Below are 55569 nucleotides of genomic sequence, written 5' to 3'. Positions count from 1 at the left end.
GTCATCTGCACGTGCGGAGCAATCAGCTGGGCTTGCAGGTGCTGTAACTGTTGCGCATCCCAACGCCCCCAGAAGCGACCTCCAGCGATCACCTGGTCTATATGCGCACGCGCCAGCCAGGCTACTGGCAGGCGCTCAGCCCAATCCAGCGCCGGCAGCTCAAGATAGAAGTCCAGCCCCAGTGACTCCCAGTCACCCGGGGCGCCACTGTTCTGGACCTGCCAACTGATCAGTTGGCCATCGGGCAGACGAACGCGGCCATCCAGGCGCTGGCTATTGGCGCGATTGAGCAGAGTCAACTCACCCTCTTCGAATTGCCACTCGGGCTGCTCAAAGGGACTGATCTTGATGCGGGTATCGAGCAAGGTGATACGGCGCTGATCAAACAGTACCTGCAGCGCGGCATCTCGCCCCTGGCTGCCTGCTTGACGATCACCCAGGCCATAGAGCTGCCAATGACCCTGCTCGTCCTCCACTAGCTCAAGGGTCAGACCGTCGATTTGCAAGGCATCCATGACCAGCCGCTGCTGCCACAGGCTGGCAAAGACATCGATGCGCGCCACCACCGAGTCCAGGGCAAAGAGCACCGGGCTGTTGCTGTCCGCATCGGCGTGCACCTGCAGACCGCGCAAAGCCAGTACCGGTTGCGAGCCCTGCATCTCACCGCTCAGGCCCTCGAGCAGTATGGCCCGACCACTCAGCTCCTCAGCCCAACTCACCAACTCTGATCGGTATTCGGCAACAGCCGGAACAAACTGCCGGCCCAGACTGACATAGGCCGCCGCCAGCAGCAGCCAGATCACCAGCAGGATGATCAGGCTGTCGAGGAGTCGCTTGAGCTGCCGTTGCCAGTTCATGGATCAGGCCGCCATCACATCAGCACCACATCGTACTGTTCCTGGGTGTAGACCGTCTCAACCTGAAAGCGGATCGGCCGCCCGATAAAGAGTTCGAGATCGGCCACATGCCCAGACTCCTCATCCAACAGCCGGTCAATCACCTTTTGCGAGGCCAGCACCATATAGGCGCCCGCCTGATAAGCGCGGGCCTCGCGAAGAATTTCCCGGAAAATTTCATAGCAGACGCTTTCGGGAGTCTTCTGTATGCCGCGACCCGTGCAGCACGGGCAAGGTTCGCAGAGAATCTGTTCGAGGCTTTCACGGGTACGCTTGCGGGTCATCTGCACCAGGCCCAGCTCGGTAATACCAATGATATTGGTCTTGGCATGGTCACGTTCCAGCTGCTTTTCCAGGGTGCGCAGCACCTGACGCTGGTGTTCCTCATCTTCCATATCGATGAAATCGATAATGATGATACCGCCGAGGTTGCGCAGACGCAGTTGCCGGGCAATCGCGGTAGCCGCCTCGAGGTTGGTCTTGAAGATGGTTTCTTCCAGATTGCGGTGACCGACAAACGCGCCGGTATTGACGTCGATGGTGGTCATCGCCTCGGTCTGGTCAATCACCAGGTGCCCACCGGACTTGAGCATGACGCGCCGCTCCATGGCCTTCTGGATTTCATCCTCGACGCCATACAGATCAAAGATCGGCCGCTCACCGGGATAATGCTCCAGATAGCCCTGCACCGCGGGCATCAACTCCTCAACGAACAACTCGATTTTCTGAAAGGTTTCCCGGGAGTCAACGCGGATTTTTTCCGTGCGCGGACTGACCAGGTCGCGCAGCGTGCGCAGCGCCAGGGACAGGTCTTCATAAATGACCGAAGGTGATGCCGCGCTTTGGGTCTGCTGTGATATTTGCAGCCACAGCCGGCGCACGTAGCGGATATCGGCGAGAATATCCTCTTCCCTGGCAGCATCAGCCGCGGTGCGCAGAATAAAACCACCTGCTTCATCAATGCCCTCGGAGGCGATACAGTCGGCCACCAGTTGTTTCAACCGTTCGCGCTCGCTCTCTTCCTCGATTTTCAGCGAGATGCCCACATGCGGGGTACGCGGCATATAGACCAGAAAACGTGAGGGAATCGACAGGTGGGTGGTCAACCGGGCGCCCTTGGTACCTATCGGGTCCTTGGTCACCTGAACCACCAGCGCCTGGCCTTCGTGCAGCAGCGCAGTAATCGGTTCCACCGCGGCGCCCTCGCGCTCGGAGACCTCTGAGGCATGAATAAACGCCGCCCGCTCCAGACCGATATCAACAAAAGCCGCCTGCATACCGGGCAATACCCGAACAACCTTGCCCTTGTAGATGTTACCGACAATGCCGCGGCGCAGCGTGCGCTCAATGTGCACTTCCTGCAGCACACCGTTTTCCACCAGCGCAACGCGGGTTTCCATCGGTGTGATGTTGATCAGAATCTCTTCGCTCATGGGCTCTCCAACGCATTATGGCAGCAGGCACTCGCAAGCGACCTGTTTCTGCTCATCAGAATACCGGAAATCCACATCCCATTCAGGGCTGTTGCCAGCAGGCGACGCCAAAGCTGCGCAGTAGCGCAGCCGTTTCCAGCAAGGGTAGCCCGACCACGGCACTGTAACTGCCTTCGATGTGTTCGACGAATACCGCGCCCAACCCTTGAATACCGTAGCTCCCGGCCTTGTCCTGGGGCTCGCCGGTTAGCCAGTAAGCGTGGATTTCACTGTCAGCCAATACCCTGAAACGCACACCTGTACGCACCGACTGATTGACCAGTCGCGTCTGATCGGCGACCGCAATCACACTGAGGACCTCATGGGTTCTTCCTGACAGGGCACGAAGCATGGCAAAAGCCTCGTCGGCATCGGCCGGCTTACCGAGAATCCGGCCACCGAGAATCACCGCCGTATCCGCTGCCAGGACCACAGCCCCAGCGGGAACGCGCGCAAGGCCCGCCTCAGCCTTGGCCCGGGCAACCCGCGCAACATAGTTATCTGGCGACTCACCAGGCAGCACCCGCTCATCCACATCGCAGGCAAATTGATGGTGCGGCACACCGATCTGGCTCAGCAATTCACTGCGCCGCGGTGAGGCCGAGGCCAGATACAGATCGGGCGCGATCATCAAAGCAGGTGGAAGCGGCGTCTGACGACCCGCAATACGGAAAACAGCCAGGGCCAGAGCAGTGCACTGACAACCACAGGCAACAGAAACAGCAGGGTCGGAGGACGATTGCCCGCCAGGCTGTTGAGCCACAACAGCAACATCTGGGCAATTCCCAGTACCGGCAACATGACCATGCTCTGTTGCCAGATCGGAAAGCGCCGGATGCGTTGATGCAGCAACAACACCATCCAGGCGACCAGGGTCATTACCAGGGCGTGCTGGCCGAGCAACTGCCCATAGAGCACGTCGGAGGCCAGGCCGGCCATCCAGGCCGTCAGCAAGCCAACCCGGTGCGGCATGGCCATAACCCAATAGGCCAGCACCATGGCCAGCCACATTGGCCGCGCCTGATCGATGGGTGATGGCATGGGCATAACACTGAGCAGCAGCGCAACCAGTATCGTCAAACCGATTATCAGACTAGTTCGCATCGGTTTGCTCCCCGTCCGTTACCGGTGCGACCGGCTGCTCGCCCGCCGCCTCAGGTGTGGTGTCGGTGTCAGCCTCGGCAGCGGAGACGTCCAGCTCGACCGCCGGCAGCTCGTTGCCATAACCGGAGGCGACACTGAACACCAGCAGCATGTATCGACTGCGGTTGACCTGGGCGGTCGGAGCCACGCGCACATCTGCAAAGGGCTGCGCCGGATCCTGGGTGATAGAAGTAACGCGGCCTACCGGGTAGCCAGCCGGAAAGCGCTGACCCAGTCCCGAGCTGACCAAAATGTCATCGACACGGATATCGGCGGTATCGCCAACAAAACGCAGCTCCAACCATTCGTTATTACCGGTGCCGGCAGCGATCGCGCGCAGACCATTGCGGTTGACCTGCACTGGCAGGCTATGGGAGGCATCCGTGATCAATAGCACGCGGGCGGTGTAGGGCATGACTTCAACTACCTGACCCATCAAGCCGGTGGCATCCAGCAGCGGTTGACCAAGGAAGACACCATCCCGCTCACCCTTGTTGATCAGGATGCGCTGGGTAAAGGGGTTGGGGTCTACACCCACCAGCTCGGCCACCAGTACCCGCTCATCGACCAGCGATGAAGAATTCAGCAGTTCGCGCAGACGCACATTCTGCTCTGTCAGCGCGGCCAGCTTCTGCAACTTGCTTTGTATCAGCAGGGACTCGGCACGCAGGCGCTCGTTCTCCGCCATCAGGTCAGCGCGACTGGTCAGCAGTTGATAGGTGTTATCCCAGGCTCGGGTCGGCAGGTCGGCAATATAGTAGAGCGGCGTAAGGACCAGATTCAGGTTCGAGCGCAGCGGTTGCAGGGTAGTAAAGCGCGCATCCACCACCATCAGCGCAATGGACAGCACCGACAGGACCAGAACACGAAAGCCCAGCGACGGGCCCTTGATGAAAAGCGGTTTGATGGTGTTGTCCTCGCAACTCAGGATAGCCTGCAGTCAAGGGCTGGATCGCTGGCAACCGAACATCTGAATGGCTGCCGCGCTGGATCCGACCCGATTGCACATCACTCAGTAGAGAGCAGATCCATGGTATGCATGTCCATCATTTCCAGCGCCTTGCCACCACCACGGGCAACACAGGTCAGCGGCTCTTCGGCAACGATCACCGGCAGGCCCGTCTCCTGGGTCAGCAACTTGTCCAGATCACGCAACAGGGCGCCGCCACCAGTCAGAATCAGGCCGCGCTCGGCAATGTCGGATGCCAGCTCCGGCGGCGACTGTTCCAGGGCACTCTTGACGGCCTGAACTATGGTCGCCAGGGATTCCTGCAGGGCCTCAAGCACCTCGTTGGAGTTCAGCGTAAAGGCGCGTGGCACCCCCTCGGCGAGGTTACGGCCACGGACATCGACTTCCAGCACTTCACCGCCAGGAAAGGCGACGCCGATTTCCTGCTTGATGCGCTCAGCCGTGGACTCACCGATCAGACTGCCGTAGTTGCGGCGTACATAAGTCACGATGGCCTCATCAAAACGATCGCCGCCGACCCGGACCGATTCGGCATAGACCACACCGTTAAGCGAGATCAGCGCGATTTCAGTGGTACCGCCACCAATATCTACTACCATGGAGCCGCGAGCCTCTTCAACCGGCAAGCCGGCACCGATAGCGGCAGCCATGGGCTCTTCAATCAGAAAAACCTCACGGGCACCGGCACCCAGAGCCGACTCGCGGATGGCACGACGCTCAACCTGGGTTGACTTGCATGGCACACAAATCAACACCCGGGGGCTAGGCTGGATAAAGCTGTTTTCATGGACCTTGTTGATGAAATACTGCAGCATCTTTTCACAAACACTGAAGTCGGCAATAACGCCGTCCTTCATCGGACGAATGGCTTGAATGTTGCCTGGGGTGCGGCCCAGCATGCGCTTGGCCTCGGTGCCGACAGCCACCACGCTCTTCTGGTTGCCGTGGGTACGAATGGCGACAACGGAGGGTTCATTCAGAACTATGCCGCGGTCGCGGACATATATAAGCGTGTTGGCTGTGCCCAGGTCGATGGAAAGATCACTGGAAAACATGCCACGAATTTTTTTGAACATGCGATGAGTACACCCTGGTACGCGTGGGTTAATCGTAAAAGAAACACTGATAAACTACCTGACAGGAGCAACACACTGAGAGCAGGTAACTGATCGGTACTTCCGGAAGTGTCGCAACTCTAACAATGGCGGGGTTTTTGGGCAAGGCACGACTATGGTAAATTCGCGCCTTTGTGTCGATAACCTCGACAATATCACCCCACGTTAAGGGCAAGTGGTCGTTTGACCACTGTTCAGTCCTAACCCGACGGAGAACGGCACATGGCTTTAGACCGCACCGAGGTGGAAAAGATCGCCCATTTGGCAAGAATAGCCCTGGATGAACAGGATATTCCCGCCACTACGGCAAAACTGTCCGGCATCCTCGAATTGATCGACAAGATGCAGGCCGTCGACACCGCGGGCATCGAGCCCCTGGCTCACCCGCTGGAAACCACCCAGCGCCTGCGCAACGATCAGGTAACCGAACAGAATCAGCGCGATGCCTACCAGGCCATTGCCCCCGCGACCGAGGCCGGCCTGTACCTGGTCCCCAAGGTTATCGAGTAAGCCCGCCGCGCTATCAAACGAGAACTGCCCCATGCATGAGAAAACACTGGCCGAGCTGTCACAGGCTCTGCACAGCAAAACCCTTTCCAGTGTCGAGCTGACACAACATTACCTTGACCGGATAGAGCAGCACGATGCCTTGCTCAACAGCTTCATAACCGTCACGCCGGAGCTGGCGCTGGCCCAGGCTGCGGCCGCTGACCGTCGGCTGGCCGATGGCAGCGCGACGGCCCTGACCGGCATCCCGATTGCGCACAAGGATCTGTTCTGCACCAGCGGCGTACGCACCAGCTGCGGCTCGAAGATGCTGGACAATTTCATTGCGCCCTACGAGTCGAGTGTCACCGCGCGCTTTCTCGACGCCGGCAGCGTGATGCTGGGCAAGACCAACATGGATGAGTTCGCCATGGGCTCCTCCAATGAGTCGAGCTTCTACGGTGCGGTACGCAACCCATGGAATACCGAGCACGTGCCGGGCGGTTCCTCCGGCGGATCTGCCGCTGCCGTAGCGGCACGTCTGTGCGCCGCTGCCACCGGCACCGATACCGGCGGCTCAATCCGCCAGCCAGCCGGTTTTACTGCGCTGACCGGCCTGAAACCGACCTACGGCCGGGTCTCACGCTGGGGCATGATCGCCTATGCGTCCAGCCTTGATCAGGGCGGCCCGATGGCGCGCAACGCCGAAGACTGCGCGCTCATGCTGCAGGTCATGGCCGGCTTCGACCAGCGCGACTCAACCAGCGTCGACCAGCCGATTCCCGACTATTCAGCCAGTCTCAACGACTCGATCAAGGGCCTGCGCATCGGCCTGCCGAAGGAGTACTTTGCCGCCGGTCTGGACACGGCCACCGCTGATGCCATCGCGGCGGCAGTAAAACAACTGCAGGCCCTGGGTGCCGAAATTCATGAGATCAGCCTGCCGAATGCCGAACTGGCGATCCCCGCCTATTACGTGATCGCTCCGGCCGAGGCCTCATCCAACCTGTCACGCTTTGATGGCGTTCGTTTTGGCTATCGCTGTGACAGCCCGGCCGATCTGACCGACCTGTACAAGCGCTCTCGCGCCGAAGGCTTTGGTGCCGAAGTCAAACGTCGGATCATGGTCGGTGCCTATGCCCTGTCAGCCGGCTACTACGATGCCTATTACCTGCAGGCACAGAAAATCCGCCGCCTGATCAAGAACGATTTCATGGCCGCCTACCAGCAGGTTGATGTGATTCTCTGCCCGACCTCGCCGACCCCGGCGTTCCGGATTGGTGAAAAGATCGACGATCCGGTCAGCCTGTACCTGACCGACATCTACACCATCACCGCTAACCTCGCCGGCGTACCGGGCATTGCCCTGCCAGCCGGTTTTGCCAACGACCTGCCCATCGGCATGCAACTGCTCGGTCCGTACTTCAGCGAAGCCCGCCTGCTGAACATTGCGCACCAGTTCCAGCAGGTCAGCGACTGGCACACCCGCACGCCAAGCGGCTTCTGAGAGGACTGAGGACAGACTATGCAATGGGAAATCGTAATCGGGCTGGAAATACATGCCCAGCTCACCACCGCCTCAAAGATCTTCTCCGGCAGCGCCACGACCTTTGGTGCCGAGCCCAACACCCAGGCCAGCCTGATTGATCTGGGTATGCCCGGCACCCTGCCGGTACTGAATGCCCAGGCAGTGAAGAACGCGGTCAAATTCGGTCTGGCTATCGATGCCGAGATCGGCATGAACAACGTCTTTGCACGCAAGAACTACTTCTATCCGGATCTACCCAAGGGCTACCAGATCAGCCAGATGGAGCTGCCGATTGTCGGCAAGGGTTTTCTTGATATCACCCTGGAGGACGGCACGGTCAAGCGCGTTGGCGTGACCCGCGCGCATCTTGAAGAGGATGCGGGAAAAAGCCTGCATGAAGATTTTCACGGCATGAGTGGTATCGACTTGAATCGCGCCGGCACACCCCTGCTGGAAATCGTCTCCGAACCGGACATGCGCAGTGCCAAGGAGGCCGTGGCCTACGCCAAGACCATCCACTCGCTGGTGCGTTATCTGGGCATCTGCGATGGCAACATGGCAGAAGGTTCGCTGCGCTGTGATTGCAACGTGTCGATCCGCCCCAAGGGCCAGATCGAGTTCGGCACCCGCTGTGAGATCAAGAACGTCAACTCGTTCCGGTTTATCGAAAAAGCCATCAATACCGAAGTCCAGCGCCAGATCGAACTGATCGAAGATGGCGGCAAGGTGATCCAGGAAACTCGCCTGTACGATCCAAACAAGGACGAGACGCGCTCCATGCGCAGCAAGGAAGAAGCCAACGACTACCGCTACTTCCCCGATCCCGATCTGTTGCCGGTAGTGATTGAGCCGGCCTTTATCGACTCGGTACGAGCGGAACTGCCAGAACTGCCACAGCAAAAGCGCGCGCGCTTTGAAGCCGAGTTCGGCCTGTCTGCCTATGACGCCAGCGTATTGTCCGCCCAGCGCGAAATGGCTGATTACTTCGAAGCTGTGCAAAATGCCTGTGGTGATGCCAAGCTTGCCGCCAACTGGGTGATGGGCGAGCTGTCCAGTCTACTGAACAAGTCGGACCTGGATATCGAGCAGTCGCCGGTCAGTGCCAGCCAACTGGGTGGCATGATCGCACGGATCAAGGACAACACCATCTCCGGCAAGATCGCCAAGATGGTCTTCGAAGCACTGGCCGCAGGTGAAGGCGACAGTGCCGATGCCATCATCGAAGCCAAGGGCCTGAAGCAGGTAACCGATAGCGGCGCCATCGAGGCCATGCTGGATGAGGTGCTGGCGGCCAATGCCGAGCAGGTCGAGCAATACCGTGCCAGCGATGAAAACAAGCGCGGCAAGATGTTCGGCTTCTTTGTTGGTCAGGCGATGAAGGCGTCCAAGGGCAAGGCCAACCCGCAACAGGTCAATCAGTTGCTCAAGCAGAAGCTTGAGGGCTAGGCTGATGATCACCGGCAGGCGCAAGCAACCCGGGCAGCAGGCAGCATGACAATCCGGCTGCCCTGCCTGTTACTGCTGATAGCGGCTGGTAGCCTGCTTGTCCCTGCCAGCGCGTCCAATCCGGAACCGCCTTTTTTTGAAGTGGGCAAGGCATCCTACTATGCCTCCCGGCTGCATGGCCGGGCCACCGCCAGCGGCGAGCGCTATGATCAGACCGCATTGACCGCCGCACACCCGCACTTGCCCTTTGGCACACAGGCCTGTGTCACCAACCTGCACAATGGCCGTCAGGTAGCGGTGCGCATCAACGACCGCGGCCCCTTCACCGGCAACCGCATCATTGACCTGTCCCGTCAGGCTGCGGTGCAGATCGACATGCTGCGCTCCGGCATTGCCCGAGTTGAAGTTCACCTGTGCCCTGCCGAGTCGCAGGACTGAATAACACCTGGCTTTTCAGCAGCGGCTGAACTCCATCCCTTTCGGCCAACTGGTCGGCAAAGCCATGATTGACATCGCGGTGCCCGGCTTCATCGGCCCTGACAACCTGGATTACATCGCGCAGACGCGCCTGCGATCCCAGCGACCAATAGTCGATGGCAATCTGTGGGGCGGGGATGTTCTCGTAACGCCCCTCATCCACACCGGCCAGGTATTCGGTGTAGCTGAAGACCGCCTCCTCTTCGAGATAACCGACTATGCGATGTGCCGTCCGCGAGGAACACAGATACAGGACAAAGAACAAGTTATAGAACAACCCCTGCGCTATCACGATAAGCAGGCGCTCCAGAGCACTGGGCTTGGCGATATGCACAAAGGTCATCAGATGCATGCGCTCGTTTTCCGCCTCATCCAGCAGCGTACGAATCCAGCCGTCGTCATCCTTGAGCCGGCGCAGCGAATGCAAATGCTGTATGGCACCACCGACCATGCCCGGGACCGCTGCCACGGTTTCCAGCACAACAGCGCGATGGCCATAACGTCCGGCAAAGAACACATCGGCAAAAAAACGCATGAACTTGACCGTACCCAGCGCAATGCGGTCTGACAGCGTTACAGGCTGCTGGTGACGGTTCAGGTCAACCTCGGTTGTCGCGTCAATCATAGCAAGCCCTCTATTAAGCCAGTCCAGTACCACCATAGAACCGACAGATCTGGATAACAATCAGACGGAATGTCGCAGTTATAAACAAAATTGCTACAATGCAATTCGATTAGCGCTTAATTAACTCCAATCTTTTGCTGATTCAGGCCCTAATCAGGCCAGAACTCTGACACAGGACAGCACACATGACTGACAACAGGCTGCTGAAGAACTCGACCATCCTACTTCCGGTTTTTGCCCCTGCGGTGATCGTCACACTGCTATTGGTGATCGGCACCATCAGTAATCCAACCCTGGCAGGAGAGGTCTTCAGTGCCACGCTGGCCTACATCACCAAAACCTTTGGCTGGTTCTATATGCTCGCGGTAGCCATCTTTCTGGTGTTTATCGTGCTGGTCGCCTTCAGCAAATGGGGACACATCAAGCTCGGTCCCGATCATTCCGAACCGCAATACAGCTTCCCAGCCTGGTTTGCCATGCTGTTCTCTGCCGGCTACGGTATCGCCCTGCTGTTCTTTGGCGTGGCGGAACCGGTGCTGCATTACGCGGCACCGCCGGCCGGAGCGGCTGAAACCGTGGATGCCGCCAAGCAGGCCATGCAGATTGCGTTTTTCCATTGGGGGTTTCATATCTGGGCCATCTACGGCCTGGTCGGACTGGTACTGGCCTACTTTGCCTTTCGCCATGGTCTGCCGCTCTCGATGCGTTCAGCCCTGTATCCGTTGATCGGCGATCGCATCTACGGTCCTATAGGTCATACCGTGGATGTCTTTGCCATTCTGGGCACCCTGTTTGGTATTGCCACTACTCTGGGGCTGTCGGTCTCACAGATCAATGCCGGCCTGAACTACCTGTGGCCAAGCATACCGGTGGGTGCCACAGTACAAATCATTGCCATTGCCGCAATTACTACACTGGCACTGATCTCGGTTCTGGCCGGGCTCGACAAGGGTGTGAAAAACCTGTCAATCGTGAATATGGTGCTGGCCGTGGCGCTGATGCTCTTCGTCTTCAGCGTCGGGCCGTCCATCTTCATCCTTGAGACCTTTCTGCAAAATACCGGCAGCTATCTGAACAACATTGTCGAACGTACCTTCAACTTGCAGGCTTATACCCGCAGCGATTGGATTGGCAACTGGACCCTGTTCATCTTTGGCTGGACCATTGCCTGGGCGCCCTTTGTCGGTCTGTTTATTGCCAAGATCAGCCGCGGCCGCACCATTCGCCAGTTTGTCGTAGGCGTCATGCTGGTACCGACGATTTTCACTTTTCTGTGGTTCTCCATCTTTGGCGACACCGCACTGCACCTGATCATGAATGAAGGCTATACCGCCTTGATCACCGAGGTGCAAAGTGACACGGCAATTGCGCTGTTCAAACTCTTCGAGCGCCTGCCTCTGACCTCCATTGTGTCCTTTATCACCGTGATCCTGATCATCACCTTCTTCGTCACGTCCTCGGACTCAGGGTCACTGGTCATTGATTCTCTGGCTTCCGGCGGTTCCACGGCCACTCCGGTCTGGCAACGCGCTTTCTGGTGCATTCTTGAAGGGGTGGTAGCCTCTGTACTGCTGGTAGCGGGTGGCCTCGGCGCCTTGCAGACCATGACCATCGCCAGCGCCCTGCCCTTTGCCATCATCATGCTGATCGCCGCCATCGGCATGTGGCGGGCACTGATCATTGAGGGGCATCGTGACCAGAGCCTGCTGCACCACATGCAGGCCAGTCGACATAGCACGGGCAATCCGACGACGACATGGAAAAAACGTCTGACCGGCATCATCAACTTTCCCGACCGTGCATCAGTTGAGCGCTTTATCTCGGGAACCGCACTGGAAGCCATGCAGAGTTTGAAACAGAGCCTGACAGAGCAGGGCTGGCCAACCGAAGTGCAGTACGACAGCGACCACAGCCGCGCCTACATCGAAGTGATCAAGAGCGATCAGCTGGATTTCATCTATGAAGTGCGCCTGCGCGAATATGCCCGTCCAAGCTTTGCCTTTCCGGAAATGAGCCGCTCAGGTTCCAGCGAGGAGCATTATTATCGGGCCGAGGTGTTTCTGCGGCGCGGCGGGCAAACCTATGACGTCTATGGCTACGACCAACAGGAAATGATTGGCGACATCCTCGATCACTTCGAGAAATACCTGCATTTCCTGCATATCAGCCCCGGCCAGTTGCCCTGGAACATGACCGAGCATGACGAGATGCTGCAGGAAGGTATGGGCGAAGCTAAAGCCTGAGATTCAGACCAAAGACGCGAAGAACTGCCAGGCCACGCAGCTATCGGCTCGGCCTGGCAGTCATTGAGACACTTACTGCTGCAGAATCCGCGCGATCTCAGGATCCTTGAATACCCGCGTCAGGGCATCGCTCATAACCTCACTGACCAGACGGGTGTTGGTCTGCTGATTGGGCGCATAACCAAAACGGTGCTGGGCCGAAGCGCCATAACGTCCCTGGTACTGCTGATTCAGAGAGCGCGCTTCGGCAGCGAAAGTGGCGCTGATAGTGGCCTCAGTCACATAGGTCGTGGCCGGTGACTGATAGCGCAGGTCGGCCAGACTCAGCGTCAGTCTGTTGGCATTCGGCGTACCCTCGGGCACCACATCAAAACCCAGCTGACGCAACGCCTGCTCAGTCTGCTGACGCACCAACTGCAAAGCCTGATCATTGATAGTGATGCTGCTGGAATCCGGATAGATGCCACCGCGGGTACCCAGGATTTTTGAGCTACGGGTGTCCTGTACCGTCACTACCACCGGCTGTTGGCGCGCTACCGGATTCAGCGGTACCAAAATTTGAGGTTGAACATTGAGTTGTTGCGGGCTGTGGGCACAACCGACCAGCACCAGTGCAGCGCCAGCAAGTACCCACGTGGCAAGACCTTTGAACATGACACCGTCTCCTAATGATTGAAAAGCGGATGGCCAGCTAGCGCCGACTGAACACCCGTTTGGACTTGCCAAGCATACAGGGGTTCAACCTGCATCGGCAGTTTTGCTTCTGTCACGCCTTTGCAACACGCATAGATCAGACTGACACTCTATTCAAACGGGAGTCGCGCCATGTTTGCTCTGTGGAATCGTCGCCAGCGCCGCCATCGTCACTTCGCCATGCTCGATCAGCAAGGGCGTTGCCGGGCACTCTGGACCCTGAACCACCCCCCCGAACAGGGCACTTGGATTGAAGTCGATGAGGCGGACCTGTCACTGCTGGGCAAACAACTGACCGAGTTGCCACCGGTGCTAAGCCTGTGCGCGGCGAGAACCGCCCCGCAGTCGATCCATCACCAGCGCGCCGCCTGACACAGGAAGGTCTAAAAAACTTTCCGACGACTGCAAGGATGCCGGCGTTTGGACGAAGAGAAGCCAACGCAGAACGTTTTTAAGGGGCTCCCTATTGGGCGCCAGCGGCTTCCATGGCGGCCACATAGTCCTCAGCCTGAGCATGCTCACGCAGCACCTGCAGGAAACTGCGGTCCTGGGCATCCTTGGCATTCAGGTCAAAACCCGCCGCGCTGAACAGTGCCAGGAAGTGTTCAAAATCATGAGCCCGCAGGCCCCGGTAGGCGCGGGTCAGAATATGTTGATCAACCGATTCACCGGCATACGGACGGGCCTCCAGAAAAGCCGCAATCTGCGCCTCTGTCATCGGCTCGCCAATCACCTTCTGCTTGTCTTTACGCATAATCTGTCTGCCCGCTTCGAATTCAAAAAAGTGACGCCATTGTACTCAGCCTGACCCTGGTTCACTAGGGAGGTACCGAAGAACTAACTGAATTGACGCCTCAACGCCCAATCGGATCAGTATGGACATCAGTCCAGACCGTACCGTTACCGTAGAAGCGTGCCTGAACATAGACGGGCTGCGATCCCTCGAGCAAGCGCAACAACAGCTCCAGCTGGCCCGCCGGCATGCTCATTTGCAAGGTCTGGCTGACCGGATCAATGCGCGCCGGTCTGGCTCTGACGCCAGCTTCGGTAAAACTGATGCGGGCCTGACGCACAGGACTGCCATGGATCAGCGACTGACCGGCCAGGCGCATCCAGATACCTGAATCCTGCGAGCCTGGGGAGGTATTAGTACGATATTCGGTGCCCAGGGTCAGGCTGTAGTCCTGTACCTGAAACAGCATCTGATCGGGCTTATCCTGTCGCACCCCATGAAGGTCATCCGGCAAGGCCAGATCGTGCGGCAGAACGACCGGGTTAGCCATAGGTGCACTACAGGCCAGAATCAGGAGTATGCTAAAAAGACCCTTGCTTCTGTACGTCATACTTTCGCCCCAAGGATTGAAAAGTCTGTTGTGGCATCCACCCGCCTTGCTGTCAATTCAGGATTTGCCATGTCGAATTCGTCAGGCCGCTCATTCCCTCTGTTCAGTGCCCTGCGCGCCAGCCTGCAAGATGGCTACAGTCTGAGCAAGGCGCGCGGCGACCTGCTGGCGGGCATCACGGTCGGTATCATTGCCATTCCGCTGGGCATGGCCCTGGCGATTGCCGTCGGGGTTGCACCTCAGCATGGCTTGTATACCGGGATTGTTGCCGGCCTGATCATTGCGCTGACAGGCGGCTCACGTTTCAATATTTCCGGCCCCACCGCCGCCTTTGTGGTCGTTCTACTACCGATCACCCAGCAATATGGCCTTGGCGGACTGCTGCTGGTGACTGTCATGGCCGGTGTCATCCTGTTCTGTCTGGGCCTGGCTCGGCTGGGCAACCTGATCCAGTTTGTCCCCTACCCGGTGGTCATGGGCTTCACCGCCGGTATCGGCATTGTCATTGCCACCCTGCAGATCACCGATTTTCTAGGTTTGCAGGGCGTGGGTCAGCATCAGCATTACCTTGAACAATGGCAGGCCATCAGCGCGGCCCTGCCGAGCATTCAATGGGGTGACAGCCTGGTCGGACTGAGTACGCTGGCGGTCTTGCTATTGTGGCCACTCTTGACCGCCAAGGTGCCGGGGCATCTGGTTGCCCTGCTGCTTGGTAGCCTGCTAGCCGCTCTGTTATTGAACCTCGACATTCCGGTGGCGACCCTGGGTTCGCGCTTCAGTTTCGAGCTGGACGGCGTGATGCATGCCGGCATACCGCCCTTCGCGCCGCAGTGGGTCTTGCCATGGCGTCTGCCCGGTGGCGACGGCCAACCACTCACGGTGAACTTTGCCTTGATCCGCGATCTGCTGCCCCCGGCGCTGGCGGTCGCCATGCTAGGTGCTATCGAATCACTGCTCTGTGCTCTGGTCGCTGACGGTATGGCCAATACCCGACATGACCCGAATGCCGAGCTCATGGGCCAGGGACTGGGCAACATGCTGGTACCGTTCTTTGGCGGCATAACTGCTACCGCCGCCATTGCCCGCACGGCCACCAGTGTTCGCGCCGGTGCCCATACGCCACTGGCCGGCGTGATACATGCGCTGGTGATTCTGCTGGCGGTGGTGCTGCTGGCCGATCTGTTTGCCTATTTGCCCATGGCCTCACTGGCGGCCATGTTGCTGGTGGTGGCCTGGAACATGAGCGAGGCGCCGCATATCGCGCATATGCTGCGTATCGGACCCCGTCAGGATATCTGGGTATTGCTGATCTGCCTGGTACTGACTGTGCTGTTTGACATGGTGCTGGCGGTGGGGGTTGGTTTGCTGCTGGCCTCGGTCCTGTTCATCAAGCGCATGGCCGATCTCAGCCAGGGCAATAGAGTGCCCAGGCAACTGCACAAAGCCCTCGCCGACCTACCCGACAGCGTAGCCCTGTATCAGATCAACGGCCCGCTGTTCTTTGCCGCCGCCGACAAGGCTCTGCATGCCATGAGCACCTACGATGATGGCATACGCTATCTGGCCATCGATATGCAGGCGGTGCCGAGCATGGATATGAGTGCGCTGGTACTGTTCGAGAAAGCCCTGCATGACCTGCAGCGCCGGGGTATTCAGGTCTACCTGATCGGTGTGCGGGCGCAGGTACGGTTAAAACTCAAACGCGCAGGAGTGGGTGCAGAGCGACAACAACGAATTTTTGTCAGCAGCCCGGACAAGGCCGCACGGCTGATCAACAGGCAACTGGCACAGGTTCAATCAGCCTGAAAGCAGGCCAGTATCAGCCCTCGGGCAGGGCAAAGATGCCCGGAGCATTGCGCCAATAGCCTTTGTAATCGAGGCCGAAGCCGAAGATATAGCGATCCTCGATCTCAAGTCCGGTAAAGTCGGCACGCATGCCCGCATAAGCCTTGCGCCCATGTTGTTTATCCAGCAGAACCGCCGTTAGCACCTGCGCGGCGCCAGCAGCGCGGCAATAGTCGACTATCGCCGCCAGGGTGTGTCCCTCATCGAGGATGTCGTCAATGATCAGCACAGTGCGGCCCTGCAACGCGTGCTCGGCCTGAACTTTCCAGACCAGCTCACCACCGGACAAGGCATTGCGATAACGGCTGGCATGCAGATAACCCAACTGCAAGGCAAAGCTCAGTTTTGGCAGTAACTGCCCGGTCACCACCAGGCCGCCATTCATCACACAATAAACCAGCGGGTCAGTATCAGTCAGGCTGGCATTGATCTCGGCCGCCATGCGATCCAGCGCCGCGTGCAATTGCTGTGGGGTATACAGGCAGTCTGCTGCCGCCATGACCTGCTTGGCCTGCTGTGCATCAATTGTCATGGTCCACTCCACCCGGTAGCTGAGACTGGAAAACTACTGACCTGCCCGGTCAAGTGCAAGTCCTGGGATGCGATGATTTCTGCGGATGACCCCGGCGCTGCCTTGGTTTAACCTGTCTGAATTGTCCGCGCCCCGCATAAAGAGCCCATTACCATGACTGTCAAAGAAATCCGTCATCCGCTTATTCGCCACAAGCTCGGCCTGATGCGCCGCGCCGAGATCAGCACCAAGAACTTTCGCGAACTGGCCCAGGAGGTCGCCGCCCTGCTGACCTACGAGGCGACACAGGACCTGCCGGTTGAGCCCGTGAGTATTGAAGGCTGGTGTGGCCAGGTGGAGGTCGAGAAACTCGCGGGCAAGAAAATCACCGTGGTACCTATATTGCGCGCCGGACTGGGCATGCTCGACGGCGTGCTCAGCCTGATACCCAGCGCCAAAGTCAGCGTCATTGGCCTGGTTCGCAACGAGCAGACCCTCGAAGCAGATAGCTATCTGGAAAAACTGGTCGGCGAACTGAACCAGCGCATGGCCCTGATTATTGACCCCATGCTGGCCACCGGCGGTTCCATGGTCGCCACCATCGACATGCTGAAGAAAGCCGGGGCCCGGGAGATTCGCGCACTGGTACTGGTTGCGGCGCCAGAGGGGATTCGCCGAGTCACGGCAGCCCATCCGGATGTGATTATCTACACCGCCTCGGTTGACCAGTGCCTGAACGAGCACGGCTACATCATCCCGGGCCTGGGTGATGCCGGCGACAAGATCTTTGGTACCAAGCAGAAGGATGTCGACTGATGCAAGCACTGGATACAACCGGCTGGCGCAGTGCCCTCGCCGGCTCACAAATGCTTTTTGTCGCCTTTGGCGCACTGGTGCTGATGCCCTTGCTGACCGGCATGGATCCTAGCGTCGCGCTCTTTACCGCCGGTATCGGCACCTTGATATTCCAGTTCACCACCCAGCGCCAGGTGCCGGTTTTTCTCGCCTCCAGCTTCGCCTTTATCGCCCCCATCATGTACAGCAACCAGACCTGGGGACTGCCGGCCACCCTTGGCGGGCTGATGGTGGCGGGCTTGATGTACATACTCCTGAGCCTGTTGGTACGCCTGCGCGGTCCGGGCTTTATCCAGCGACTGCTGCCACCGGTCGTGGTCGGGCCGGTGATCATGGTGATCGGTCTTGGATTGGCCTCGGTCGCGGTCAACATGGCGATGGGTAAAACCGGCGACGGCAGCGCACAACTGGTCGACTATCCGCTGGCTGTTATCATTGCTTTGGCATCTCTCAGTACCACCATTGCGGTCGCGGTTTTCGCCCGTGGTCTGTTCCGACTGGTGCCAATTCTGGCCGGAGTACTGGTGGGTTACAGCCTGTCGTGGCTGCTTGGCATAGTCGACTTCAGTGCCGTGGGCAAGGCTGACTGGATCGCCATACCAGGCTTTGTCAGCCCGGAATTCAAACTGGCTGCAATTCTCTTCATGATTCCGGTGGCCATCGCACCTGCGATCGAACATATCGGTGATGTGCTAGCTATCGGCTCGGTGACCGGCAAGGACTATATCCGCAAGCCCGGGCTGCAGCGCACCTTGCTCGGTGATGGCCTGGCGACCACTGCGGCGGCGGCGCTTGGCGGGCCGCCAAATACCACTTACTCGGAAGTCACCGGCGCCGTCATGCTGACCCGCAACTTCAATCCGCATGTGATGCTCTGGGCCGCCTGTTTTGCCATCGGTCTGGCCTTTATCGACAAGTTCGGTGCCGTGCTGCTCAGTATGCCGGTGCCGGTCATGGGTGGCATTCTGTGTCTGCTGTTCGGCTCCATTGCTGTGGTTGGCATGAACACCCTGGTACGCCATCAGGTTGACCTGTCGGAAGCACGTAATCTCTGTATCGTCTCGGTCACTCTGGTATTTGGCATCGGCGGCTTGCTGATCGGCAATCAGAGTTTCAGCCTGCAGGGCATCAGCCTGTGTGGTGTTGTGGCTATCCTGCTCAACCTGATTCTGCCGCAGAGCCAGACTGACAAATCCGCAACGGCCGACTGAGTCGCTGCTTACCAGCAGCGCGCGTCCGCGGGCAGACGCCGGCCAAGGTGGTCAAGCTGGTAATGGTTACAGGGGTCGTCCTGCATCAGCCCACCCGCGACGGCGCGGGCACTGAGCCGATAACTGTGCTGATCAAACTCCAGCGCCAGTCGAAACAGCGCCCTGCCATTGCGCGGACTTTGCTGATGCAGGCCAGCTACGGCGGTGTAGGCGCCCTGTAGCGCACGCTGGCGCTCAAGCTGCTGGGCGTTTTCCAGCAACAGCCCTGCGACTTCCGCGCGACGCCCCTTGCGCTGATGTTCCTGATAGGCCGGCAAGGCCAGGGTCAACAACAACGCAGCTATCAGCAGCACCACCAGTAGCTCGATCAGCGTAAACGCCGCCTCACCTGCCTTCATCGGACTTGCCGCCAAAGGATGCGGGTCAGCGCGCAATCGGCATGGGCCACCAGCTTGAGGTCGCCGCTGACCCGCGGGATCGCCAGCTCTCTATCGGCACAGGCATCCTCTTCAGCGTCTACTGCCTGCCCATGGATCTGGACACTGACGACCTGACCCGAATCCACCGGTCGCTGAGAACCCGCCTCGCTGTCTGTGGCTGACGCCGGCAGTGCCAGAGCACCGAGATACAAGCTCAAAAGGCAACAAAGCTTACCTGGGTTGAAGTTCATACACAGCCTCCACAAGACTATGGTGTGACGCGCTCAACGCGATGACAGCCAGCCGGTAACGGCGGCCCTGTAACGGCGTCTGATCCGACTGATCCGGGGTCGCTGGCGGCAACAATGACAACCGATACCAATGATTGATGCCGTCGGCATGGCTCTGAACCGGGATGGGCCGCCAGCCAGCCGCGCTGAGTTGCTCAGCACCAACCGGATTGCCTGTAGCCGACAAACCGCAATCAGACTGAGGACAGGGCAGCTCGGGCAGCGCCATGTCGCCACTCAACAGGGCCCGCTCAAGCATAACCAGGGCATTCTCGGCAGACAGCAACAACCCCTGCTGACTTAGGTAGTTACCGGCCATACGCTGCTGATTGATGGCCGCTTGTGAACCCGCTAAGGCGAGCAGGGTCACCATCAGCAAAAAAACCAGGCAGATCGCCAGGACTGCACCATCCTCCCTGAGCCTGGGAACAATAGGCATGTTCAATGCTCCCTAAGCGGCGGATTGCGCAACATGACCACCTGGGTAAAAGTCCGGCTTATGGCGTCGACACCATTGCTGCCGAATAACAGATGCAGGCGCACCGAGCGCAGACGAGGTAAAGTCTGGGCAGTCAATGTCGTTTGATAATCGCCCGCCACCTGCATTTGCTCCGGGCTGGCCGCCAGACCAAAGCTCAGGTCAAAGGCATGGACATCCTCCACCAGCGTGTCGAAGCGTCCACGTCCATGGAGCCGCACCTGTAAGCCCGTCTCGGCCAAGCGGTACTCCACCAGACGCACGGGAATCAATACTTCCCCGGCTTCCAGCGTTAAACCCGGGCCGTCACTGATACGCATGCGGTGCTGACAGTCACTGGCGAGCAACCAGGTCGCACCATAGCGCCAGGCGGGCAGATTCGTGCGACGGTCCGAGACAGGTAAAGCACTGACCAGGCGCAATACCCCGTTATCGACACTGACTGGCTGACTCAGGGCAGGCGGCAAGAGGTGCTGCTGTTCGCTGTCCAGGTGCTGCCAGTCGAGGCATTGATAGGCGCCTGCCTGGCGCACATCAGCGCTTAGTCGCTCGATGACAAACCGGGCGTTTTCCTGAGTCATGGCTACCTGCTGCTGCAGGGCGAAGGTCTGCTTGCTGGCCAGAAAAAGTTGCAGCAAGCCAGTAATGAGCGTCAGTCCGAGCGCCAGCGCGATCAGCAACTCAATCAGGCTCAAGCCAGCCTGTCTTCGCCTCGCATAGGACGGAGCAGACGGAGTCATCATATCTCTGCCCCCATCAGCGCACGCAGCCTTACCTGGGCCGGCGTGGCATCAATTCGCTGCTCTGACCAACTGAGCTCGACCTCTACCCAGTCGCCACTGATGTCGATGCGCGCCTGGCCCTCAGGCAGATGACAGGCGACCGCTGCGGCAAAATCTGCAATATCCCGAGCAAGAATGCCCGGCGCGGGAACTGACGGCTGACAGTCACCCTGGTAATGCCCCGCATAGCCTGCCAACTCTCCGGCATTAGCGCGCATGCGCTCAATCATGTTCTGGGCAATGAAACCAGCGTGGGTAATGTGGCCTGCACTGCTGCTGTACTTGAGTGCATTGAGCTGAAGACTGGCAGCACCCAACACCCCGACACTGAGGATCAGCAGGGCAACCAGCAACTCCAGAAGGGAAAAACCGGGTGAGCAACCTCGAGGGCGACGCGCGTGACTGAGGTTGGCGTAGTGCAGCACCGATCTGTGACTATCCATGTCTCAGAATCCAGTTAAGGCCGAGACAACGGGACAGCGGCGGGCAATTGAAGTGAAGAGAAAAATACCAGTCTGAATCACGGTTTTACAGCGCTATTGCGCCTATCAACGCGGTAAAAACGTGACTTCCTTGGCAAAAACAGACTTTTTATGCCCCTGAATACCGGTGCAAGGGCATAAAAATCTCAAACACCGCCGCACATCAGGCAGCGCTCGGCTCGGTTCGGCACCAATCTGCCAAGGTCTCTATCCATTGCGGATGGTCATTGAGACAGGGCACCAGAACCAGCTCCTCACCACCCGCCTCGATAAACTGTTCCCGCGCCCGATCACCGATCTCCTCCAGCGTCTCGATGCAATCGGCGACAAAAGCCGGGCACATGACCAGCAAGCGTTTGACGCCCTGGGCAGCCAGTTCGTCGATACGTGCTTCGGTATAGGGCTCAATCCACTTGTCCTTGCCCAACCGGGACTGAAAAGCCAGCGACCACTGATCGTCAGTCATACCCATGCGCTGGGTGAAGGCGCGGGTCACGGACACGCACTGGGCGCGATAACAGGTAGCGTGGGCCGGGGATGGACGATCACAACAGTCGGGATAGGCCAGGCAATGTGACTTGGTCGGATCAGCCTTGCGTAGGTGCCGCTCAGGCAAGCCATGGTAACTGAACAGGACATGGTCAAAGCCCTGCTCCAGGTGTCCTGAGGCGCTGGCAACAAGGGCATCGATATAGCCGGGGCGTGCATGGAAGGCCGGCACCACCGTCAGTTTCAGGTCCAGCTTGTGCTCGGCGATGACCCGCTCAGCTTCGCGGATCGAGGTCGTGGTGGTGCTGTCGGCATGCTGCGGATACTGCGGCATGAACAGCACTTCCTTTATTCCGGGACGCTTGGCGAGCGCCAGCAGTCCGTTTTCAATCGACGGCTGACCGTAGCGCATGGCCAGCTCCACCGGCATATCCAGCTTGGCCTGCAGCGCCTGCTGCACACGGCGACTGATCACCACCAGCGGCGAGCCCTCTTCCCACCAGATCGATGCATAGGCTTCAGCGGACTTTTTCGGACGCAACAACAGAATCAGACCCACCAGCAGCCGGCGCAACGGCCAGGGCAGATCCACAACATAGGGATCCATCAGGAACTGGTTTAGGTAACGGCGCACATCAGCCACCTCGGTACTTGCAGGGGAGCCGAGGTTGGCAAGCAAAACCGCACGATCAGACATCAGTAGATTACTCCTTCAGGGATGAACAACGTCAGCCAGCGCCGTATCAAGCTGATCAAACCGGAACCGGTAACCCGCCTTCAACAGCTTTTCCGGCACCGCATTTTGTCCGGTCAAAAGCAAGCCGGCCATTTCACCCAGCGCCAGTTTCAGGGCAAAACCGGGCAAGGGGATGAACGCAGGCCGACCAAAGGCCTTGCCCAAGGCTTGGGCGAAGACCTTGTTCGTCACCGGGTTGGGTGCCGTCGCATTATAGGGCCCTTTGCACTCCGGCGATTGCAACAGAAACTGGATAATACCCACCATATCCTCAAGATGGACCCAGGGCATGTAATGCTTTCCCGAGCCAATAGGACCACCCAGCCCGAGCTTGAATGGCATACGCAGGCGCTGCAAAAAGCCGCCGTCCGCGGCCAGCACCAATCCGGTTCTGAGCAGGCAGACCCTGATGCCATGCGCGCCAGCTCGCTTGGCCGCCGACTCCCAGGCATCACAGAGAGTATGGGTATATTCGGTACGGGCAGGACTGGCCTCGGTAATCAGACTGTCACCACCGTCACCATACCAGCCAACCGCCGAGCCGCTGACCAGAACCTTCGGTTTTACCGACAAGGTGCCTATCCAGCTGACAAGCTGCTCGGTCAGGGTAACCCGGCTGGCCCACAGTGCCGCTTTGCGCTTGTCCGTCCAGGGCTTGTCGGCAATGGGTTCTCCGGCCAGATTGACCACGGCCTCGATACCGGCCTCGTTCAAATCGCTTAATTGCCCAACGCCACGCACCTGGTGGCCACAGACACCGGCAACACGCTCAGGCTGTCTGCTCAAGACACTGACCTGATGACCATCGCTGACGAGGCGCTTGCACAGGGCGCTGCCAATCAGGCCTGTACCTCCGGTAACGAGTACATGCATAGTTCAGGACTCCATGTCGTAAAGTAAAAACGGATAAGTCGGCATGCTGAGACCCGCCTCAGAAAGGTTGGAGTGGATCTGCATGCAACTGAAGGTGACAGAGGCGAAGCATAGCAGTCCGGGATAACAGGAACTTGCAGACAGTTCACAATTACAGGATGCTATACAGAGAATTATGTATGTACAAGTTTTGTCGAGCTAACAAGTGTTAAATTTATAACGTCCCCGCGATCACACAGGAACCCTGAAACATTATGCATGCCATGGATATTGCAGTGATTGGCGCCGGCTTGGCTGGCATCAGTGCGGCCAAAGCCTTGACCGATGCCGGCCACAAGGTAGTGCTGTTTGACAAGAGTCGCGGTAGCGGCGGGCGCATGAGCAGCAAACGGACCGAGTACGGCGACATGGATATGGGCGCTCAGTACTTCACCGCCCGTGATCACCATTTCCGCCATGAGCTGAAACACTGGCTTGACCAAGGCTGGGTAGCCGAATGGCAACCGGCGCTGTTTATTCATGACCAGGACGGCCTGCGACCCTCGCAGGACGAACAACAACGCTTTGTTGGCGCCCCGCGCATGACCGCCCTGTCGCGCGGGTTGCTGGAGGATCTGAAGCTGGTTAGCAACACCCGCATAATCCGACTCCAGCAACAGAACGAAAAGGCCTGGGAACTGATCGACGAACAACAGCAGGTGCATGGTCCTTTCGATCGTATCGTTGTCGCCGCACCCGCACCACAGGCCGCGCCGTTGCTCGAGCCGGCCATGCAACTGGCCCAGGCTGCAGCGCAAATAGACATGGAGCCGGGCTGGGCGCTGGCCGTCAGCTTTGCTGAACCACTCGATACTCCAGTCGAGGCTTGCTTTGTGCGCTCCGGCTGCCTGGACTGGATATCCCGCAACAGCAGCAAACCCGGACGCACGGGCAACGCAGATAACTGGGTATTGCAGGCGACACCCGCCTGGAGTAGCGAGCACATCGATACTGACAAGGAAGAGATCATTCAGTTGATGCTGGCATCTTTTTCCAAGGTACTGGGGTTCAACCTGCCTGCAGCCAACTTCGTGCATGCACACCGCTGGCTCTATGCCCGCCCTTCCGCCGACGCGCAATGGGGCGCCCTGGCAGCGCCAGAAAAGGGTATTTACGCCTGCGGCGACTGGTGCATGGGTGGGCGAATGGAAAATGCCTGGCTGAGTGGTCGTCAGGCAGCCCATGCGTTACTCGGGTTACGATGAACAGATTCAATCCACGCAAGTTGTTGCACTCGAAATGGACCGCCGTGCAACCGCGCAATCGGGAAAAGCATTTTATGGTGACTGCCTGTATCGAAGATGAGCAGGCCACCATCATCAGTGTCGAGCTTGAAGCGGTGCTCAGCCGTCGCAGTGAAATTCTGGACTGGCACGGATTGCAGGACCGCGACCAGTGGCGACAAGGCTGGCATTAACCACAAGTATTTAAATACTTGTACAAATCAACGCGTCGTGTAGACTAAATCTTATACAGGAACATATAGCTGTATAAGTAGAGGTCGATCATGCTCACACCCTATAGCGCACCATATCGCCCCACCGACAGCGCCGGACGCCTATGGATATGAACTCCAGCGTCATGCTGCCGATCCGTGAAGTCAGCAAGGTAACCGGGGTAAACCCGGTCACCCTGCGGGCCTGGGAGCGCCGCTACGGTTTAATAAAGCCGCACCGCACCAGCACCGGACATCGACTCTACACTGAAGCCAATGTTCGCCAGATTCAGGATATTCTGACCTGGCTTGGGCGCGGCGTCGCCGTCGGTCAGGTCAAGCAACTGATCAACAATCCGTCCAACCCCAAAGACGCCACTGGCTCACAGTCACTGCGGCTGATCCAGCACTACAGCCACGCTCTGCAGCAGTTTGACAAAGTACGTCTCAATCAGCTGTTTGCAGACAATGTGCTCAACCTGGATAAACTCGAACTCTGCAAAGAAGTTTTCGAACCGCTGCTGGCGCAACTGCATAATCGCTGGCAAGGTCAGTTCGGTAGCCACATTGAAGAAGCCTTCTTTCATGGTTGGTGGCACAGTACCCTGTCGCAGTGCCTGCAACAGGCCAATAATGCCCTTGATGATGCGCCCGTGCTGCTGGCTAGCCTGTCAGACCAACACTGTGAAGCGGACATGTGGTTATTGGCCTTCATGCTCAGTGCATCCGGCTACCGTGTCGAAGTAATTGAATGGGAGGTTCCGGCCAGTGAGCTGTCACTGCTTACCGATCATGAAGCACCCCAAGCGCTGGTCCTTTTCAGCAGCCAATCCTTGCAGCTCGCGCAACTGCGCCGCCATTTGCCGACCTTGATGACGCATCTGCCCGGAACCCTGATGATCGCTGGTCCAACCATCAGAATTCACCACCAAGCGCTTCATTCGCTTGGCCTTGGCCTGCTTGAAGAACGGGCAACAGAAAGTCATGCGCTGCTGCTGGATATCCTCGGGGGTCGGCAATGAAGCCTGTACAGCTGTGCTGGTTGCGCAATGACTTGCGCCTGCAGGATAACCACGCCCTTTACCGCGCCAGCTTGGAAGGCCCAGTTGTCGCCGTATGCACGATTAGCGCACAAACCTGGTTGGCGCATGATGACGCGGCCATCAAGATCGACTTCTGGCTGCGTAACCTCAAGGCGCTGACGCTTCGCTTGCAGGACAGGCATATACCGCTGCGCGTGATCAGTCTGGACAGCTGGACCGACGCACCCCAACGCCTCATGACGCTGGCCAATGAGCTCGGCGCAAAGGGATTATTCTTCAACAACGAATATGGCATACATGAACAGCAGCGCGACGATCTAGTGATGCAGCATTTCACTGATAACGGGCTGAGTTGCCAGCGTTTTACCGATCAGATCCTGTTTACCCCGGGCAGCCTGCTGACCCAAGCCGGCGGCATGTTCAAGGTTTACAGTCAGTTTCGCAAAAAGGCTTATCTGCAACTGCACGAACGACTTCCCGCTTGTCTGCCTGAGCCAGCCATACAGGCCGAAACAACCATTCAATCTGATCCATTGCCCGATAGCATTAACGGCTTCAGCGCTGTCAGCCAAGACCAGCGCCAGCTCTGGCCAGCGGGTGAACAGGCCGCCGTCGAGCGGCTGAGGCTCTTTGCCGATGACGTCATGCAGAGCTATGACAGTACACGCGACCTGCCGGCCGTTGATGGCACCAGCCGGCTTTCGGCGTATCTGGTCGCCGGCGTACTGTCGCCACGCCAATGCCTGCATGCGGCCATCGGCGCCAACCGCGGCGAGTTCGACAGCGGTAATCCCGGCGCGGTTAGCTGGATCAACGAACTGCTGTGGCGTGAGTTTTACAAGCATATCCTGGTCTGCTATCCGCACGTATCACGGCATCGCGCTTTCCGTCCGGAAATGGAACAGGTGCCCTGGCGCGACGACAAGGCAGCCTTGCAAGCCTGGCAACAGGGTCAAACCGGCATCCCGATCATCGATGCCGCCATGCGCCAGCTCCTGGCAACCGGCTGGATGCATAACCGACTGCGTATGCTGACGGCCATGTTTCTGACAAAAAACCTACTGATCGACTGGCGCGAAGGTGAGCGCTGGTTCATGCGCAACCTGATTGATGGTGACCTGGCGGCTAACAACGGTGGCTGGCAGTGGAGCGCTTCTACCGGCACCGATGCAGCGCCGTATTTCCGCATTTTCAACCCGGTCAGCCAGTCGCGCAAGTTTGACCCCAAGGGCGAGTTCATCCGCACCTGGGTACCCGAACTGGCCCACTACGACGCCAAACAGATCCATGAGCCACCCGCAGCAGATCTGTTTTCTGCCCACAGTTACCCGAAACCCATTGTTGACCTTGGTTCCAGTCGCAAACGTGCATTGGATGCCTTCAAAAACCTGGGAGAAACGGCATGAACAAGGACTTTCCCCGGTATTTCGCCGAGGCGTTCGCCGCACTGAACAAGGACAATCTGGCGTCCATGGCTGATTTTTATCATGCCGATCTACACTTCACCGATCCCCTGCATGAGGTTGTCGGCCTGGACGCCATGACCCACTACTGCGCACAACTCTATGAGAACGTCACATCAATCCACTTCGACTTTCAACAGATTGATGTGCTTGCCGAGGGCGAAGCAGTATTGCGCTGGGTCATGACCTATCAGCATCCGCGCCTCAAATCCGGCAAGCCTATCGCCGTTCCGGGTTGCAGCTTTATCGCCTATCGCGATGACAAGGTCTATCGGCACCGGGACTATTATGATGCCGGCGCCCTGCTGTATGAACACATTCCGCTATTTGGCAGTCTGATACAGTGGTTAAAAAGGAGATTGGCATGAGCGCGCAAAAACGTATCTGGCTGACTGGCGCGTCCAGCGGCATCGGCCTGACCATGGCCGAAAAACTGGCTGCCCAGGGCCACCTGCTGGCTCTGAGTGCGCGTCGGGCTGAACCTCTGCAAGCGCTGTCCGATCGCTTCCCCGGACAGATACTGGTTCTGCCGACCGACCTCACCGACCTTGATCAGGTCAAGGCCGCCGGAGACGCCATGCTTGAAGCCTGGGGCGCCCTGGACTGGGCCATTCTGAATGCCGGTTGTTGCGAATACGTCGATGTCGATCGTTTCGACTCAGCGCTTTTCCAGCGCGTCATGCAGGCCAATGTGCAGGGCAGCGTTCACTGTATCGAAGTGGCTCTACCGCTGCTGCGCAAGGGCGAGCAGCCACGGCTGGTTGGCGTTGGCAGCAGCGTGACCTTTTTGCCTCTACCCCGGGCAGAAGCCTATGGCGCCTCAAAGGCGGCCATGCGCTACCTGTTTCAGGCACTGGAACTGGATCTGGCGCAATGGAAGATCGGCGTTACCCTGGTCAGCCCCGGTTTTGTCGAAACGCCCATGACCGCAGTCAACGACTTTCCGATGCCCATGCAGGTCAGCAGCGACAAGGCCGCCGAGATCATCATCCGTGGCCTGCATAAGGGCAAGCGTGAAATCCGCTTCCCCGGTTTGTTCATCGGCGTACTGCGATTGCTCGGCAGCCTGCCTGGCAGTCTGCGCTTTGCCCTGACCAAGGGCATGGCCCGTCCCTCTGAAGAAAAGGAACAGCATTGATGCGGGTTGCGATTGTAGGCTCAGGTATTTCCGGACTGGTGTGCGCCAGATTGCTGTCGCGCCAGCACGAGGTCTGTGTATTTGAGGCGGCGGACTGGGTTGGTGGTCATACCCATACAGTCGATGTCGAGGTCAAAGGTCGCCAGTATGCCGTGGATACCGGCTTCATCGTGTTCAATGACTGGACCTACCCGAACTTTATTCGCCTGATGGATCAGATCGGGGTCAGTTCACGGGAGACCGAGATGAGCTTCTCCGTTCATGACCCGGCCAGTGGACTGGAGTACAACGGTCATAGCATCAATAGTCTTTTTGCCCAGCGCAGCAACCTGTTTTCACCAGCCTTCATCGGCATGGTCAGGGACATTTTGCGCTTCAACCGCGAGGCCATGGCCGAACTGGACAAGGGCAGTATTCAAGCCGACATCACCCTGGGTGAGTACCTCAAGAGCAAAGGCTATGGCCAACGCTTTATTGACCATTACATCATTCCCATGGGCGCGGCCATCTGGTCCATGTCACTGGCAGACATGCTGGCTTTTCCGTTGCAGTTTTTCGTGCGCTTCTTCCGCAACCATGGTTTGCTGTCGGTCAGTGATCGCCCTCAATGGCGGGTCATCAAGGGTGGCTCTAGCGCCTACATCAAGCCGCTGATCGAGCCCTTTCGCGACAACATCCTGCTGAACTGTCCGGTGCAGCAGATTCGCCGCGACGACCAGGGCGTCACGCTGATCAGTGCGCGTGGCGAAGAGCACTTCGACAAGGTCATTCTGGCCTGCCACAGCGATCAGGCGCTGGCCATGCTGGCCGACCCCAGTGACGCCGAACGCGATATCCTCGGCGCCATCGGCTATGCCGACAACGACGTTGTATTGCACACCGACACCCGCCTGCTACCTAAACGCAAGCTGGCCTGGGCCAGCTGGAACTACCGCCTTGGTCAGGCGGTTGAACGCCCAGCGGCGGTGACCTACAACATGAACATTCTGCAGGGTATCGAATCGGACACCACCTTCTGCGTCAGCCTGAACCAGACCGAGGCCATAGACCCGAAGCAAATCCTTGCCCGTTTCACCTATGCCCACCCGCAGTTCAGCTTGGCCGCCAGTGCTGCCCAGGCGCGCTGGCAGGAACTGCTCGGTGAACAGCATACCTATTACTGCGGCGCCTACTGGGCCAACGGCTTCCATGAGGATGGCGTGGTCAGTGCACTACGCGTTACCAGCGCCTTGGGAGAGTCGCTCTGATGTCACTGCATAGTGCGCTCTATACCGGGCAGGTTCGGCACCGCCGACATGCCCCGCGCAAACATGCCTTCAACTACCGCATCAGCTTGCTGTGGCTGGATCTACAGGAGCAGGCCGAGGTGTTTTCCATGAGTGGGCTATGGTCCGGCCGCTGGTGGTCGCCCATGCGCTTTCGTGAAGCCGACTACCTGACCCAGCATCGCCAGCCGGGAGAATCACTGCAACAGTCAGCCCAACGTCTGGTGCTGACCCAACTGGGTCTGGATCTGCACGGCCCGGTTCGACTGCTGACCCAGGTACGCAGCTTCGGCATGTTGTTCAACCCGGTGTCGTTCTTCTACTGCCATGACGCCGCTGGACAACTGCGAGCCATTATTGCCGAGGTCTCCAACACACCCTGGCGTGAGCGTTTCTGTTACGTCATGGCCACTGACAGCAGCCAGGCCCTGCAGCACTTCGAGTTGGACAAAGCCTTTCATGTCTCGCCCTTTCTGCCAGCCGAGCTGCACTACCGCATGCGCTTCAACCAACCGCAGCAATCGCTACTGGTGCATATGGAGGATTGGCAGGGCGACAGCAAGCTGTTCGATGCCACCCTGACCCTGTCACGTAATCCGCTCAGTGCCAGCTTGCTGCGCCGTGAAGCACTGTCATTCCCCTTTATGGTCGCCAAGACCGTCATAGGGATTTACTGGCAAGCCTTGCGCCTGGCCATCAAGCGCACACCGATATTTGATCATCGTTCGCCACCGCTGAGCGCTGTGGCAACCACCGCCATTCAGGTTAAGGAGCAGTCCGATGAAAGCCAACAGGTCTGAATCAGCCGCCAGCTGTTGTGATGCGGTCAAGCCTGACGCCCGCGAGCGCACAATGGCCTTGCTCGGCAATACCCGAGAAGCCAGTCCAGAGGATAAAACCCGCAACAGCTGGCTGGTGCGCCTCAGCCGCCAGTTGGTGCTGCGCCAGCTCAAGGCGCTGCAGCGCGGCACCCTGACCATCCACGACCGGGGCCAGGCCATGCATTTTGGCCAGGCCGACGCCGATGGCCTGCACGCTGAAATCCATGTGCACAGCCAGGCGGCCTACCCGCTGATTGCCAGCAACGGCAGCATCGGTTCAGGCGAGGCCTATATTCATGGTTACTGGACTACCCCGGACCTGACCGCGGTAACCAAGATCTTCGTGCGCAACCTGGATGTGCTGGATGCCATGGAAAAGGGGCTGGCACGCCTTGGCCTGCCGGCCCTTAAACTGCTGCACTGGCTCAACCGCAACACGCTCAAGGGTTCCCGGCGCAATATTCAGGCGCACTATGACCTGGGTAATGACCTGTTTGAAAACTTCCTTGACCCGACCATGATGTATTCGGCCGCCGTGTTTCCACCGGATTCGGACAATCTGGAACAGGCGCAACTGAACAAACTCGAACGCATCTGCCGCAAACTGGAGCTCAAGCCCGAGGATCACCTGCTGGAAATCGGTACCGGCTGGGGCAGCATGGCGATCTATGCGGCCCAGCATTATGGCTGCCGGGTAACCACCACCACGCTATCGCGCGAACAGCTCGCCTATGCCACCGCCAAGGTCGAGGCGCTGGGACTGCAGGATCGAGTGACCCTGTTGTTGCAGGACTACCGCGAACTGACCGGCACCTATGACAAATTGGTATCGATCGAAATGGTCGAAGCCGTCGGTCACGCCTACTTCCGTACCTACTTCGAGACCTGCGCCAAACTGCTCAAGCCACATGGCATGATGCTGTTGCAGGCCATCACCATACGCGATCAGCGCTACGACCAGGCCCGCCGCAGTGTCGACTTTATCCAGCGCTATATCTTCCCCGGCGGCTCTCTACCCTCGGTCAGTCTGGTGGGCGAGCTGACACGCCGTCATACCGATCTGTCCATGCTGCACCTGGAAGATATTGGCAGCCATTACGCGCGCACACTGCGGATCTGGCACGACAACCTGAAGAATGCCCGCGGCCATCTTGAGCATCTCGGATATGATGACTACTTTTTCCGGCTCTGGGAGTTTTATCTGTGCTATTGCGAAGGCGGCTTCATTGAGCGCTCGATCGGCACCGCTCAGATTCTGCTGAGCAAGCCCAACGCCCGACCGGAACTCAACCTGTATGAATTGGGAGCCTGACATGCGCCTCAAACTGCTGGCCAACGCACTGCTGTTCCAGGCCGGCTGGTTTGCCTGCGTGCTGGGCGGTAACAGTCTCTGGCTGCTGATCCCTTTGGCCGCCTTGCTGATCCACTTTTTCTGGGTCAGCAGCTGGGCGGCAGAAGGCAAACTGGTCATAAGCGTCATGCTGGCTGGGGCCGCCCTGGACTCCTTTCTGTTACAGATGGGCGTGTTTCGCTTTCCCGGTGATTCTCCGCTGGCACCGCTCTGGCTGGTCACCCTCTGGGCACTGCTGGCTACCACGCTGAATCATTGCCTGGCCTGGACGGCCAAACCGATCTGGCTGGCCGCCTTGCTGGGGGCCGTATCGGGACCCTTCTCGTACTTTGCCGGTGCTGCTATGGCTGACGTAGGTCTGCCTCTGGGACCAACATCCAGCGCGCTGTTGCTGGCCGGTATCTGGGCGATCGTCTTTCCATTACTGCACGGTTTTGCCCATCTTTATCGAGAACAGTTGCGGCTGCGTCAAACCCCTGAAAGAGGGTGAAGAAGCGACGTCACATCAGACGGGTATTCGTCTGAATAGCATTCAGAACGGCATGCGGAAATACACAGCGGTCTTCTCGACGCCCATATTGGGCTGCTTTATGCCGGCATTGGAATAGTGATACCAGCGCAAACCAAGCTCACTACCCGATGGCAGGCGCACACCGGCGCCAAGCACATCCTCGAACTGAAAACGGCTGGCAATATCGGTATTGGTCGGGAAGCGCGTTTCAGAGAACAACGCCACACCAATGCCACCCTCCAGGAAAGGCGTGAAACGCCGCCCAGACGCGCTGAAGTTCAATTGAAACATCGGCGTCAGCGACACAGTATTGATATTGGCCCGCTCCCAGTGCGTGAAGCCCGCATCCCAATAGCCACCCAGCTGCATGGAGCCAGACTGGCTCTGCCACAGAGTGCGGCCAAAGTCGAACTGCAGGCTGGCACGATAAGTAGTATCCGATTCCGAACTGTGCCCCGCTTCCAGCGTGAACGAGGTTTGCGACATGACAGCGGGAGCCGAACACAGCAGCGCTGCACAGGCGATCAGCCGAAGCTGGGATTTCAACATGGGACGTTCCTTAACAGGCTTTTAACAGAAAGTAGCGTATTGAAAATATAGTCAACATCAGACCGGCAGCAAGTCTACCTCGGCATGTTGCCCCCATAACAGCGGCAGTAAGGCTTGCATGCCATGCGGATCACTACTGCTCCAGAACGCGGTAGCTCGAGCGGGCCCTGTCGCCAGCAGCTCGTTGACCTGCAGACGTTCCGCCAGTCGTCTGGCTACTGCGCCAGCAGTGTCAATCAGAGTCACACCCGGCAGCATGGACTGCAAAACCTGGCGTACAAAGGGATAGTGGGTACAGCCGAGGATCAAGGTGTCACAGCCCTGCGCCAGCAACGGCTGGGTAAAATCCTGAAGCAATGCTTCGAGGCGCGGACCTTGTAACTCACCCCGCTCGATCAGTTCAACCAGGCCTGGGCACGGCTGGGTGATAACCTTGACCGACCCGGCAAAGCGGTCAAGCAAGGCGGCGAACTTGGCGCTCTGCAGGGTGCCTGTGGTCGCCAGCACCCCGACCACACCGGTCCGCGTGGCCAGGGCCGCCGGCTTGACCGCCGGCTCCATGCCGATAATCGGCAGATCATAGAGACTGCGCAGATCATTGACAGCGGCGGCGGTCGCGGTATTGCAGGCCAGCACCAGCGCCTTGGCGCCGCGCTCCAGCAGGAAAGCGGCAATCGCCCGGCTGCGCTGGCGAATCATTTCCGGGCTTTTCTCGCCGTATGGAACGTGCGCACTGTCCGCCACATAGAGAAGCGACTCAGCGGGCAACTGACAGCGAATTTCGGCCAGGACCGACAGGCCGCCGACCCCTGAATCAAATACCCCGACCGGACTGTCATTCATCTGCCGTACCACAACAGCTGCAGGCAGGGTCGCGGCGCACGCGCATTTCACGGAAACGCGAGCCCAGTGCATCAATCAACAGCAGGCGGCCAATCAAGGGCTCGCCGAAACCAACCAGCACCTTGATCGCTTCCAATGCCTGCAGGCTGCCAACCAGCCCCACCAGAGGGCCAAGCACGCCGGCTTCGCTACAGCTTAGGGCGACATCATCGCCGGCGCCATACAGGCACTGGTAGCAGGGGCTATCGGTCAGGCGCGAATCAAACACGCTGAGCTGGCCCTCGAGCCGAATGGCAGCACCACTGACCAGCGGCACACGCGCTGCGACACAGGCGGCATTCACCGCCTGACGCGTGGCAAAATTATCCGAACAGTCCAATACCAGATCCACACCAGCAACGGCATCACGCAGCGATTGATCAGCCAATGCCTGCGCGTGGGTCAGCACCCGAACTGTCGGGTTCAGTGCCTGCAGGCGCTGTGCCGCGGATTGCACCTTGGGCCGACCGATATCGGCCTGGGCATGAATGATCTGCCGCTGCAGATTGCTCAGATCAACACTGTCATGGTCAGCCAGATGCAACTCACCGATTCCGGCTGCAGCCAGATAGAGCGCTACCGGGGCGCCCAGCCCACCCAGGCCGACAATCAGCACCCGGCTGTCAAGCAGCCGCTGTTGGCCCTCAATATCGACCTGTGCCAGCAGTATCTGCCTGCTGTAACGCAGCAGCTGCTGGTCATCCATGCCATTGCCCTCCACTGACACGCGGGTGTCCGGACAAATCCTGCCAGGATTGCACCGCGGTAAAGCCCTGGGTTTGCAACAAGCCACGCACGGCATCACCCTGCTGCCAGCCGTGCTCGATCAACAGCCAGCCACCAGGAGCCAGATGGTCCGGGGCACTGGCGATGATATGACGTATGGCATCCAGCCCGTCCTTGCCGCTGACCAGGGCACTGGCTGGTTCGAAGCGCACATCGCCCTGTGCCAGATGCGGGTCGTCGCTGGCAATATAGGGCGGGTTACTGACGATCAGATCAAACACCTGGCCCTGCAAGGCAGAAAACCAGTCACTGCAGACAAAGTCGACAGCGGCCAAACCGGTCTGCTGACGATTGTCCAACGCCAGCGCCAGCGCCTCGGGTTGCAGGTCACAACCGAGAATAGTCCAGCCAGGTCGTTCCGAAGCCAGCGCCAGAGCAATGGCGCCGGTGCCCGTGCCCAGGTCCAGCACACGGGCCTTTGAAGAAGGCGCCAACTCCAGCGCAACCTCAACCAGCCGTTCGGTATCGGCACGCGGAATCAGAGTCGCCGGACTGACCTCCAGATCAAGAGTCCAGAAACCCTGACGCCCGAGCAGGTAGGCAATCGGCTCGCCCTGTCGACGCCGCTCAAGCAAGGCATTCAGGGCCTCCAACTGACCCGCCGACAGCTGCTTGTCGGGCCAGGTATGCAAATAGCTGCGCGACTTGCCCAGCACCCGGGCCAGCAGCAGCTCGACATCCAAAAGCCCGGTGTCTGATTCCGGCAGCTGTGCTGTGACCAGCAGTTCACCGATGTTTGGCATCAGACCAGTTCCAGACTGGCCAGTTGGTCGGCCTGGTATTCGCGGCGCAGCGGCTCGATCACCTGATCCAACTGCCCTTGTATCACGTCGTCGAGACTGTAGAGAGTCAGATTGATGCGATGATCGGTAACTCGGCCCTGGGGGAAGTTATAGGTACGGATGCGCTCGGAGCGGTCACCCGAGCCGACCAATGCGCGGCGGGTATCGGACAGCTCCTTTTCCTGGGCATCACGTTGCTGGGTATCAAGCTTGGCCTGCAGCAGGCTCATGGCCTTGGCGCGGTTCTTGTGTTGGGAGCGCTCTTCCTGACACTCGACCACAATACCGGTGGGCAAATGGGTCAGACGAATCGCCGAGTCGGTCTTGTTCACATGCTGACCACCGGCGCCCGAGGAACGATAGGTATCGACCCGCAGGTCCGCCGGGTTGATATCGATCTGCGCCTGTTCATCCGGTTCGGGCATAATCGCCACGGTGCAGGCCGAGGTATGAATGCGGCCCTGTGACTCGGTCGCCGGCACGCGCTGAACCCGGTGGGCGCCGGACTCGAATTTCAGCCGGGCGTACACGCCCTGACCTTCGACCCGGGCAATGACCTCTTTGAAGCCGCCGTGCTCGCCACCGTTCTCGGACAGTATCTCGATGCGCCAGCCCTGCTGCTCAGCATATTTGCTGTACATACGGAACAGGTCACCAGCAAAAATCGCAGCTTCATCACCGCCAGTGCCGGCGCGGACTTCAAGAAAGACGTTGCGCTCGTCATTCGGATCGCGTGGTAACAACAGCAGGTTAAGCTGTTCCTCCAGAGCCTCGAGACGCTCGGCACAGTCGGCGGCATCCTCTTCAGCCATGGCGCGCAAATCCGCATCAGCGTCCTTGAGCAGGCTGCGCGCCTCCTCCAGGTCAGCGGCGACCTTCTGCCAGTCGGCATAGCACTGCATGGTCGCATCCAGTTCGGCATATTCCTTGGAATAGGCACGGAAACGATTTTGCTCGGCAATCACCTCCGCTTCACTGAGCAGCGCCGACAATTCTTCGAAACGCTGTTGCATGCTGTCCAGACGGTTTAACAGGGATGCCTTCATGATTCGCCTTGTATGCTCTCGTCATCATCCAGGGCAAATAGCTCCTGGGCCAGTGCCAGGGCCTCGGCACGGCCCTCGGCACTCATCTGTTTGAGCTGCACACTGGGATCGTGCAGCAGCTTGTTGGTCAGCGCACGCGCCATTTCTGCCAGCACCAGCGCCGGATCAGCGCCGCGCTCCAGACGCGCCTGGGCCTTCAGCAATTCCTGATCGCGCAGTTGTTCGGCCTTGAGTCGGTAACGCCGCAATACGTCCACTGCCGCCAGTGCACGCAGCCGCTGCATGAACTCGCCAGCGCCCTGATCGACCAGACGTTCAGCCGCCTGAGCAGCATCCTGGCGGGAGCGCAAATTGTCTTCAATGACCTCGTGCAGGTCATCCACGGTATACAGATAGACATCGGCCAACTCACCCACCTCGGGTTCAATATCCCGCGGCACGGCAATATCGACCATGAACATGGGCTTGTGCCGGCGTTGTTTGAGTGCGCGTTCGACCGCCCCTTTTCCGAGAATCGGCAGGGGGCTGGCAGTGGAGCTTATAATGATGTCGCACTGGGACAGCACATCGGGAATCTGATTGAGCAAAATCGCATCGGCACCCAAGGCTTCACTGAGCAGCTGTGCGCGTTCCAGCGTACGGTTGGCAACAATGATGCGCCCCACGCCCTGCTCGAACAGGTGCCGGGCAACCAGACCGATGGTTTCACCCGCACCAATCAGTAGCGCGGTACTACGGCGCAGATCGGAAAAGATCTGCCGCGACAGACTGACCGCCGCAAAGGCTACCGACACCGGATTTTCACCGATGGCCGTATCCGTGCGCACCTGTTTCGCCGTGTTGAAGGTACTCTGGAACAGACGGTCGAGGTAGGGCCCGAGGGTCCCCGCACTGCGCGCAGCCTGCCAGGCATCCTTCATCTGTCCGAGAATCTGCGGCTCACCCAGGACCATGGAATCGAGCCCGGCGGCGACACGCATCATGTGACTGACCGCACCAGTGTCGCTGTGCAGGTAGCTGCAACGGCGCAACTCGTCCGGGGACAAACCATGATAACCGGCCATCCAGTTCAGCAGGCGCTCGGCATCAGGATGATCCTGCGCACAATAGATTTCCGTGCGGTTGCAGGTCGACAGAATGGCGACCTCCTGGGTCTGGGTCTCATCACGCAGGCGCTGCAACGCATCAGCCAACCGTTCAGGAGCAAATGCCACGCGTTCGCGCACATCCACTGCGGCGGTCCTGTGATTAATCCCGAATGCAAGGAAGCCCATGATGCCCCATTAATGTGAACTAAGCGTGCAATTGTCCTATGTATGCCAGTGCCGATCAATTCCCTTCGGCCAGTGGGTTTGCTCGCCATCCTGTGTCATGATGACGGCTCCGCCTGAACAGACCCGAGCACCCATGAAGGCATCATTTCATCGCCCCCTGCTGGCCCTGTCCCTTGCCCTGCTGCTGAGCGCCTGCGTCAGCCAGCCACCGACACCAGAGCCGACGCCAGAACCATCCAGCGCCTCGCCGTCAACAACGGATGTGCCCGTGGTGTATGCACCCTTCCCCAAGGAAACGCTCTACGATCTGTTGACCGCTGAAATTGCCGGCCAGCGTAACCGTTATGATATCGCGCTGGGCAATTATCTACTGCAGGCCCACCAGACCCGTGACGCCGGCATCATCGAGCGCGCCTTGCGGGTTGCCGAGTTTCTGGGCGCCCAGGCACCGGCACTGGAAATGGCTCTACTGTGGGCCGAGGTTGCCCCGGACAATCCCGATGCCTTCCGTTCAGTGGCTCTGCATCAAGCCCGTGCCGGCCAGCATGAGCTGGCCATGCAGGCCATGGAGAACGTGCTCAGCATGCAAGGCGAGACGCATTTCGACTTTCTCGCCCTGACTGCGGCACAAACTGACAGCCCAACTCGCCAGGCCATGCTCACCAGCCTGACCAAGCTGCGCCAACGCTACCCCGATAACCCACAATTGCTGTTTGCCAGCGCGCTGCTACTGCAACAGGAAGAACGCGGGGACGAGGCGCTGACATTACTTGAAAACAATCCTCTGGCTGCCGCCGAGCCACAGTCACGCATGCTACACGCGCGCCTGTTGGCAGACAGCGGTGACAACCCGGCAGCGATTCAGCTACTCCATCAGGGTCTGCTGGACAAGCCGGACGACAACCGTATGCGCCTGCTGTTAGCCCGAATTCTGGTCAGCAACGGTGAACTCGATGCCGCCAGCGCCCAGTTCGCACTGCTGTCCGAACAGAATCCGGCGGATACCGAGCTGTTGCTATCCCTGGCGCTGATCAGCCTTGAAGCGGGTCAATTCGAAAACGCCGTTGAGCATTTCGAACAGTTACTCAGCCTGGAGCCTGAAAACGATACCGCACGCTATCATCTGGGCGTGGCCTACCTTGAATTGCAACAACAGGACAAGGCCATTGCGGCCTGGCGCGAGGTCAAGTCCGGGCGCGACTTTCTGACCGCACGCCTGCGTATCAGCCAACTGCTCAGCGAGCAGGGGCAGACGGACCAACTGGCGGTGCTACTGAGTGATGATCGCAGCCTTAACCCCGATCTCGCCCTGCAGCTCTACCTGATCGAGATTGAAAGCCTGTTTACTCACCACCCCAATATCGCCATGCAGCGGGTCAACCAGGCGCTGAACCAATTCGAGCAGGACAGTAATCTGCTCTACACCAGGGCGTTGTTGGCTGAACAATTGGGCCAGCCGGAACAACTTGAAGCCGATCTACGACAGGTCCTGCTGCTTGACCCGGATAACGCCTCGGCTCTGAACGCACTGGGTTACACCCTGGCAGACCGCAACGAACGCCTCGACGAAGCGCTGGCCATGATAGAGCGGGCCGCACAACTCAGCCCTGACGATCCTGCCATCACTGACAGCCTTGGCTGGGTACATTTCCGCCTTGGCAATCTGGACCTTGCCGAGCAGTATCTGCGCCAGGCCTATGCCGCCTTTCCCGACCAGGAAGTAGCTGCCCACCTTGGCGAAGTGCTCTGGCACCAAGGTAAACACCAGGAGGCCCGGCGAATCTGGAACGAAGCACTGGAAAAGGACTCAGATAGTCCGCTGGTACGTTCAACCCGCCAACGACTGGAAGCTGCTGAATAATGTTGCTCTTACGCCCCCTGATGCTGATTGCCTTGCTGGTGTTGTTGTCAGCCTGTAGCAGCCTGCATAAACGCGAAACCCTGGAATTTGGTGGTGATGCCGCCGCCTGGCAAACCCACCGCCAAAGTATTCTGCCACTGGAAAATTGGGTGCTGCAGGGCAAGATCGGCGTCCGCGCGCCAAACGAAAACGCCAGCGGTACGCTGACCTGGCTGCAACAAAAGAAGAATTACGATATTCGCCTGTCCGGCCCACTCGGCCGTGGCGCGACTCGCCTGCAAGGCAGCCCTGACGGGGTAACGCTGGAAATGGCCGGCCAACCCGCGCTTTACGCGCACTCCGCAGAAGACTTGCTGGAACAGCAGATTGGCTGGCGCCTGCCGGTAGAGCACCTGCTATGGTGGGTCCGTGGACTGCCGTCTCCGGACAGTACCAGCCGCCTGCTACTGGATACCGAAAGCCGCCTGGCGAGGCTCAGTCAGGCTGGCTGGATAATCGAATACAGCCGTTACCAACAGGTCGACGGCATGCAACTGCCACAACGCCTGCAATTGTCCGGTCACGATGTACTGCTGACCCTGGTGGTCACCCAGTGGGAGCCAGGCCGTCAGCCATGAGTTCACGCCGCAACAGCCTGAGCCTGCCTGCCCCGGCCAAACTGAATTTGTTCCTGCATATCACCGGACGTCGTGCTGACGGCTACCACCAGCTGCAGACCCTGTTTCAGTTTATTGATCATGCCGACACGCTGGATTTCAGCCTTCGAGATGACAGCCAGATCCTGCTGCACAGCACCCTGCCCGGCGTGTCCGCTGCTGATAATCTGATTACCCGGGCTGCAAAGTTGCTGCAACAGCACAGCGGCACCAGGCTGGGCGTTGATATCCGGCTACACAAACAGTTGCCCATGGGTGGCGGTCTGGGTGGCGGCAGCTCGGATGCCGCGACCACGCTGGTCGGCCTGAACCACTTGTGGCAAACCGACCTGAGTCTGGATCAACTGGCCGAGCTTGGCATGCAGCTGGGCGCCGATGTACCCGTGTTCGTCAAGGGCCAGGCGGCCTGGGCAGAGGGTGTGGGTGAGCAACTGACCCCGGTAACCCTTGATGAACCCTGGTATCTGGTCCTGGTACCGGCCTGCGAGGTCAGTACAGCGGAGATTTTTTCCGATCAGAGGTTGACGCGTGATACCCAGCCCATTACATTAGCGACCTTCCTTAGCCAAGGCGGCAAAAACGACTGTTTGCCGGTTGCTGAGGCGCGTTACCCGGAAATACGTAACGCGTTGATCTTGCTTGACAATTATTGTGAAGCCAAGATGACTGGTACTGGTAGCTGTGTGTTTGGGGCCTTCCCAAACGAATGCGAAGCTGATAAAGTTCGCGCCCGGTTGCCAGCCACTCTGCACAGCTTTGTTGCAAGAGGATGTAACAGTTCACCGTTACACCAAATGCTTAACAAACAGGTGCAATAAGGATGCAGCCGTGCATCCGGACTGTTAGATACAGGGGCGTAGCCAAGCGGTAAGGCAGCGGGTTTTGATCCCGCCATGCGTTGGTTCGAATCCAGCCGCCCCTGCCATTTCCTCCGGCAGCAATCAATCGACTTTTTGACTGTGTCAGGTACCTGAAGCATTCGGTGCCCTATACGCATTCAATCGCACTGACCACTACCCAGAAAGGTAATGCAGCGTGTCCAAGATGATGGTTTTTGCGGGGAACTCCAACCCCGATCTGGCGCGACGCGTCGTGCGTCAATTGCACATTCCCCTTGGCGACGCCTCGGTTGGCCGCTTCAGCGACGGTGAAGTCACCGTAGAGCTGAACGAGAACGTACGTGGCAAGGATGTTTTCATCATCCAGCCTACTTGTGCACCGACCAATGACAATCTGATGGAACTGGTGATCATGGCTGACGCCCTGCGCCGTTCATCCGCATCACGCATCACCGCCGTTGTGCCCTATTTTGGCTACGCTCGTCAGGATCGCCGCCCGCGCTCCGCACGCGTCGCCATCAGCGCCAAAGTGGTTGCCGACATGCTTGGTACCGTTGGCGTTGACCGGGTATTGACCGTCGACCTGCACGCCGACCAGATCCAGGGCTTCTTCGATATCCCGGTAGACAACATTTACGGCTCACCGGTACTGGTCGACGATCTGATCAGCCAGCGTCACGATAATCTGATGATCGTTTCGCCCGACATTGGCGGCGTCGTGCGTGCCCGTGCCGTAGCCAAACAGTTGAGCGTTGATCTGGCCATTATCGACAAGCGCCGGCCCAAGGCCAACCAGTCCGAGATCATGCATATCATCGGCGACGTCGAAGGCCGCAACTGCATCCTGATTGACGACATGGTCGACACCGCCGGCACGCTCTGTCATGCCGCCACTGCGCTAAAAGAACACGGTGCGGAAAAGGTCTTTGCCTATGCCACGCACCCGGTTCTGTCGGGCAAGGCGATCGAAAACATCAGCAATTCGCAGCTGGATGAACTGGTCATAACCAATACCATTCCACTGTCGGCAGCCGGTAGCGCCTGCCCACGTATTCGCCAGTTGGACATGGCACCACTGATTGCCGAGGCCATGCGCCGCATCAGTAATGAAGAATCCATCAGCGCCATGTTCCGTTAGGAACCGGGCTCTGGGTAAACAGCCTGACTGATGACAGTCAGGTTTATATCAATCATCCGACGCGCTGGTCGCAAGTGCCCGGATGTTCAGCAAGGAGACTAACTATGGTCGACTTCACTCTTAAAGCGATAGCGCGTAATGACCTGGGGAAAGGTGCGAGCCGCCGCCTGCGTCGTAACGCCGATATGGTACCAGCCATCATTTACGGTGGTGACAAGGCCCCCCAGAGCGTGTCCCTGGAAGCCCGCGAACTGAACAAGGCCCTCGAGAACGAAGCCTTCTACTCGCACATCATCAGCATCTCGGTTGATGGCAAGAAAGAAAACGTTCTGCTCAAGGCCCTGCAACGCCACCCTGCCAAGCCGCGCATCATGCATGCCGACTTGCTGCGCGTCGTGGCCGGTCACAAGGTCACCGTTCATGTACCCCTGCACTTCATCAACGAAGACAGCTGTGTTGGCGTGAAGAAGGGTGGCGGCATCATCTCCCACACCATCTCCGATGTGGAAGTCACCTGCCTGCCCAAGGATCTGCCGGAGTTCATCGAGGTCGATATGGCCAAGGTTGAGCTGGGTCAAATCCTTCACCTGTCAGACCTGAAGATGCCAAAAGGCGCGACCCTGGTTGCCCTGGCTCAAGGTGCCGACCACGACCTTCCGGTTGCCAACGTCCATGCGCCGCGTACTGCGACTGCTGAAGACACCGCTGCTGATGAAGGCGAGGAATCAGCCGAGTAACATCGCTGAAACCAGAGGGGCGCCACGTTGTGACTCAGGGAACCAAGTTGATCGTCGGTCTGGGCAATCCCGGACCTGAATATGAACTGACCCGTCACAACGCTGGCGCCCTTTTTATTGAGCGTCTGGCTGACAAACACAACGTCGCCCTGCGCATGGAAAGCAAATTTTTCGGATTGACTGGCCGCCTCAGCCTGCAAGGCGAAGATGTCCGCCTGCTAATCCCCACTACCTTCATGAACCGCAGTGGCCAGGCTGTAGCCGCATTGGCCGGGTTCTACCGCATTGCCCCCGAAGAAATACTGGTTGCCCATGATGAGCTCGACCTGCCTCCCGGCGTGGTCAAGTGCAAACAGGGTGGCGGTACTGGCGGGCATAACGGTCTTAAAGACATACTTGCCCGACTGGGCAACGAGAATACGTTTTACCGCTTGCGTCTCGGTATTGGCCACCCTGGCCACAGTTCGCAGGTAACCGGCTTTGTTCTGGGGCGCGCACCCAAGGCCGAGCAGGACGCACTGGACGCCTGTATCGATGAAGCCATAGGCGAACTGCCGGGCATCATCAAGGGTGACTGGACCAAGGTCATGCAACGCTTGCACAGCTTCAAAGCCTGATTACATTATTCGCCGCTTTGCGGCAGAGGACACCAGTATGGGATTCAATTGCGGTATCGTCGGTCTGCCCAATGTCGGCAAATCCACTCTGTTCAATGCCTTGACCAAGTCCGGTATTGCCGCCGAGAACTTTCCGTTCTGCACCATTGAGCCGAACAGCGGCATAGTGCCCATGCCCGATCCTCGCCTGGATGCCCTGGCGGCCATCGTCAAGCCGCTGAAAGTCCTGCCGACCACCATGGAGTTCGTCGACATCGCCGGGCTGGTTGCCGGCGCCTCCAAGGGTGAGGGCCTGGGTAACAAGTTCCTGGCCAACATCCGCGAAACCGATGCCATCGCTCACGTAGTACGTTGTTTCGAAGATGAAAACGTGATCCATGTTTCCAACAGCGTTGACCCCAAGCGCGATATCGAAATCATCGATCTGGAACTGATCTTCGCTGATCTCGATAGCTGCGAAAAACAGCTATATAAAGTCACGCGCAATGCCAAGGGTGGTGACAAGGATGCCGTCGCGCAGAAAGCCCTGCTGGAAAAACTCATCCCGCATTTCACCGAGGCCAAACCCGCGCGCTCGCTGCTGAAAAACCTGAGCCCGGAAGAGCGCCTGCTGGCTAAAAGCTTTCACCTGCTGACCAGCAAGCCGGTCATGTACATTGCCAACGTGGCCGAGGATGGCTTCGAGAACAATCCACACCTGGATGTGGTCATGGCCATTGCCGAGGAAGAAGGTGCGCTGGTGGTGCCGGTGTGCAACAAGATCGAAGCGGAAATTGCCGAGCTGGACGATGGTGAGGAAAAGGACATGTTTCTTGAGTCCCTCGGCCTCGAGGAGCCCGGCCTGAACCGCGTGATTCGCGCCGGCTACCAGTTGCTCGACCTGCAGACCTACTTCACCGCCGGGGTCAAGGAAGTGCGGGCCTGGACCGTCAAGATCGGTGCGACGGCGCCACAGGCCGCTGCCGTAATCCACACCGATTTCGAAAAAGGCTTTATTCGTGCCGAAGTGATCGCCTATGAGGACTTTATCAAGTTCAACGGCGAAGCCGGTGCCAAGGAAGCCGGCAAATGGCGCCTGGAGGGCAAGGAATACATCGTCAAAGATGGCGACGTCATGCACTTCCGGTTCAACGTCTGAAAAACAGATGACAAAAGCCTGCCGGAGACACCCCGACAGGCTTTTTTGCTGCCATACTGGCTCTGTTCAGACTTGCCAGGAGAGCCGTATCGATGCGTTCAGGCCCCCTTTCCCGATCATTCTGGTTGGTACTGGCGCTGTTTATCTACAGCCTGCTCGGCGTTCTGCTGCTGCCAGCGATCATTCTCCACGGTGTTAATCAACAACTCGGTACGCTGAGCAACCAGACAGCGAAGCTGCAGCGCGTCGAATTCAATCCCTTCAACTTGCAGCTGGTCCTGCACGAGTTCCATCTTGGCGACGACCCTACCCCGGTCCTCGGCTTCAAACGCCTGGAGGCCGATCTGGCATGGCGCAGCCTGTGGCGCGGCGCGCTGGAGCTGTCCGAACTCAAATTGGTTGGCGCCCAGGGCTACCTGCAACTGGATCAACAGGGCCAGTTGAACCTGCTGCAGGTGCTGCGCCTGCCCGAATCCGACCCGACCGCGCCTCCTGCTGAAGATCAGGGCCTGTTTCCCCTGCGTATAGCACGCCTGGTACTGCAGGATAACCGCCTGACCCTTGAGGATCTGCGCCCCGGCCAACAGGTCCGACACAGCTACGACGCGATCAACCTGCAACTGCACAATCTGAGCACGGTAGCCAATGAGCAAGGCGACCTGCAGTTGAATGCCAGTGGCCCGGATGGCGCCACACTGGACTGGCAGGGGCAGCTGAGCCTGGCACCCCTGGGTTCCAGCGGACAGGTGCAACTGACCGATGTGCGCCTGATCAGACTGGCGCCCTATCTACAGGGGGTATTACCTCTCAAGCTGACCAGCGGCAATGCGGCCATGGCCCTCAACTACCAGTTCAGCACAGACAATGGCGTGCAGCTCGAGGTGCAGAAACTGGAAGCACAGCTGGACCGGCTCAGTCTGCTGGATGCCGATGAGCTCCATCTGCTGAATCTGCGCACGCTGCAGATTCAGGACTCAAGTTTTAACCTGCAAGCACGCGAAATACGCCTGGGTACCGTACTCAGCCAGGGGCTGGAAACCTCACTGGAGCGCGACCCGGACGGTAGCTTGAACTGGATGCGCCTGCTGCCGGCCAGACAAGCTGAACCCGTTAGCGACGCGCAACCCGGCTGGCGTGTACAGATCGACAAGGCCCGGCTCAGCGACTACCACCTGTCCCTGCTCGACCGGCTCCCCGAAGCCCCACAGGCGCTGGATATTGGTCCACTGATCCTTGAGCTTGAGGGTTTTGACAGTGCATCCACAGCGCCTTTTGAGGTTAATTTGACAACCCGCGTAGGCGTCGAGGGCGAGTTAGCCACTTCTGCACGTGTGACGTTGGCTCCGGTTCGCGCTGATATCCAGCTATCACTCGAGAGCTTTGATCTACGCCCCTTGCAAAGCTACATCAGCCCCTTTGTGCGCCTTGAGCTGCGCAGTGGCGCACTGGATGCGCAGCTGAACATCGCTCTGCAACAGCAACAGACGCTTGAACTCATGGTTGAGGGTGAAGCCGACCTGCGCAACCTTCATCTGGTCGACGGCCTGCAGCAACGCGACCTGCTCAAGTGGCAAAATCTGCATGTTGCCGGTTTAAGCTGGCGCGACAGGCGTCTGGATATCAGCGAGTTGAGCCTGCAACAACCTTACCTGCGCTTTATCATCAATTCAGATTTGAGCACCAATATCGATGCCCTCCGGGTACCCCGGCCTGCTGAACCCGAGGCCATATCAAGCGAGCCGCCGGTCGGCTTGCGAATCGGCGGCATCCGCATCAATGACGGCTCGGCCAACTTTGCCGATTTCAGCCTCAGACCCAACTTTGCCACCGCCATCGAGCAGATCAACGGCCAGATCGGCACCCTCGACAATCAGCGCAATGTAGCGGCGCGGGTTGACCTGAAGGGCCGGGTCGACCGATATGCTCCGGTCAGCATCGAGGGCAGTCTGACACCTTTCTCACCACTGGAAAGCCTGGATATTCGCACACGCTTCCAGCAGCTCGAGCTGACCACCTTGACCCCCTATTCAGGCAAGTTCGCTGGCTACCGGATTCGTAAAGGACGATTGAATCTTGATCTGCACTACCGCATTGAGCAGGGGCAGTTAAACGCCGAGAACACAGTCCTGCTGGAAGATCTGCAGCTGGGCGAGCAGGTAGACAGTGCCGACGCCCTGAATCTGCCGATCCGACTGGCTGTCGCACTGCTCAAGGACGGTCAGGGCAACATCGATATCCAGCTCCCGGTCCGCGGTGACCTGAACAACCCTGAATTCAGTGTCATGCCGATCGTCATGCAGACCTTGCGCAATCTCCTGGTGCGTGCGACCCAGGCACCCTTCAAATTCATCGCCGGACTGGTCCAAGGGGCGGACCAGCTTGATCTGAGCCAGATACGCTTCGCCCCCGGCAGTGCCGAACTGGATGCCGAGGCCGAACAGACCCTTGCAACCCTGGCCAGCGCACTCAAGCAGCGGCCCAACCTGCAACTGGATATTGAGGGCATGAGTTCGGTCGAGGCTGACGGGCCGCTGCTGGCACAACAACGCCTGAATCTTGAACTGCAACGACGCTGGCATCAACAAGACAACAACAGTTCAGAGCAGGCCACCGATCTGGACCTGGACAGTCTGTCCATGCGTCAAAGACTGGTACTGCTGGAGGCCGCCTATCTCGAACGGGTCAATCCTGAGCTGCCAGAGCACATCAGCGCATTGCCCAGAGAACAACGAGTGACAGCGCTGCAGGAGGCGTTACTGCAAAGGTGGCAAGGCAGTGAACTGTTGCTCAGGCGTCTGGCCCAGCAACGCAATACTGTCATCAAGGCCTGGCTGGCTGATCAGGGCGGACTGGACGATACGCGTTTGTACCTGCTCGACGTCGGCTTGACCCAAGCCCTTAACGATGGACGAGTACCTACAGCGCTACACCTGGATAGTCGTTAACAGTGGGTGGAACGCACAGGGCTAAAACTGCATTACTTGATTGAAGCAACATGCCCAAAAGCAACCACGAAGACCCTGTGTCACAGCAATAAACACTTGAATTGACTGACAAATAAAAGCGCCTGCAAGGTCTTGACTTTCACCGCCCACAACTGAATAATGCGCGCCTCGGATGGCTACATAGCTCAGCTGGTTAGAGCACAGCATTCATAATGCTGGGGTCCCTGGTTCAAGTCCAGGTGTAGCCACCAACCTTTTCAAAGGTTTAGCTTCGGCTAAGCCTTTTTTTTGCGCTTTATAACCGCGCCAGAAGTTCAGCCTCAATGCCTTGCGTCGTCTCCTGCCGCAACTGGCCGGGGCTGATATCCGTCAATAGTCCCTCAACCGCAGATTCCAGACGATTGGCTTCTGTCTCCACTCGCCAATGATAGCGCAGCAGAAGCGCTGCACTCAGCACCGCAGCCAGCGGATTGGCTCGCCCCGTCCCGGCAATATCAGGCGCGCTGCCATGGACCGGTTCGGCAAGGGCAATGCCCTGCCCCCAGTTCAGTGATGGCGCCGTACCAAGCCCCCCCGACCAGTAGCTGGCCAGATCAGACAGGATATCGCCGAACAAATTGGTGGTAATAAGCAGATCAAAGGCCTCAGGCTGTTCGACCAGTTGCAAGGCCGCCACATCCACCAGCCGCTCATCCACCAGGGCATCAAGACCGGCCTGCTGCAGCACTTCGCGACAGCAATCACGGAACAGACCGCAGGTAAGTGGCAGGATGTTGGCCTTGTGCACCAGGGTTATTCTGCGGGCGCCGCGAAACCTGGCAATCTCGACGGCTCGGCGGGCGATCAGCTCACTAGCCTGCCGGGAAATATGCCGCTCAGCTACGGCCAGGTCAGCCGACACCTGACGCTCAACACCTACATAGAGGCCTTCGCTGTTTTCCCTGAGTATCAACAGGTTGATCCCGCTGCGGGCCGACAGGCCTGGCCAACTGCGCACGGGTCGTAGATTGATCCCAAGCCCGAGTGACTGCCGCAGTTGAATAATCGCACTGCGGTAACCCGGCACCGCATGAGCAGGTGAAGACACCGCGCCAAACAACCCGGCACCGCATGCGCGCATGGCTTCAAGTGTGGCCGCAGGTACAGACTCGCCAGTAGCCTGAAAGCAGTCCCAGCCAGCCGCTGCCTCGACTACCTGAAGATCGGCAATCAGTCGCTCCAGCACCCTGACAGCAACCGGTACGACTTCCTGACCTATACCGTCACCCGGGATTACGCAGAGCCGGGTCATGTTTTACGCCCCTCTCGCGTTGCCAAGAGCAGGCCGGCAAAAGTCAAGCTGCCTCCCAGCAGGTGAAACCACTGCAGCGCCTCACCGAGCAACAGAATGCTCAACAGGGAGGCAAATACCGGCATCAGGTAGCTGAACAGTGTGGCTGTAGCCGGGCCCAGGACCCTGACGCCGTTATTCCAGGCCAGATAGGCTACCAGCGAGGCCAGTATCGCCGTATAGGCAACTGCCATAAGGCTGTTGGCGTCCAGCGGCATGGGACCAAACTGACTGTATTCCCAGAGATAAAAAGGCAACAGCAGCGGTACGCCAAACAACAGCATCGCGGCTAACTGTGTCATACCCGAGAGGGGCAGCATCCACATGCGTAGAAGAACGGAATACAGCCCCCAGGCCAGCACCGCCACCACCATGATCAGATCACCGGGATTGAAGCTCAGACCAAGCAGACGGGCCGGATCGCCCATGCTGAGAATCACCAGAAGCCCCAGGAAGGATAACGTCGTGCCAAGCAGCATAGCTTTGCCGGGAAGCTGCCGTAGCAGCAGCATGGTCCAGATAAAGGCGGCTACAGGCAGTCCGGTATTGACCAGGGTGATATTGATCGCCGTGGATGTTTGCGCCGCCAGATAAAGCAGGGTGTTATAACTGGTAATACTCAGCGCGGCCAGCACGCCAATCTGTTTCCAGTACTGCAACAACAGCAGTCGATCACGCCAGAGGCCGCGCAGGGTAAAAGGCAGCAGCAACAGCAAGGCCGCCATCCAACGCCAGAACGACAGGCCAACGGGGGGGAGTACGCCCGCGCTGGCACGGGCAATCAACGCGTTACCGGCCCAGATCAGGCAGCATAAAACCAGACCTGCCATTGCCCAATAGCGCGCGCCTGCATTCAAGGCGGACTTAGCCTGTACTGCTCGGGAATCTGCTCAGGCCCGTTGACAGAGACCCCGAGATCTTTGAGGTGCCCATCCTTGATACCGTAAATGAAACCATGTACGGATAAAGGCTGCTTACGATGCCAGACATTCTGCACAATGCTGGTATGGCTGACATTGGCAACCTGGCGCATCACATTCAACTCGCACATCAAGTCCAGCTGGGCTTCTTCATCTTCAATCAAACGTAACTCATTGCGCTGCTCATAGTACAGGTCACGGATCGAGCGCAGCCAGCCATCGCTGAGGCCCAGCTGTTTGTTGTGCATAGCCGCACGCACGCCACCACAGCCGTAATGGCCGGTCACTATGATGTGCTTGATTTTCAGGACATCAACGGCGAACTGCATGACCGACAGGCAGTTCAGATCAGTATGCAAAACCACATTGGCGACATTGCGATGGACAAACAGCTCCCCTGGCAGCAGGCCGACAATTTCGTTGGCCGGCACACGGGAATCAGCGCAGCCAATCCAGAGATACTCGGGGGCCTGCTGACCAGCTAGTTTGGTAAAAAAGTCGGGATCTTCCTGTTTGATCGCTTCAGCCCAGGCACGGTTATTGTCAAACAGTTGATTAAGATCGTTCATGGAACTGCCTTATTGGAGTCATTGTTCATTCAATCAGCGAGTAGGCCATGACCAAAGCGTCTTCCCTGCCACCTACTGCCGGATAATAATTGCGCCGCCGACCAATTTCATTGAAGCCAAATCGTTCGTAAAGCCGCGCTGCTGACTGGTTCGAAGCCCGGACCTCAAGAAAGGTCACCTCTGCGCCTGATTGCCTGGCCCGTTCAATAATGAACTCCAGTAACAGCGCACCCAAACCAGCACCCTGATTTTCCGGCTTGATAGTGATATTCAACAGATGCGACTCATCGCCGGCAAGCGACAACACCGAATGACCTACCTGCTGATTGCCGCGGTAAATCAGCCAGCACTCATAGCCTGAACGCACGCAATCGAGAAAAATACCACGGGTCCATGGATGACTGAATGCAGCAAACTCGACCTTCAGCACCTCATCGATATCAGACTCGAGCATGGCCCGATAGTGCACATCCGTCATGCCCTGTCCTGCCAGCGCGGCATCACCCGTTTCAACAAGTGCCATAACCGAGCTTTTTCATCAGCTGAATCCATCAATCCTTGCAGATCAGCAGAGAACCAGGCGGCAACCAGTTGCTCCGGCCGAGCCTCGCGACCACATAACGCGGAAGCAGAATGCGGATCCGGCTCAACCAGCAAACCGGTCAGTGCACCAAAACAGCCGATGGAAACAATATCACTCTGCTCCAGGCGTGCCTGCATGAAAGCCTGCAGCGCCTCACTCGCCGCCTCGGCACTACGAGCAACCTGAGGGTTGCGGCTCAAAGGCCAGCGAAAGTCAGCTTGCAGCCTGGGTGTTACCGGCAATCCTGCGGCCCGCAGAATATCGCACAACAAGGCAAAGTGCGGTGTACCTTTTTCCAAGCCTGGATCGGCAATCTCGATCAGCAAGGCACAGGGACCTGCCACCCACAACTGCAAATAAAAAGGGGCGACATCAACCGCTTCTATAGCGCTTGGCCCAGACTGTTCGGCGACCAGGCGCTGCACCTTGGGCGCAGGAGCTTTAAGCGGCTGACTCGACTTCAACGCAGCGAGCAAAGGTGCAGCGGGAGTCCTGGTTTCAGCTGCGCCCGTTACTGTCTGCTGGGCCCTCATCGGGACGGGTGAAGCCGTTGTCTCAGGCGATTCCACTGCGACCAAAACTTCAGGTTCAGTCTCCTCAGGTTCAGCCAGATACAGCTGAGCAGCATGGGCCAATGGCTCAGTTGGCACCCAACTGGTGACACCCATGGCCGTCAGATAGGATTGCCGCAGACTTTCACGCATCAGACATCAGCCGCCTGGGGGTGAGCACGGCAGGCGCCGGCCTGCATCAGGTTCAGTGCATTGATATAAGCCTTGGCTGATGCCACCACAATATCCGTGTCCGCCCCGTTACCATTGACTATGCGTCCGCCACTCTCCAGCCGAACTGTGACCTCACCCTGCGAGTCGGTACCCTGGGTAATGGCATTGACCGAATACAGCTGCAAGGTGGCGCCCGACCCGACAATCTGCTCGATGGCCTTGAACGTCGCATCGACCGGCCCGGACCCTTGTGCGTGGGCCTCGCGTTCAAGGCCTTCGACGTTCAGCAGCAAATGTGCATCGGGAATCTCACCCATGCGCGAGGTCACTTCCAGATGAACCAGTCGCACATGCTCAACCACCTCGGTCAGGGTGTCGGAAACCAGCGCCTGCAGATCCTCATCAAAGATTTCATGCTTGCGGTCAGCCAACTCCTTGAAGCGTGCAAAGGCGGCGTTCAGCTCTTCGCCCGACAACTGGATACCCAGCTCCTCAAGGCGAGCACGGAAGGCGCTGCGACCCGACAGCTTGCCAAGGGACAATTTGTTGGTATGCCAGCCAACCGACTGGGCGCTCATGATTTCGTAAGTTTCCCGGTGCTTGAGTACGCCGTCCTGGTGAATACCGGACTCATGGGCAAAGGCATTGGCACCGACAATCGCCTTGTTCGGCTGGACCGGAAACCCGGTGATGCCCGAGACCAGTCGAGAGGTACTGAGGATATTCTCGGTCACTATGCCGGTCTGCACTCCGAGCACATCGTGGCGGGTCTTGATCGCCATCACGATTTCCTCCAACGAGGCATTGCCGGCGCGCTCGCCCAAACCGTTAATAGTGCACTCGACCTGACGCGCACCGGACATCACCGCTGCCAGGGAATTGGCAACAGCCAGCCCCAGATCGTTGTGGCAATGTACCGAGAAAACCGCTTTATCGGCATTCGGCACGCGCTGGATAATCTGTCTGATAGTCTCGCCAAATTGCTGTGGTATGGCATAACCCACGGTATCCGGAATATTGATGGTGCGCGCACCGGCATCAATCGCCGCTTCAATAATGCGGCAAAGGAAATCAATCTCCGAGCGACCGGCGTCCTCACAGGAAAACTCAACATCGGAACACAGGTTTCGGGCGCGCTTGACTGCACGAACAGCCTGTTCCACAACCTGATCCGGCTGCAGTTTGAGCTTGTACTGCATATGGATCGGGCTGGTGGCAATGAAGGTATGTATGCGCCCACTGTTGGCATTCGCCAGCGCTTCGGCGGCACGGTCAATGTCGGCATCGACGGCACGAGAAAGGCTGCACACCGTGCTGTCCTTGATGGTGTCAGCAATACCTTTAACCGCTTCAAAATCGCCCGGGCTGGCTATGGCAAAACCGGCCTCAATCACGTCGACCCGCAACTTCTCCAATGCCTTGGCAATCCGTAGCTTCTCTTCCTTGGTCATCGACGCACCGGGACTCTGCTCACCATCTCGCAAGGTGGTATCGAAAATGATAACGCGGTCCTGACTCATCTCAGTTCTCCTCGGCAAGGGGGGCATTCCAGTCATGGACACAAAAGCCACTGGAATCATCTTCTTACTATAACCCATATGGCCTGAGGGCCGTGACAGGGCGGGCATTTTTCTTGCCGCCTACAATCTGCTTATGACCAGCCAACACCAATACGACTGACCATTCCAAAAGTTTGGTTAAGCCAGCTAATCTGGCAAAGTATTAGTACATCAATTGCCATCAGCCATGGCAACTCAACAATAAAAGCAGAGGTGAATACACGCATGTTCGATCGCCATTTCGACGTCTGGCCAGCCCAGGTACCCAAGCAACTGGAACTGCCTGCAACCAGCCTGTTCCACAACATCACCGTATCGGCCCTGCGCTTCCCCGACCACCCTGCGATTCATTATTACGGTTCCGAGATCACCTATTCAGAACTCAAACATCAAGCAGAGGCGCTTGCCGGCTACATGATGAAGGCAGGCGTCCAGTCCGGGGATCGAGTACTGCTGTATATGCAGAACAGCCCTCAATACATCATCGGCTACTTCGCCATTCTGCGTGCCAATGCCGTCGTGGTACCGGTCAATCCGATGAACCGCGCAGCAGAACTTAAATATCTGATCGAAGATACCCAGGCGCCGATTGCGCTTTGCGCTCAGGAATTGCTCGAGCATCTTAGCGAACACATCGGCGAAGGGCACTTGCGCGAAATCATTGTCAGCGCCTACTCGGATTACATAACCCAATCGACAGACCTGGCCTTGCCTGAAGCCGTGCAAATGGCCTCAATCCAGCACAGTACTGCCGGTATTACCGACTGGAAAACCGCTATCCAGCAAAACATTGCGCCTGCTGCCCATAGCAGCGGACCTGATGACCTCTGCGTAATCCCTTACAGTTCCGGTACCACAGGCAATCCAAAGGGCTGTGTACACACCCACCACAGCGTCATGGCGACCACCGTCTACGGCGCCGTATGGACCAACGCCCAACATGATGTGGTGCACCTGGTGTCTGTTCCCATGTTCCACGTCACCGGCATGCAGTCCTGCATGAACAGCACCCTCTATGTAGGCGGCACACTGGTTGTCATGACGCGCTGGGATCGCAAGGTCGCTGCCGAATTGATTCAACGCTGCAAGGTCAATACCTGGCGCAACATCTCCACCATGGTGGTCGACATGTTGTCTGATCCAGATATTGACCAGTACGACATCAGCACACTGAAAAGCATTGGTGGTGGCGGTGCAGCCATGCCCGCAGCCGTAGCCGCCAAACTGATTGAAAAAACCGGTCTGACTTATATGGAAGGTTATGGTCTCTCCGAAACCATTGCCCCTACCCACGTTAACCCTCCCCAGGCATGCAAACCTCAGTGTCTCGGAATTCCGATCATTGGTGTGGACTCCCGGGTTATCAATGTGGACACACTCGAGGAAGTCGAACCCGGGGTGACTGGCGAAATCATCATGCGTGGCGAACAGATCTTTCAGGGCTACTGGAATAAACCGGAAGCAACCGCCGAAGCCTTTGTCGAGCTCGACGGCAAACGCTTTTTCCGTTCCGGAGATCTGGGCTACTACGACGAGCAGGGTTACTTTTTCCTGGTTGATCGGGTTAAACGCATGATCAACGCATCAGGCTATAAGGTCTGGCCGGCTGAGGTCGAATCCCTGATGTATTCACACCCAGGCATACGTGAAGTTTGCATCATCTCTTCACCTCACTCGCGCCGCGGCGAAACCGTCAAAGCCTTCGTCGTGCTTGCCGCAGGAGCCGAGAACACCAGTGCTGAAGACATCATAAGTTGGTGCCAGGAGAATATGGCGGCATACAAATGCCCTGTCGTCATCGAGTTCACAGACAGCATTCCGAAGTCGCCTACCGGCAAGATCATGTGGCGCTTACTGCAAGAAGAGGAATGGAAGAAAGCCGCGCAGTAACTTGAAGCTGGAAGAGGATTGGGTTGAGTGAGTGGGGCGTCAAGCACTTCGAGGGGCTGATTTTCCTGGCAGCTGAAGGCTGAAGGCTGAAGGCTGACCGAGGGTGTTGTGGCTGGTGCGCTGGGTCAAGAGACTTGTGTCGCGCACCAGTCTCTTGATTGCATGGCTTGGGTTTCACTTCCAGCCTCAAGCTTGCAGCGAGCCTTGACCCGTTAATTGCGCCCAAAGAAAAGCCCCGCGCTGTTTCCAGGCGGGGCGTTTCAGTATAA

The 55569-nt window shown here is 58.3% G+C and carries 59 protein-coding genes and 2 tRNA genes (1 of these 61 only partly in view); 30 read left to right on the top strand and 31 right to left on the bottom strand.

The window, feature by feature from the left end; all coding sequences use genetic code 11:
• From AC27HQ_RS11355 to mreB, 6 genes are all read right to left on the bottom strand, one after another.
• Positions 1-857, bottom strand: partial view of a YhdP family protein gene (locus AC27HQ_RS11355; RefSeq protein WP_487156280.1) — the beginning only. The gene continues 2995 nt to the left of window position 1, outside the view; the window shows 857 of its 3852 coding nt (coding positions 1-857); its start codon is at positions 855-857; the stop codon falls past the left edge of the window.
• Positions 858-871: 14 nt separating this feature from the next.
• Positions 872-2329 carry a ribonuclease G gene (rng, locus tag AC27HQ_RS11350; protein WP_487156279.1) on the bottom strand — a complete coding sequence of 486 codons (1458 nt, stop codon included), beginning with the start codon at positions 2327-2329 and terminating at the stop codon, positions 872-874.
• 82 nt (positions 2330-2411) lie between these two features.
• Positions 2412-2999: a Maf family protein gene (locus tag AC27HQ_RS11345; RefSeq protein WP_487156278.1), complete on the bottom strand. Its 588-nt coding sequence runs from the start codon at positions 2997-2999 to the stop codon at positions 2412-2414.
• Positions 2999-3472, bottom strand: a complete 474-nt coding sequence (mreD, locus tag AC27HQ_RS11340) for a rod shape-determining protein MreD (protein WP_487156277.1) — start codon at positions 3470-3472, stop codon at positions 2999-3001. Before mreD ends, AC27HQ_RS11345 begins: the two co-directional genes overlap by 1 nt.
• A complete protein-coding gene (mreC, locus tag AC27HQ_RS11335) occupies positions 3462-4403 on the bottom strand; it encodes a rod shape-determining protein MreC (RefSeq protein ID WP_487156371.1) in 942 nt (313 codons plus the stop codon). Before mreC ends, mreD begins: the two co-directional genes overlap by 11 nt.
• Positions 4404-4519: 116 nt before the next feature.
• Positions 4520-5557: a rod shape-determining protein MreB gene (gene mreB, locus AC27HQ_RS11330; RefSeq protein WP_487156276.1), complete on the bottom strand. Its 1038-nt coding sequence runs from the start codon at positions 5555-5557 to the stop codon at positions 4520-4522.
• 261 nt (positions 5558-5818) lie between these two features.
• Here mreB and gatC point away from each other — a divergent pair, with 261 nt between their 5' ends.
• Genes gatC through AC27HQ_RS11310 form a run of 4 tightly spaced genes read left to right on the top strand, consistent with a single transcriptional unit; the run spans position 5819 to position 9494 of the window.
• Positions 5819-6106 (top strand): Asp-tRNA(Asn)/Glu-tRNA(Gln) amidotransferase subunit GatC, encoded by a 288-nt coding sequence (gene gatC, locus AC27HQ_RS11325; RefSeq protein WP_487156275.1) that lies wholly within the window; start codon positions 5819-5821, stop codon positions 6104-6106.
• A gap of 31 nt (positions 6107-6137) precedes the next feature.
• Positions 6138-7589, top strand: a complete 1452-nt coding sequence (gene gatA, locus AC27HQ_RS11320; protein WP_487156274.1) for an Asp-tRNA(Asn)/Glu-tRNA(Gln) amidotransferase subunit GatA — start codon at positions 6138-6140, stop codon at positions 7587-7589.
• A gap of 18 nt (positions 7590-7607) precedes the next feature.
• A complete protein-coding gene (gene gatB, locus AC27HQ_RS11315) occupies positions 7608-9056 on the top strand; it encodes an Asp-tRNA(Asn)/Glu-tRNA(Gln) amidotransferase subunit GatB (RefSeq protein WP_487156273.1) in 1449 nt (482 codons plus the stop codon).
• A 45-nt stretch (positions 9057-9101) separates the two neighbouring features.
• Positions 9102-9494 (top strand): septal ring lytic transglycosylase RlpA family protein, encoded by a 393-nt coding sequence (locus AC27HQ_RS11310; RefSeq protein WP_487156272.1) that lies wholly within the window; start codon positions 9102-9104, stop codon positions 9492-9494.
• Here AC27HQ_RS11310 and AC27HQ_RS11305 read toward each other — a convergent pair.
• Positions 9394-10158 carry an alternative oxidase gene (locus tag AC27HQ_RS11305; protein WP_487156271.1) on the bottom strand — a complete coding sequence of 255 codons (765 nt, stop codon included), beginning with the start codon at positions 10156-10158 and terminating at the stop codon, positions 9394-9396. The two genes, AC27HQ_RS11310 and AC27HQ_RS11305, sit on opposite strands and share 101 nt — an antisense overlap.
• A 185-nt stretch (positions 10159-10343) precedes the next feature.
• On the opposite strand from AC27HQ_RS11305, the gene AC27HQ_RS11300 reads away from it, so the two are divergent.
• Positions 10344-12401 carry a BCCT family transporter gene (locus AC27HQ_RS11300; RefSeq protein ID WP_487156270.1) on the top strand — a complete coding sequence of 686 codons (2058 nt, stop codon included), beginning with the start codon at positions 10344-10346 and terminating at the stop codon, positions 12399-12401.
• A 72-nt stretch (positions 12402-12473) separates the two neighbouring features.
• Here AC27HQ_RS11300 and AC27HQ_RS11295 read toward each other — a convergent pair whose 3' ends face one another.
• Positions 12474-13055 (bottom strand): YajG family lipoprotein, encoded by a 582-nt coding sequence (locus AC27HQ_RS11295; RefSeq protein ID WP_487156269.1) that lies wholly within the window; start codon positions 13053-13055, stop codon positions 12474-12476.
• Positions 13056-13226: 171 nt separating this feature from the next.
• Between AC27HQ_RS11295 and AC27HQ_RS11290 the strand changes: the two genes are divergently transcribed.
• Entirely contained in the window at positions 13227-13466 is a 240-nt protein-coding gene (locus AC27HQ_RS11290; protein ID WP_487156268.1) for a hypothetical protein, read from the top strand.
• Positions 13467-13557: 91 nt separating this feature from the next.
• On the opposite strand, the gene AC27HQ_RS11285 is transcribed toward AC27HQ_RS11290, so the two are convergent.
• Together AC27HQ_RS11285 and AC27HQ_RS11280 are read right to left on the bottom strand one after the other, a co-directional pair.
• On the bottom strand, positions 13558-13848 hold the full coding sequence (locus AC27HQ_RS11285) for a PA4642 family protein (RefSeq protein WP_487156267.1): 291 nt from the start codon (positions 13846-13848) through the stop codon (positions 13558-13560).
• Positions 13849-13948: 100 nt separating this feature from the next.
• Positions 13949-14437, bottom strand: coding sequence for a hypothetical protein (locus AC27HQ_RS11280; protein ID WP_487156266.1), 489 nt, complete (start codon positions 14435-14437; stop codon positions 13949-13951).
• 69 nt (positions 14438-14506) lie between these two features.
• Here AC27HQ_RS11280 and dauA point away from each other — a divergent pair, with 69 nt between their 5' ends.
• A complete protein-coding gene (gene dauA, locus AC27HQ_RS11275; protein WP_487156265.1) occupies positions 14507-16243 on the top strand; it encodes a C4-dicarboxylic acid transporter DauA in 1737 nt (578 codons plus the stop codon).
• A 13-nt stretch (positions 16244-16256) separates the two neighbouring features.
• Here the strand turns inward: dauA and AC27HQ_RS11270 are convergent, their stop codons facing one another.
• A complete protein-coding gene (locus tag AC27HQ_RS11270; protein ID WP_487156264.1) occupies positions 16257-16814 on the bottom strand; it encodes a hypoxanthine-guanine phosphoribosyltransferase in 558 nt (185 codons plus the stop codon).
• Positions 16815-16967: 153 nt separating this feature from the next.
• On the opposite strand from AC27HQ_RS11270, the gene upp reads away from it, so the two are divergent.
• Together upp and AC27HQ_RS11260 are read left to right on the top strand one after the other, a co-directional pair.
• Positions 16968-17609, top strand: coding sequence for a uracil phosphoribosyltransferase (gene upp / locus AC27HQ_RS11265; RefSeq protein WP_487156263.1), 642 nt, complete (start codon positions 16968-16970; stop codon positions 17607-17609).
• On the top strand, positions 17609-18859 hold the full coding sequence (locus tag AC27HQ_RS11260; RefSeq protein ID WP_487156262.1) for a uracil-xanthine permease family protein: 1251 nt from the start codon (positions 17609-17611) through the stop codon (positions 18857-18859). Before upp ends, AC27HQ_RS11260 begins: the two co-directional genes overlap by 1 nt.
• An 8-nt stretch (positions 18860-18867) precedes the next feature.
• Here AC27HQ_RS11260 and AC27HQ_RS11255 read toward each other — a convergent pair whose 3' ends face one another.
• From AC27HQ_RS11255 to AC27HQ_RS11225, 7 genes are all read right to left on the bottom strand, one after another.
• Positions 18868-19257, bottom strand: coding sequence for a type IV pilin protein (locus AC27HQ_RS11255; RefSeq protein ID WP_487156261.1), 390 nt, complete (start codon positions 19255-19257; stop codon positions 18868-18870).
• The gene (locus tag AC27HQ_RS11250) at positions 19254-19529 is read right to left on the bottom strand and encodes a hypothetical protein (protein WP_487156260.1); all 276 of its coding nucleotides are present in this window, start codon (positions 19527-19529) and stop codon (positions 19254-19256) included. Before AC27HQ_RS11250 ends, AC27HQ_RS11255 begins: the two co-directional genes overlap by 4 nt.
• The gene (locus tag AC27HQ_RS11245) at positions 19510-20007 is read right to left on the bottom strand and encodes a pilus assembly PilX family protein (RefSeq protein ID WP_487156259.1); all 498 of its coding nucleotides are present in this window, start codon (positions 20005-20007) and stop codon (positions 19510-19512) included. Before AC27HQ_RS11245 ends, AC27HQ_RS11250 begins: the two co-directional genes overlap by 20 nt.
• Before the next feature lie 2 nt (positions 20008-20009).
• A complete protein-coding gene (locus AC27HQ_RS11240) occupies positions 20010-20786 on the bottom strand; it encodes a prepilin-type N-terminal cleavage/methylation domain-containing protein (protein WP_487156370.1) in 777 nt (258 codons plus the stop codon).
• A complete protein-coding gene (gene pilV, locus AC27HQ_RS11235) occupies positions 20786-21271 on the bottom strand; it encodes a type IV pilus modification protein PilV (protein ID WP_487156258.1) in 486 nt (161 codons plus the stop codon). Before pilV ends, AC27HQ_RS11240 begins: the two co-directional genes overlap by 1 nt.
• 202 nt (positions 21272-21473) lie before the next feature.
• A complete protein-coding gene (gene hemH, locus AC27HQ_RS11230) occupies positions 21474-22496 on the bottom strand; it encodes a ferrochelatase (RefSeq protein ID WP_487156257.1) in 1023 nt (340 codons plus the stop codon).
• Positions 22497-22511: 15 nt separating this feature from the next.
• A complete protein-coding gene (locus AC27HQ_RS11225; protein ID WP_487156256.1) occupies positions 22512-23408 on the bottom strand; it encodes a TIGR01777 family oxidoreductase in 897 nt (298 codons plus the stop codon).
• Between the two features lie 254 nt (positions 23409-23662).
• Here AC27HQ_RS11225 and AC27HQ_RS11220 point away from each other — a divergent pair, with 254 nt between their 5' ends.
• From AC27HQ_RS11220 to AC27HQ_RS11175, 10 genes are all read left to right on the top strand, one after another.
• Positions 23663-24652, top strand: a complete 990-nt coding sequence (locus AC27HQ_RS11220) for an NAD(P)/FAD-dependent oxidoreductase (protein ID WP_487156255.1) — start codon at positions 23663-23665, stop codon at positions 24650-24652.
• Entirely contained in the window at positions 24649-24864 is a 216-nt protein-coding gene (locus tag AC27HQ_RS11215) for a TIGR02450 family Trp-rich protein (RefSeq protein ID WP_487156254.1), read from the top strand. The genes AC27HQ_RS11220 and AC27HQ_RS11215 overlap by 4 nt, the downstream gene beginning before the upstream one ends.
• A gap of 143 nt (positions 24865-25007) precedes the next feature.
• A complete protein-coding gene (locus AC27HQ_RS11210; protein ID WP_487156253.1) occupies positions 25008-25904 on the top strand; it encodes a MerR family transcriptional regulator in 897 nt (298 codons plus the stop codon).
• A complete protein-coding gene (gene phrB / locus AC27HQ_RS11205) occupies positions 25901-27331 on the top strand; it encodes a deoxyribodipyrimidine photo-lyase (protein ID WP_487156252.1) in 1431 nt (476 codons plus the stop codon). The genes AC27HQ_RS11210 and phrB overlap by 4 nt, the downstream gene beginning before the upstream one ends.
• Positions 27328-27756: a nuclear transport factor 2 family protein gene (locus AC27HQ_RS11200; RefSeq protein WP_487156251.1), complete on the top strand. Its 429-nt coding sequence runs from the start codon at positions 27328-27330 to the stop codon at positions 27754-27756. The genes phrB and AC27HQ_RS11200 overlap by 4 nt, the downstream gene beginning before the upstream one ends.
• Positions 27753-28526 carry an SDR family NAD(P)-dependent oxidoreductase gene (locus AC27HQ_RS11195; protein WP_487156250.1) on the top strand — a complete coding sequence of 258 codons (774 nt, stop codon included), beginning with the start codon at positions 27753-27755 and terminating at the stop codon, positions 28524-28526. The genes AC27HQ_RS11200 and AC27HQ_RS11195 overlap by 4 nt, the downstream gene beginning before the upstream one ends.
• A complete protein-coding gene (locus AC27HQ_RS11190; RefSeq protein ID WP_487156249.1) occupies positions 28526-29773 on the top strand; it encodes an NAD(P)/FAD-dependent oxidoreductase in 1248 nt (415 codons plus the stop codon). Before AC27HQ_RS11195 ends, AC27HQ_RS11190 begins: the two co-directional genes overlap by 1 nt.
• Positions 29774-29778: 5 nt before the next feature.
• Complete coding sequence (locus tag AC27HQ_RS11185) at positions 29779-30591, top strand: DUF1365 domain-containing protein (RefSeq protein ID WP_487156369.1); 813 nt, start codon at positions 29779-29781, stop codon at positions 30589-30591.
• Positions 30592-30643: 52 nt separating this feature from the next.
• The gene (locus tag AC27HQ_RS11180) at positions 30644-31924 is read left to right on the top strand and encodes a class I SAM-dependent methyltransferase (protein ID WP_487156368.1); all 1281 of its coding nucleotides are present in this window, start codon (positions 30644-30646) and stop codon (positions 31922-31924) included.
• Position 31925: 1 nt separating this feature from the next.
• The gene (locus AC27HQ_RS11175; protein ID WP_487156248.1) at positions 31926-32453 is read left to right on the top strand and encodes a DUF2878 domain-containing protein; all 528 of its coding nucleotides are present in this window, start codon (positions 31926-31928) and stop codon (positions 32451-32453) included.
• 42 nt (positions 32454-32495) lie between these two features.
• Here AC27HQ_RS11175 and AC27HQ_RS11170 read toward each other — a convergent pair whose 3' ends face one another.
• From AC27HQ_RS11170 to hemA, 6 genes are read right to left on the bottom strand one after another with little or no spacing between them, the layout of a single operon-like run.
• Positions 32496-33023, bottom strand: a complete 528-nt coding sequence (locus tag AC27HQ_RS11170) for an acyloxyacyl hydrolase (protein WP_487156247.1) — start codon at positions 33021-33023, stop codon at positions 32496-32498.
• Positions 33024-33080: 57 nt separating this feature from the next.
• A complete protein-coding gene (gene murI / locus AC27HQ_RS11165; protein WP_487156246.1) occupies positions 33081-33866 on the bottom strand; it encodes a glutamate racemase in 786 nt (261 codons plus the stop codon).
• Positions 33859-34611 (bottom strand): molybdopterin-synthase adenylyltransferase MoeB, encoded by a 753-nt coding sequence (locus tag AC27HQ_RS11160; protein ID WP_487156245.1) that lies wholly within the window; start codon positions 34609-34611, stop codon positions 33859-33861. The genes murI and AC27HQ_RS11160 overlap by 8 nt, the downstream gene beginning before the upstream one ends.
• The gene (prmC, locus tag AC27HQ_RS11155) at positions 34604-35434 is read right to left on the bottom strand and encodes a peptide chain release factor N(5)-glutamine methyltransferase (RefSeq protein ID WP_487156244.1); all 831 of its coding nucleotides are present in this window, start codon (positions 35432-35434) and stop codon (positions 34604-34606) included. The genes AC27HQ_RS11160 and prmC overlap by 8 nt, the downstream gene beginning before the upstream one ends.
• Positions 35434-36519, bottom strand: coding sequence for a peptide chain release factor 1 (prfA, locus tag AC27HQ_RS11150; protein ID WP_487156243.1), 1086 nt, complete (start codon positions 36517-36519; stop codon positions 35434-35436). Before prfA ends, prmC begins: the two co-directional genes overlap by 1 nt.
• Positions 36516-37793 (bottom strand): glutamyl-tRNA reductase, encoded by a 1278-nt coding sequence (gene hemA, locus AC27HQ_RS11145; protein WP_487156242.1) that lies wholly within the window; start codon positions 37791-37793, stop codon positions 36516-36518. Before hemA ends, prfA begins: the two co-directional genes overlap by 4 nt.
• A 133-nt stretch (positions 37794-37926) precedes the next feature.
• Here hemA and AC27HQ_RS11140 point away from each other — a divergent pair, with 133 nt between their 5' ends.
• From AC27HQ_RS11140 to AC27HQ_RS11095, 10 genes are all read left to right on the top strand, one after another.
• Positions 37927-39654, top strand: coding sequence for a tetratricopeptide repeat protein (locus tag AC27HQ_RS11140; RefSeq protein ID WP_487156241.1), 1728 nt, complete (start codon positions 37927-37929; stop codon positions 39652-39654).
• Positions 39654-40271: a lipoprotein insertase outer membrane protein LolB gene (lolB, locus tag AC27HQ_RS11135; RefSeq protein ID WP_487156240.1), complete on the top strand. Its 618-nt coding sequence runs from the start codon at positions 39654-39656 to the stop codon at positions 40269-40271. Before AC27HQ_RS11140 ends, lolB begins: the two co-directional genes overlap by 1 nt.
• On the top strand, positions 40268-41128 hold the full coding sequence (gene ispE, locus AC27HQ_RS11130) for a 4-(cytidine 5'-diphospho)-2-C-methyl-D-erythritol kinase (RefSeq protein WP_487156239.1): 861 nt from the start codon (positions 40268-40270) through the stop codon (positions 41126-41128). The genes lolB and ispE overlap by 4 nt, the downstream gene beginning before the upstream one ends.
• 32 nt (positions 41129-41160) lie before the next feature.
• Positions 41161-41235 (top strand) — tRNA-Gln (locus AC27HQ_RS11125).
• A gap of 110 nt (positions 41236-41345) precedes the next feature.
• Positions 41346-42287, top strand: a complete 942-nt coding sequence (locus tag AC27HQ_RS11120) for a ribose-phosphate pyrophosphokinase (RefSeq protein ID WP_487156238.1) — start codon at positions 41346-41348, stop codon at positions 42285-42287.
• 104 nt (positions 42288-42391) lie between these two features.
• Positions 42392-43024, top strand: coding sequence for a 50S ribosomal protein L25/general stress protein Ctc (locus AC27HQ_RS11115; RefSeq protein WP_487156237.1), 633 nt, complete (start codon positions 42392-42394; stop codon positions 43022-43024).
• Between the two features lie 29 nt (positions 43025-43053).
• Positions 43054-43641 carry an aminoacyl-tRNA hydrolase gene (gene pth, locus AC27HQ_RS11110; protein WP_487156236.1) on the top strand — a complete coding sequence of 196 codons (588 nt, stop codon included), beginning with the start codon at positions 43054-43056 and terminating at the stop codon, positions 43639-43641.
• A gap of 37 nt (positions 43642-43678) precedes the next feature.
• Positions 43679-44779: a redox-regulated ATPase YchF gene (gene ychF, locus AC27HQ_RS11105; RefSeq protein WP_487156235.1), complete on the top strand. Its 1101-nt coding sequence runs from the start codon at positions 43679-43681 to the stop codon at positions 44777-44779.
• Between the two features lie 92 nt (positions 44780-44871).
• Complete coding sequence (locus AC27HQ_RS11100; protein ID WP_487156234.1) at positions 44872-47724, top strand: DUF748 domain-containing protein; 2853 nt, start codon at positions 44872-44874, stop codon at positions 47722-47724.
• A 174-nt stretch (positions 47725-47898) separates the two neighbouring features.
• Positions 47899-47975 (top strand) — tRNA-Met (locus AC27HQ_RS11095).
• Between the two features lie 44 nt (positions 47976-48019).
• On the opposite strand, the gene AC27HQ_RS11090 is transcribed toward AC27HQ_RS11095, so the two are convergent.
• The 7 genes from AC27HQ_RS11090 to AC27HQ_RS11060 form a co-directional block, all read right to left on the bottom strand.
• On the bottom strand, positions 48020-49015 hold the full coding sequence (locus AC27HQ_RS11090) for an isocitrate/isopropylmalate family dehydrogenase (RefSeq protein ID WP_487156233.1): 996 nt from the start codon (positions 49013-49015) through the stop codon (positions 48020-48022).
• A complete protein-coding gene (locus AC27HQ_RS11085) occupies positions 49012-49884 on the bottom strand; it encodes a DMT family transporter (RefSeq protein ID WP_487156232.1) in 873 nt (290 codons plus the stop codon). The genes AC27HQ_RS11090 and AC27HQ_RS11085 overlap by 4 nt, the downstream gene beginning before the upstream one ends.
• 23 nt (positions 49885-49907) lie before the next feature.
• Complete coding sequence (can, locus tag AC27HQ_RS11080) at positions 49908-50543, bottom strand: carbonate dehydratase (protein WP_487156231.1); 636 nt, start codon at positions 50541-50543, stop codon at positions 49908-49910.
• A gap of 25 nt (positions 50544-50568) precedes the next feature.
• A complete protein-coding gene (gene rimI, locus AC27HQ_RS11075) occupies positions 50569-51021 on the bottom strand; it encodes a ribosomal protein S18-alanine N-acetyltransferase (protein WP_487156230.1) in 453 nt (150 codons plus the stop codon).
• A complete protein-coding gene (locus AC27HQ_RS11070) occupies positions 51018-51830 on the bottom strand; it encodes a hypothetical protein (RefSeq protein WP_487156229.1) in 813 nt (270 codons plus the stop codon). The genes rimI and AC27HQ_RS11070 overlap by 4 nt, the downstream gene beginning before the upstream one ends.
• The gene (locus AC27HQ_RS11065; RefSeq protein WP_487156228.1) at positions 51830-53371 is read right to left on the bottom strand and encodes a 2-isopropylmalate synthase; all 1542 of its coding nucleotides are present in this window, start codon (positions 53369-53371) and stop codon (positions 51830-51832) included. Before AC27HQ_RS11065 ends, AC27HQ_RS11070 begins: the two co-directional genes overlap by 1 nt.
• A gap of 131 nt (positions 53372-53502) precedes the next feature.
• A complete protein-coding gene (locus tag AC27HQ_RS11060) occupies positions 53503-53637 on the bottom strand; it encodes a hypothetical protein (protein ID WP_487156227.1) in 135 nt (44 codons plus the stop codon).
• On the opposite strand from AC27HQ_RS11060, the gene AC27HQ_RS11055 reads away from it, so the two are divergent.
• Positions 53636-55300, top strand: a complete 1665-nt coding sequence (locus tag AC27HQ_RS11055) for a long-chain-fatty-acid--CoA ligase (protein ID WP_487156226.1) — start codon at positions 53636-53638, stop codon at positions 55298-55300. The two genes, AC27HQ_RS11060 and AC27HQ_RS11055, sit on opposite strands and share 2 nt — an antisense overlap.
• The last annotated feature ends 269 nt before the right edge of the window (positions 55301-55569 follow it).

It is taken from the genome of Halopseudomonas sp. 4NH20-0008 (genome assembly GCF_057548395.1).
This window is presented reverse-complemented; position numbering and strand designations above follow the sequence as displayed.

Bases quoted from the DNA above. Each gene is read 5' to 3' on its own strand.
- AC27HQ_RS11240 (WP_487156370.1), bottom strand. From the start codon at position 20,786: ATGACTCCGTCTGCTCCGTCCTATGCGAGGCGAAGACAGGCTGGCTTG.
- AC27HQ_RS11280 (WP_487156266.1), bottom strand. From the start codon at position 14,437: ATGACGTACAGAAGCAAGGGTCTTTTTAGCATACTCCTGATTCTGGCC.
- hemH (WP_487156257.1), bottom strand. From the start codon at position 22,496: ATGTCTGATCGTGCGGTTTTGCTTGCCAACCTCGGCTCCCCTGCAAGT.
- rimI (WP_487156230.1), bottom strand. From the start codon at position 51,021: ATGACGGATGTGCACTATCGGGCCATGCTCGAGTCTGATATCGATGAG.
- AC27HQ_RS11070 (WP_487156229.1), bottom strand. From the start codon at position 51,830: ATGCGTGAAAGTCTGCGGCAATCCTATCTGACGGCCATGGGTGTCACC.
- AC27HQ_RS11090 (WP_487156233.1), bottom strand. From the start codon at position 49,015: ATGACCCGGCTCTGCGTAATCCCGGGTGACGGTATAGGTCAGGAAGTC.
- AC27HQ_RS11250 (WP_487156260.1), bottom strand. From the start codon at position 19,529: ATGAACTTCAACCCAGGTAAGCTTTGTTGCCTTTTGAGCTTGTATCTC.
- AC27HQ_RS11260 (WP_487156262.1), top strand. From the start codon at position 17,609: ATGCAAGCACTGGATACAACCGGCTGGCGCAGTGCCCTCGCCGGCTCA.
- mreB (WP_487156276.1), bottom strand. From the start codon at position 5,557: ATGTTCAAAAAAATTCGTGGCATGTTTTCCAGTGATCTTTCCATCGAC.
- AC27HQ_RS11210 (WP_487156253.1), top strand. From the start codon at position 25,008: ATGGATATGAACTCCAGCGTCATGCTGCCGATCCGTGAAGTCAGCAAG.
- AC27HQ_RS11115 (WP_487156237.1), top strand. From the start codon at position 42,392: ATGGTCGACTTCACTCTTAAAGCGATAGCGCGTAATGACCTGGGGAAA.
- AC27HQ_RS11190 (WP_487156249.1), top strand. From the start codon at position 28,526: ATGCGGGTTGCGATTGTAGGCTCAGGTATTTCCGGACTGGTGTGCGCC.
- AC27HQ_RS11065 (WP_487156228.1), bottom strand. From the start codon at position 53,371: ATGAGTCAGGACCGCGTTATCATTTTCGATACCACCTTGCGAGATGGT.
- AC27HQ_RS11310 (WP_487156272.1), top strand. From the start codon at position 9,102: ATGACAATCCGGCTGCCCTGCCTGTTACTGCTGATAGCGGCTGGTAGC.
- AC27HQ_RS11305 (WP_487156271.1), bottom strand. From the start codon at position 10,158: ATGATTGACGCGACAACCGAGGTTGACCTGAACCGTCACCAGCAGCCT.
- AC27HQ_RS11140 (WP_487156241.1), top strand. From the start codon at position 37,927: ATGAAGGCATCATTTCATCGCCCCCTGCTGGCCCTGTCCCTTGCCCTG.
- AC27HQ_RS11345 (WP_487156278.1), bottom strand. From the start codon at position 2,999: ATGATCGCGCCCGATCTGTATCTGGCCTCGGCCTCACCGCGGCGCAGT.
- AC27HQ_RS11300 (WP_487156270.1), top strand. From the start codon at position 10,344: ATGACTGACAACAGGCTGCTGAAGAACTCGACCATCCTACTTCCGGTT.
- AC27HQ_RS11060 (WP_487156227.1), bottom strand. From the start codon at position 53,637: ATGCGTGTATTCACCTCTGCTTTTATTGTTGAGTTGCCATGGCTGATG.
- AC27HQ_RS11100 (WP_487156234.1), top strand. From the start codon at position 44,872: ATGCGTTCAGGCCCCCTTTCCCGATCATTCTGGTTGGTACTGGCGCTG.
- AC27HQ_RS11245 (WP_487156259.1), bottom strand. From the start codon at position 20,007: ATGCCTATTGTTCCCAGGCTCAGGGAGGATGGTGCAGTCCTGGCGATC.
- prfA (WP_487156243.1), bottom strand. From the start codon at position 36,519: ATGAAGGCATCCCTGTTAAACCGTCTGGACAGCATGCAACAGCGTTTC.
- AC27HQ_RS11215 (WP_487156254.1), top strand. From the start codon at position 24,649: ATGAACAGATTCAATCCACGCAAGTTGTTGCACTCGAAATGGACCGCC.
- AC27HQ_RS11225 (WP_487156256.1), bottom strand. From the start codon at position 23,408: ATGCATGTACTCGTTACCGGAGGTACAGGCCTGATTGGCAGCGCCCTG.
- phrB (WP_487156252.1), top strand. From the start codon at position 25,901: ATGAAGCCTGTACAGCTGTGCTGGTTGCGCAATGACTTGCGCCTGCAG.
- AC27HQ_RS11295 (WP_487156269.1), bottom strand. From the start codon at position 13,055: ATGTTCAAAGGTCTTGCCACGTGGGTACTTGCTGGCGCTGCACTGGTG.
- AC27HQ_RS11175 (WP_487156248.1), top strand. From the start codon at position 31,926: ATGCGCCTCAAACTGCTGGCCAACGCACTGCTGTTCCAGGCCGGCTGG.
- AC27HQ_RS11200 (WP_487156251.1), top strand. From the start codon at position 27,328: ATGAACAAGGACTTTCCCCGGTATTTCGCCGAGGCGTTCGCCGCACTG.
- murI (WP_487156246.1), bottom strand. From the start codon at position 33,866: ATGAATGACAGTCCGGTCGGGGTATTTGATTCAGGGGTCGGCGGCCTG.
- ychF (WP_487156235.1), top strand. From the start codon at position 43,679: ATGGGATTCAATTGCGGTATCGTCGGTCTGCCCAATGTCGGCAAATCC.
- upp (WP_487156263.1), top strand. From the start codon at position 16,968: ATGACTGTCAAAGAAATCCGTCATCCGCTTATTCGCCACAAGCTCGGC.
- can (WP_487156231.1), bottom strand. From the start codon at position 50,543: ATGAACGATCTTAATCAACTGTTTGACAATAACCGTGCCTGGGCTGAA.
- AC27HQ_RS11160 (WP_487156245.1), bottom strand. From the start codon at position 34,611: ATGGATGACCAGCAGCTGCTGCGTTACAGCAGGCAGATACTGCTGGCA.
- AC27HQ_RS11170 (WP_487156247.1), bottom strand. From the start codon at position 33,023: ATGTTGAAATCCCAGCTTCGGCTGATCGCCTGTGCAGCGCTGCTGTGT.
- lolB (WP_487156240.1), top strand. From the start codon at position 39,654: ATGTTGCTCTTACGCCCCCTGATGCTGATTGCCTTGCTGGTGTTGTTG.
- AC27HQ_RS11220 (WP_487156255.1), top strand. From the start codon at position 23,663: ATGCATGCCATGGATATTGCAGTGATTGGCGCCGGCTTGGCTGGCATC.
- mreD (WP_487156277.1), bottom strand. From the start codon at position 3,472: ATGCGAACTAGTCTGATAATCGGTTTGACGATACTGGTTGCGCTGCTG.
- AC27HQ_RS11085 (WP_487156232.1), bottom strand. From the start codon at position 49,884: ATGGCAGGTCTGGTTTTATGCTGCCTGATCTGGGCCGGTAACGCGTTG.
- AC27HQ_RS11180 (WP_487156368.1), top strand. From the start codon at position 30,644: ATGGCCTTGCTCGGCAATACCCGAGAAGCCAGTCCAGAGGATAAAACC.
- ispE (WP_487156239.1), top strand. From the start codon at position 40,268: ATGAGTTCACGCCGCAACAGCCTGAGCCTGCCTGCCCCGGCCAAACTG.
- AC27HQ_RS11255 (WP_487156261.1), bottom strand. From the start codon at position 19,257: ATGAAGGCAGGTGAGGCGGCGTTTACGCTGATCGAGCTACTGGTGGTG.
- gatB (WP_487156273.1), top strand. From the start codon at position 7,608: ATGCAATGGGAAATCGTAATCGGGCTGGAAATACATGCCCAGCTCACC.
- hemA (WP_487156242.1), bottom strand. From the start codon at position 37,793: ATGGGCTTCCTTGCATTCGGGATTAATCACAGGACCGCCGCAGTGGAT.
- AC27HQ_RS11195 (WP_487156250.1), top strand. From the start codon at position 27,753: ATGAGCGCGCAAAAACGTATCTGGCTGACTGGCGCGTCCAGCGGCATC.
- gatA (WP_487156274.1), top strand. From the start codon at position 6,138: ATGCATGAGAAAACACTGGCCGAGCTGTCACAGGCTCTGCACAGCAAA.
- AC27HQ_RS11290 (WP_487156268.1), top strand. From the start codon at position 13,227: ATGTTTGCTCTGTGGAATCGTCGCCAGCGCCGCCATCGTCACTTCGCC.
- pilV (WP_487156258.1), bottom strand. From the start codon at position 21,271: ATGGATAGTCACAGATCGGTGCTGCACTACGCCAACCTCAGTCACGCG.
- AC27HQ_RS11055 (WP_487156226.1), top strand. From the start codon at position 53,636: ATGTTCGATCGCCATTTCGACGTCTGGCCAGCCCAGGTACCCAAGCAA.
- gatC (WP_487156275.1), top strand. From the start codon at position 5,819: ATGGCTTTAGACCGCACCGAGGTGGAAAAGATCGCCCATTTGGCAAGA.
- AC27HQ_RS11270 (WP_487156264.1), bottom strand. From the start codon at position 16,814: ATGACAATTGATGCACAGCAGGCCAAGCAGGTCATGGCGGCAGCAGAC.
- rng (WP_487156279.1), bottom strand. From the start codon at position 2,329: ATGAGCGAAGAGATTCTGATCAACATCACACCGATGGAAACCCGCGTT.
- prmC (WP_487156244.1), bottom strand. From the start codon at position 35,434: ATGCCAAACATCGGTGAACTGCTGGTCACAGCACAGCTGCCGGAATCA.
- dauA (WP_487156265.1), top strand. From the start codon at position 14,507: ATGTCGAATTCGTCAGGCCGCTCATTCCCTCTGTTCAGTGCCCTGCGC.
- AC27HQ_RS11285 (WP_487156267.1), bottom strand. From the start codon at position 13,848: ATGCGTAAAGACAAGCAGAAGGTGATTGGCGAGCCGATGACAGAGGCG.